Raw genomic sequence first — 57,269 nt, forward strand, 5'->3', positions numbered from 1 at the left:
ATGCACCTGCATCTGATATTTTGAGATACGGTACAAACGGTTCGATCTTCTCTCCCCCCATGAAGGCTCCCGAAGATATCACTCCGGAGCGTTTCGCACGGACTGCGAACACCATCCCCTGACTCGGATGACGATCCACCCCCGCAAAATCGAATCGACTCATAACCTCTGCGGCTTTGGCATTCAAATTCATCACTTCAAGAGAGCTGTTTTGCGATTCGCGCAAGGAGAGAACCCCGTCTTGATAAAGCGCTTTGTCTTTTTTTGCATACTCTTTGGCCAATGCCAACCGCTGTTCGATATTTTTCAATTCGTAGCTGCTGCTGAGCAATTCCGCAGAAGCGATACGGCAGATAATCTCCCCTTTTTTGACGCGATCTCCCGGTTTTTTGACCGCATTGACCACCGTGGCTTCGGAACTCAGGGTATAGGTATAGGAGTTTTCATCTCCGTAATCGAACGTTCCGATAAACGGCCCCATAGAATCGCTTTTAACATAGCGGACATTTTCGGTCGTAATCCCGAGTTCCTTGATCTGAGACTCCTTCATCGTGATCGCCCCGAAAGCGATGGCCGACGTCATCACCAAAAACAGTATCTTTTTCATTCCCAAATTCCCCCGATTCTTTCTTCTATTTCACCCATCTCTTCGATGTAATTGCGTTTCAACTCCGTAGAGCGGAGACGCGCTTCGTAAAAAGCGTTTTTGGTTGCCAGATATTCGAACTGCGTTACGACCCCCCCCTCAAATCCTTTTTGGGCAATCTCAAAAAGTTTCTCGTATCTTCGTTCAACATTCGCCGCTTCACTGAGGCTCAGTTCACGCTCTTTCAGATGCTCCATCAACGCATGAACGCTCAACGACAATTTTTGCATCATGATCTCCCGTTTATGGATGAGGGCGCTGCGTTGGCTCATAAGAGCCGCGATCTTATTTTCATTCTTCCCACTCAATGCGAGCGGAATACTCAGACGAAAATCGATGCTGTTTTGTGTCGGCTCCCGTGTCGCTCCGATGCCGACCGATACCGATTCGACCGTAGAGCGCCGCAGCGTTTCGATCTGCGCGTCGATCGTCTCGATTTCTGCGCCCAAAGCCAAAACAGGTGCGGCATTGTTCACCTTCGATTCGATCTGATCTTCTCCGCGTAAATATGCAAACGACAGATCATCGGCACGCACCTCTTCGTTTAGCATCGTCATCTCTTGCAGACGGTGTTGAACATGGTCATACTCCATCATCATTTTCGTCTGTTCTTGAAGAGCATAGTCGTATTCGGTCTCTAATCGAAGCACTTCCATTTGCGACATCCGCCCGGCATTTTGTTTTTTGACGCCGATAGCGTGAGCCTCTTTCGCCGATTTGACTTTTTCCGCCGCTATCTTGATATTCTCCTTCTCCAGATCCGCGAGCAGCAGCTCCCGTTTCAGCTGCACTTTGATTCGGGATTGTTCAAAACGAATCTCTTTGAGACGGGACTCGGAGCCGAGGTCATATTCACGCTCCTGCGCATGATAAAGCTGAGGCATCTTAATCGTCCAATCCACCATCATGCCGTATTCCGCACCGCTGTCTTTTGGATCATCCCCGCGTATCGCACGTCCCGAAGTCTCGATACTCATAGGCTCTTGCGCTAAAGCCGCCGCTTTTTCATACTTCGATGCATTCCAGTATCCGGTTCTTTGGACGATTTCTCCGGAAACATCGCAAGCACGTTCGCTTAATGCATTAAAACTCATCCCGTAGCTCAGAACCGGGAGCAATGCAACGGTATAGATTAATCTTTTTTTCATCGCGCGTCTTCTTTGTGTAAAATAGAACCGTTAGCCGGATCGATATAAAGCGTTAGACGCGCTCCTTGTTTATCCGAAACAAATGCCTCGTATACAAGTTCCGATGCAATATCCCGAAGCCGTAGACCATCTATCCCGTAGCCGTTTTGAATGAGATTTACACGGATATCTTCCTCTTTTAACGGAGCCAACGATGCCAGATAGCGTCTCTCTTCCTGTTTTTGAATCGGATGATTTTTATGGTTTCCAAACGTGTATTTCATGTGTTCGCGAACCGGTACTTGCACGGACGATCCCATAGCACCGTATAATGCAAAAGGAAAAAAGCTCAGCAGTAACAAAAGAATAGTTTTCATAGATACACCTCATCGTATTTTTAACCCGAATCTTAGGGATACAAGATGAGAAAATCATGAGAATCGGGAAAAAGGTACAAAAAGACGATAAAACAGGTTTTGAAAAAGGGAGAGAAATCGATGATTTTAAAATGAAATATAGAAAAAAGAGGTATTAAAAAAAGAGAAAAGTTCTCTCCGAAAAGGAGAGAAAAACGATTAACGTTTTGAGAATTGTGGTGAACGGCGCGCTTTGCGTTTACCCGGTTTCTTACGTTCAACGACACGAGCGTCGCGAGTAAGCATACCGAACGGTTTCAAGATTGCACGGAATGACGGATCGAATGTGCAAAGAGCACGTGAGATACCGTGACGAAGTGCATCTGATTGACCTGAAAAACCACCACCGAGAGTTGTTGCGGTGATATCAACCGATGTATCTTGTTTTGTCAAAGAAAGCGGTTGGGTAACACGCAATTTTTTTGCTTCAAGTCCACCGAGCCATGCATCGAGTGAAAGACCGTTTACAGTGATTTTACCTGTACCCGGAGCAAGCCATACTTTAGCGATCGAAGATTTTCTTCTGCCGGTTGCATACGTTTTTGCCATCGTTTATCCTTACTTAGCGATCTGTGCAGAGTGTGGGTGTTCAGCACCTGCATAGACTTTGAGTTTTTTCAACATCGCACGACCCAATTTTGTTTTTGGGAGCATACCGCGAGCTGCAAGTTTGAAAACTTTTTCTGGGTTAGTAGCCAAAAGTTCTGTAAATTTTTCGCTTTTTACGTTACCGAAGTAACCTGTGTGGCGATGATACGTTTTAGTAGCGGTTTTCCCGTTACCGTTGATAACCGCTTTTGACGCATTGATAATAACAACAAAATCACCGCAGTCGATATTTGGGGTAAAATACGGTTTGTCTTTTCCGCGAAGACGAGCTGCAACGTCAGTCATGATACGACCGAATGTTTTCCCTTCCGCATCGATCAAAACCCATTTACGTTCGATTTGCTCAGGTGAAGCAATTTTAGTAAATTTCATCTTGAGTCTCCTTTTAAAGTCTCTATAAATAGTGGCGCAATTGTACCAGCATATACTTATAATCTGCTTAAATTAAGTTTTTTATAAGCACTCTGCCCATTCGATCGTCTCTTCGGTGATATAACACAGATATCCCACCGCTTTTTCACCCGTCAATGCGGTGATTGCCTCTTTATAGCGGCCGATCTGATCTTTATGTTTGTGCTCCTCTTCCCGTCCGCTTTTGTAATCGATGATCGTCCATTGTCCTTCGTTGTAGACCAGCAAATCGATAATACCGATCGCTTCTTTATGACGGATCATCTGCTCTTTTCGTATATCGCCGCGCACGAGCTTTTCAAACATCCCGTCGGTGATCAAACGCCCTATCCGCCGTTCGATCTCCTCCATCGCACCGCTGTGGAGTACCGCACCGTAGCGATTGCGGGTTGATTCAAGGGCATTTTTCAGTGAAGACGGATCAAAATCGCCCATCATCTCCAGCGTATAATGCAATGCCAGTCCGAATTGAACCGCTGCGTAATCGTGTGTTGCCTCTTTCGGAGGGCGGAGCGTTTCATCCTGCCGACCGAACCGAAGCCCTTTGTAAGTCGAAGGCTGCGGAGCAGCCAGGGGCTGCGGACGATGGCCACCGCATTCCAGCAGACCGATTTCGCACACCGGAAGCTCCAACGGCTCAAACCACGATCCTTTCGTTTTGCGTATTACGCTCAGTGACAAGGCGGCTCGGGTCAATGCTACATACAGCGCATTCAGCTGATCTTCGCGTGCCGCCTCTTTTTCCGCTTCCAGCGCTTTTGCATACCCCCTATCAAGCGCTTCACGGTTTTTTATCCGATAATGCATCCCCCGCAGCTGGGCCCCATCGTATTCATATACGATAGGATCGCTATGCGATCGGGCGTTTCCGAGCCGATCCAATACGATGACGTGTTCAAATTCCAACCCTTTGGATTTATGTACCGTCATAATCCGTATCCCTTTCAGATCGCTTTGAGGCGAAGCGGTATCGAGACGGTCGATTTCCAAAACCACCTCCTCGATGTCGCGGTATCCGCGCAATGCTTCGATAAACATCAATGCACTCTTGTCAGCGAGACGAAAACGCCGTACGAAATCGATCACCGCCGCATCGACATCACTGACATCGACCCGTCCGATCCGGGAAGGATCGACCGCGATCAGAGCCGCACAGTTGGCGCGGTAGATCGCCTCACCGAAATAACAGTACCGCAGATATTCGATGATCGCCCGAACGCTGCGCTGCGCGACGAGACGGGCCGTCGTTTCGGTCACGACGTCGTATCCTTTTGAACTCAGATGCTCTTCTACCGCACTGCCGTCTTTGTTGGTCACCGTCAAAACGGCGATCTCTTCGAGAGCGATTCCCTTCCCGACGAGCCCTTCGACCCGTTTTGCCAACGTTTCGAGCAAATCGTCGGTCTCGATCACCTCGACGTATCCCCCGGCGTATTTTTCAGGACTCTGCTGCGGAATATATCCTTTTATCTTCCCCTCAAACGACCGGTTTACAAACTCGACGATCGCACTGCGCGAGCGGTAATTGACGCGTAACGGTTCCACACGCACGTCGAAGAGCTCGGCAACCTGATGAAACAGGGCGCTCACTCCTCCCCGAAAACGGTAAATCGACTGTTTCACGTCCCCGACGAAAAAGAAACTTCCCCCCTCGTTCACTCCGATACCCGAGCGGATCTCTTCGATCAGCGGACGGAGAATATCGAACTGGATAATACTGGTATCTTGGAACTCGTCTAGCAGAAGATGTTTTAGACGCGAATCAAGGCGAAAATACAAAAACTCGCTCTCCAGCTTCTCACGGAGCAGCGTATGAACATTTAGCGTGATATCGTCAAAGCTGAGTTCGTTGCTCTGTTTGGACATCGCGTTACGCGTCTTGATATAAAGACCAAGGATTGCGAAAAGCTCTTTGAAATACAAAAGTTCGCGTCGGCGCATCTGGGAAGCGACCGCTTTTTGGATAGCAACGAGCAGATCATCCATATGGGGTTCGTAAATTTTTTTGAAATCCCAGTATTCCAGCGTCGGTTTGGTCAACCACGATTTTTCCAAAAGGTCATCGTAACTCTCGATCTGCATCGTTTTACGGGCACGCTCGCTCAGCGGCTTGGAAAGTACCGAAGATGCGAGTTCCCGTGCGAGCGACAATGCCGTATCCGTCAGATCCTGCGGTATTTCAATCCCATCGAAACCGTTCAAATCGAACTCTTTGTATTTTGAATACAATGCCGCAAGAAGCCCGAACAGATCGTTTAGACGCTTATCACTCAAAATCGACAGATGCACCAGAGCATCCGTGGCCTTTGACACTTCTATTTCGTTTAAAAACCGTTCCAGCAAAGCCGTTTCGTGCGGCTGCTGTATCGTTTTAAACGTCGGTACAAACCCTGCATTCAAAGCAAACTTGCGCAAAATGCGTCCGAAGAATTTATCTAAAGTCGAAATCTGGACGTCCGAACGCAAAAAGCGCTCCAAAACCGCTCTTCGCTCATCCAGAATCTCTTCTTCGCTTTTAGCGCACAATAAGGCGATCTGAGCCAGCTCGCTGCGCGATGGCAACTCTTCGAGCGTTATGATTACCCGCTCAAGCATCTCGTTTGCGGCTTTGTTGGTAAACGTCAAAGCGACGATCGATGCGGGATTTTCCCCCATAAAAAGGAGACTCAGGTAACGAACGACCAGATTGAAGGTCTTGCCGCTTCCGGCACTGGCTTCATACGCCAAAAACGGTTCAAACGCCACGCATCACCTCTCTATGACATAGATAGACATACGGACAAAGTCTGCAACGGTTGCGGTCCTCACACATCTCCCAGTTCCACTCTTTTTGCGATGCAAGCATTTTGAGTATCTCTTTGAGTTTTTCCGTTTTTTCCGCCAAATACCGTTCGATCTTGAGCTCCCCTTTTGCCAAATCATAATATCCACAGTTCCTTACCGCTCCAAACTCCGATGCCAACAAAGCATAAACGCTGAGCTGATAATCGGTATCGCTCTCTTTGGGTTCTTTATCGGTGTCGGGAAACTGCCCGCTTTTATAATCGATCACTTCGAGTTGGCCGCCGTTTTCATCAATCCGGTCTATCCGTCCGTTCAACGTGATCCCCTCTACCCTCACACTCCCCTCTTTTTCGGTATAAAGGACACGGGCGCCCTCCTCCAAACGGAGTATCTCATTTTCATAAAACGGAGCCAGTTTATCGATCCAAAGCCTCTTCATATGCCGCTCTAACGGATCATCTTTCTCCTCTTCCTGCCACAGCTTCCCTAAGGTTTCTTTCATCTGCAACGGCGACTCAAATCGCTGTTCAGGAGCAAAAAGTTTTTCCAGTACCCCATGCAAAGCATTCCCGATATCCCGTTCCTGAGACATGTCTCGCGGAAGTTCATGCTCTTTCATGTGCATGCAATAACGATAGTAAAATTTGCGTCGGCATGTTAAAAACGTTTTGAGAGAACTCGCCGAAAGCGGTTGTGCCGTAAAATCGTATGTGCTTGTATACTCCTCTACACGACGTTCTCGAAAATCTGCCGCAGGAAACAGTACTTCTTCGTAACGATACGCTGCGGGAACGGTTTTGATTCCCAGTTGTAGTAAAAATCTCGATGGAACCGATTCGGCGTTTTGGACACAGCTTATAGCCACTTTACGGGCACGGTCGAAGAGGATGGAGTAATAATGCTTTTGGAGTGATTCGCGATCATGCGCACTCGGCAATCCGGCATATTCACGTGTCTTAGTATTGAGAAAGAGATCTTTTTCGCTTTTGTGAGGGACGTACCCTTCGTTGAAATCGACGATCACAACCCCCTCATACGCGATTCCACGGGTTTCAAGCACCCCCATTACCGTCACTTTCCCCCCTTGAACATCATCGATTGTCCGGTTGCGAAGACGGTTCATAAAAATCCGAAAAACGGCTCTGAAATCCATTTTTTCCAGAGCATGTGTCAGATGGCTAAACCGATGGAGCTCATCTCGAACCGTCTCCAAGGAAGTTTCATCCGCCTCCGCCATCATCTGTAGCAGCTCTTCCATGTGTGAAAACTGAAATTTCTGTGCATAACGCTTTCTGAACCACTCGATCAGCGCCGTATTGATATGGCGTACCCGTTCGCGGTTCAAGACGCTCGATTCGTCCAAAAGCAGCATAATGCTCTCCCATTCCCGGTACAGCTTGGAGCGTTCAAACGGCTCTCCCATCGCAAAGTTGAAGTTCCCTTCATTGTCAAACTCCCGTAACATCGCGGCCGCCGTTTCATCGGGCAAGATCACCGCTATCTTTTCAGGCGAGATCCCCTCTTCGACAAACCGTTCAACCTTCTCTTTGACAAAACCGATCTGTGCCAGTCGGCTGTGGAAGACTTCGCAGCTAACCGTACGGTTAATCGGCAACGGTGCATGGCTGAGAATCTCCCGATCACTCAGCAATAGACGATACGCTCTCCCTTCTTGCAAATCAAATCCCATCTCTTTGAACCGATCGCTCATCTTTCGGTTGTAGCGGGTTGTATTGTAATGCACTATCAGGTGTGTGTGTTTCGCACATGCTTCCAGCAGCATGATTTCATAACGGCTCAAATATCCCTCGACATGTATAACAACCGTTTCGAACTGCCCTAAAAACTCCCCGTGTATCTCGACCGATTCGCTGCTGAAAATCCGATCCGCCCACTCTTCACGCCGGCATATTTCATAATAGCGTTCACGCAGCCGTTTCAAAATCGTAATATGTTCTTCGTATTCACCGTAAACGTCTACCGATTGCAGGGTATCAAGCGAAACCATCTCCGAAGAGAGCTCTTCGAAAAATCGGAAAAGATACTCCGAATTTTGGATAAATGTGAAAAAGTTTCGCTCGATGTTCAATGCGGAAAATGCGGAAAAATCGCTTGCTTCATGCATTGCCAAAAGGCGCAAATCTTCATCGGGAACGATCTTGCCCGATGAAACGCGTACGCGTGAGAGAAACTCTCCCATTGTCATCATATGAGGCAAAAAACTCTCGGAGGAAGATTCAATCGCTTCTCGGACACACCGTGCAGTTGGAAATACGATGCACTCTTTATTCATACGGTATATCCCTTGGTCGTGTTGAAGTTTATCCGGGCAATGTGGAAATACGAAATATCTTTTCGTACTTTAGATAACGGGTATTGTAGTAAATTTCTCCGATGAGGGCAACCCTCATGCGGATAGAAAGTTAAAATTCGGTAGTGGAAGAGTTGCGCGTATCGGCTTTGATATTAAAATAGCGGCTGTCGTTTCCGACACTTACTTTGGCCAAAATATCCCAACGGCCCACTTTAGGCAAATCCACCGGAGCAAACGTATATGTACCTTCCGTTACCGTAGGATTCGAAAGATTGATATCGCTGTCTTTGTTATCAGGACGGGTCAAGATCGCTTCAACTTTTGCATCATTAACAGGTTTTCCGGATTTATCGGTAACCTTATACTCGATTACAGAACCTTTTTCCAGAATCTGAGGAGTAATAAACGCAATAGCGTATTTTTGATCAAATGCGATTTTCGCTTCGATAATATCGTTTACGTTATTATCGTAGTGATGATAGTCCTGCATCCCGTAATCCGACATTTCAACCGGATTATTGATTGCTACTTTAACCGTCATTACCGAAAATCCGATTACGGCAACAATCGAGAGAGCGATGATTATAGGCCATTTACGGCCTGCATCTTTATTCATTATTGGTTTCCTTTTTACGGAAATACTTTCCGCGCAAATATTTTGCAATTGCGAAAAGTATGATACCGTAAAATATTATACGGAGAATATCGATAAAGTTTCTACTTCCGTTTCCGGCAGACGAGCTTAAGGTTACTCCGTACGATTCGGCAATTTGATCGGCTGTATCGCTATAGCCGTTAAACATCGCTACCGAATATTTTTGAACGGTTTCATCCCCTTTGGTTTTTTCGGCCAAAATCGGCAAAACCGTACCGCCACGATTGACGATCAGCTCTTTTGCTTCATCGTAACTGCGGGCAAACATGATTGCACTTACCACCGAGCCGATAAACGTCGCGTTCGGGCTAAGGATCTGTGCTTTATTAAAATGCTCATATAAAGAGACGGGGCGAGCTAAAATATCAACTTGTTGCTGCAGCTCTATAAATGTCATAATTACTGCCGGTTCTTTGAGTTCCGATGCCAATTGTTTTTCAAACGCGGCAACATCTTGTCTATCATTGGTATCACGCACCATGACCAGATAGAGTGAAACGCCGGTTTTTGCTTTTAGCTCTGCGCCGATGGCATTAATCTCTTCAGCAAATTTCGGATTATGAACAACATCGTCTTTATATAAGTATTCAGCATTTAGAGAAAGAGAGAAGAATAAAAAGGTGAGGGCCGCCAGCCCTCGCGAGAGTAACAAAAATTACCCTTACCCGATATAAAGGTGATTCGGTGTTACAACCGCCCACAACGTAACCGCTGCGGAAATCACCAATGTCCATGTGATAAGTTTGTCCATGATACTTGCCATACTAAACCCCCTTACTGTACATTGACACGATGAGCACCGTTTTCAGTGCTGATCATTTTGATGTCTTTTTCGTTTTCAACTTGGTAGAAGTTAGCCGCGTTTCCTTGTTGTACACCCAATCCCCACATAGTCAAACCTGCGAGGATAGAGAGAAGCAACACGGTTGCGATCAACATACCTGTGATACCGTCCAATGCAAAAACACTGCGATTTTCCATTATGACTCTCCTTATTTGCTAAGGCCGGTGACATAAGCACCAAGCGCTTTTACTTGAACGTCAGTCAAGTTGCTGAATGCCGGCATTTGACCGATAGCACCTTTTTTACCGTGTTTCAATACGTTTGCGATTAGAGTCGGATTAAATACGGCGATGCTTGGAGCAACCATATCCATACCTTTTCCATCCGGTCCGTGACATGCGGCACACGTTCCCGCAAATACGTCAGCACCTTCCGTACCTTTCATTCCGCCGGCAACATATTTTGCTACCGCATCGATTTCTGCATCGGTGATCAAAGCGCCTGTGTTCGCATTTAACAAACCGTTACGATCCGGCATCGGCATTTCCATACCGAGAAGTTGGTTGTTTGAACCGTTTTGGATAACGTGTTTAATCGTTTTCTCTTCCAAACGTTGGTTCAAATTAGCCGCTTTTCCATCGATACCGTCCGCTTGCAATCCGTGACACGGAGCACATTGTACGATAAAGATCGATCCGCCCATCTCTTTTAGAGTATCTTCATCCATATTAGCATATTGCGCTTCGAATTTTACGTCGTGCGCTGTTACTTCCTCATTATACTCACCGATTTGTGAATATGCGTTTACAGGATATCCTGCCAAGAAGTACCAAATAGCCCAAATGTTCAAACCGAGGAAAATAATCGCCCATCCGAAAGGAAGTTCGTTTTTATACTCTCCGATTCCGTCCCAGTTTTCATCAGCAAGTTTACCGCTTGCTTTGTCCGTCTGCATTTGACGGACATATTTCAATGCTACGAAAATCGCAATCGTTGCCGTCGCGACCGCACCGAGCATCGCCAATTTATTGACGATGTCATCACCCATGTTTCCGCCCGCGATAACCCATGTGAGGCCAAGCAATGCGAGTACGAAGACAACACCGAATACCATCAACTTATTCATTATGGCTCCTTCTATTTTATCTCATCGTTTTTTGAGACCGTTTCGATCGGCTGATCGGTAATCTCATCGTGTAGCGCGATATTGCCGTACTTTTCATAATCGCGCTTCCCTTTTTTTTGTGCACTGTACAAATGATAGATGTACGCATACAAAACCACCACCAAAAAGACGGTGAAGAAAAAGTAAGCATAGGCTTGAATCGTACCAATATCCACGCACTATCCCTTATTTCAAACTGTTAAGATACGCGATCAACGCTACGATTTCAGGGATTTGACCCGCTGCAACCGCATCTTTAACATCTTGATCTTTCATGTCTGCCGCGACAGCTTTTGCCTCTTCGAGAGCATCGCTTTTCGCTTCGTCCAAAGTCGCTGCCAATTTAACAGTCGCTTTTGAACCGTCTGCCATTGGGATCTCTTTGTTATAAGGAACCGCAAACGCTTTGTTGACTGTTACTTGTTCCGCATACGCAGTATCGACGTCTGCAGTATTTTTGAACAACCATGGGTATGCCGGCATAATTGAACCCGGAACAACCGCTTCAGGATCTTTCATGTGGTTTTCATGCCAGTCAGTCGTACGGTAGTTACCTACACGCATCAAATCCGGACCGGTACGTTTTGAACCCCAAAGGAATGGGCGGTCATACGCATATTCACCGCTCAAGCTGTAGTGACCGTAACGGTCAGTTTCAGATTTAAACGGACGAACCAATTGTGAGTGACACGCATTACAGCTGTTTTTGATGTAAACGTGACGGCCTGCCAATTCAAGCGTTGTATACGGTTTTGTCCCGACAACCGGCTGTGAAGCCTGTGCAAAGTTTGGCAAAATTTCAATAAGTCCCGCAAACGCGATGGTAACGAATACCGCTACCGCGAAAAAGAACGGGTGTTTTTCTAACCAGTGAAACATATTTCCCCCTTCTGTTATGCGCCCATCGGCGATGCTGATTGTAGTTCTGATTCTTCAACGCGACGACCGCTGGTCATCGTTTTGTACATATTGTAAGCGAACAAGAACATTCCTAGGAGATACAATGTACCGCCCACCGCACGAATAGTGAAATATGGATGCAATACGGCAACCGTATCGATGAATGAGTAAGCAAGGTTACCGAACTCATCGTGTGCACGCCACATCATACCTTGCGTAATACCCGCAATCCACATAGAAGTGAAATACAAAACAACACCCAATGTTTGAACCCAGAATTGTGTGTTCATCAATGATTTAGAATAAATCTCGCGTTTGAATACACGTGGCGCCATATGGAATAATGCAGCCATAATCATGAATGCAACCCAACCAAGAACACCGTCATGTACGTGACCGACGATCCAGTCTGTAAAGTGCGCAAGAGCATTAACCGATTTAATCGCTTGAATCGGACCTTCAAGAGTTGAGAACATATAGAATGTAGACGCCAAGATCATGAATTTGATCAACGGACTAGAAGCAACTTGTTGCCATTCACCCTTCATGGTCAAAAGCATATTGATCGCAGAACCCCATGATGGGAGAATCAATACGACAGAGAATACAGAACCCATAGTTTGCATCCAGTCTGGTACAGTCGAGAACAACAAGTGATGTCCGCCCGCCCATAGATAAACAAACATCAAGCCCCAGAACGCAAGAAGAGACAATTTATAGGAATAAACCGCTTGTCCTGATTCTTTCGGAAGGAAGTAGTAGATCATCGCAACGATAGGTACTGTGAACCCGAACGCAACCGCGTTGTGTCCATACCACCATTGTACCAACGCGTCATTTGTACCGGAGTACATAGAAACAGAGTGATACCATGCACCGATTCCGCCAGATGCGAAATACGTTGGGATTTCCATATTGTTGAAAAGATACAACATAGCAATACCCAAGAAAGTAGCGATGTAATACCAGATTGAGATGTACAATGATTTTTCACGGCGAATACCGATCAAACCGAAAATCGACATACCCCAAATAACCCATACAACAACAACTGCGATATCGATCGGCCATTCGAATTCTGCATACTCTTTAGAAGTTGTGATACCCAACAACAATGAGACAACAACAGCAACAACTACTAATAAGTAGAGAGCAAAATGCAATTTACCGAGAAACATCAAAAATTTTGATTCTGCCATCGATACTTTGAGTACACGTTGACCGACATAGTACCATGTAGCCCAAATACCGCTAAGGGTAAATCCAAAAATTACTGCATCAGTATGCAACGGACGAAGACGGCTGAAGTTTGTATATTCCGCCAATCCAGATCCTGCGATGGTATTGACAGCAGGAAACGCCATTTCCCATGCCAAAATAACGCCGACAAGCATCCCGACGATTCCGAGTAACACAGTTGTAAGCATAAACATCTTTGCAACCGTATAATCATACTCCAATGGACGATTCTCCATTTACGACCTCCTTAAAGATTCAAAGCATAAGAGCCTATTAGGGCACCTCTGACTTCGCAAAAATGTGAAATCAAAGATGCCCTTAACACTTTTGTAACAAAAGTAGGCTATTAGACACTCTAATGATAGCAATCGCAGTATTTGAAGAATCTTAAATTATTAAATGTTTTTCACTATATGAAAACTTAACGATTAATTTAAGGTTATTGACAGGATTAGGGGTAAAAAAGTAACACTCAGAGGCAAATTTATCGTCATCACAAGAGAAAAGCCAAATCCTTTTATAAGGATTTAGCGACTAAGAAGTTGTAAAAACTCGGTAAAAATATATCGGCTCTCTTTCGGTCCCGGACTCGATTCCGGATGGTGTTGAACCGAAAAGACGTGACCGCTGTTATATCGAAGTCCTTCGATAGTACCGTCAAAAAGGTTAATATGAGTCACTTCCGCAATTTCTCGAACCGATTCGGGAACATTATAATTATGATTTTGCGCCGTAATCTCTACCATCCCTGTTTTGACGTTTTTCACCGGATGATTTCCGCCGTGATGTCCGAATTTCAGTTTGTGGGTATCGTATCCGTGTGCGATGCTGAGAAGCTGATGTCCCAAGCAGATGCCGAAGAGGGGAATTTTACGCTCTATCAGTTTTTTGATCTCTTCTTGTTCTTTTTTCAGTACCAAGGGATCACCTGGGCCGTTTGAGAGAAATACCCCGTCGATCTCTTTAGCGTCAAAGCGTGTTATCAGCTCATCCGCACTAAACGTATTCGGTAAAACTTCGACTTGTAGGCCTGCTTCGGTCAATTCGTTTAGAATATTGCGTTTGACACCGAAATCGATCGCAGCGATTTTCGCTTTGGGAGCCGGAGCGTCGTTATAGCGGAAATGGAACGGATCGTAAACACCGTTGGTATGAATATATTTCTCTTTGGTACTAACCTCTTCGATGTAATTGACCTCTTCGATACGAGGAGAGTTTTCCAACAATTTTTTCAGCTCTTCTTTATCGGATACTTTGGTCGAGGCGATCATCATCATCGCCCCTTGCGTTCGGAGCATCTTGGTAATAAATCGGGTATCGATATCGCAAATTCCGATGATTCCGTATTTTTCTAAAAAAGTATGCAACGCCTCTTCGGCACGGAAATTAGAGTGTTGAGGCTGGTATTGGCGAACGATCACACCTTTACAATGCGCACGTGCACTTTCCATGTCTTCTTCGTTTACCCCTACATTACCGATCTCAGGCATCGTAAACGTCACGAATTGACCTGCATACGAAGGGTCGGTAATGATCTCTTGATAACCGCTCATCGACGTATTGAAAACGATCTCACCGACAGCTGTCGTATCGGCACCGAAACTTTTAGCGCTTAAATAAGTCCCGTTTTCAAGATATATCCATGCGTCTCGTAACATTATGCCATCCCCCGTCTAACCAATTCGTCTTTATAAAGCTTTTCGTACACGATCTCGTATTCATCCGTTCCCGGGATAAGATTGCGTTTGTAACTTTTGAGTTTTTGAAATACTGCCGATTCGATTTCGGTTGAATCGGCAATCGATCCGGTAATCGCATCGTAAATGATGTTTTTGATACGGTTTTCACTGACATCGTAACGGATCAAATCTTCCTCGTACAAAAGATCGAGAATTTGGTGGGCGATATCCGAATAACGGTCTTCATACGAGAGAATTACACCGTATTGGGGAGCCAATTTCTTTTTGATCATAAAGAACAATTGCCGCTCATCCGCAAGATAAAAATCGATCTGTTCTTCGTTCGCATTGACGATCTCTTTGACCTTCTCTTCCAATGCGATCTCTTTTTTGATATTGGTGCTTAAAACCTCTTCGGCCTCTTTTGCGGCACTCTCAAGCCCTTTGGTCATCGTGACCAAACCGCTGCGGCTTAAATCAACCGCGATACGTGTCGCGATATGGGGTACGTGTGTCAGTGAAACCTTCATTGCCAGCCCTGAGTGAAATTTTTTGCATTTTACTCTAAAACACCTCTCAAATCGCTTAGAGATATAAAGTGTCCTATTTTGCTGCCTCGGGAACGCTCCGCAATTTCCCGGTAATTTCAGACCCTTTTTTCGGATCCATCTTCGCCAAAATCTGACCGACTACTTTGCTGTTTAACGTACTCATGATATCGGCTGCGTCGGATGCTTCCATCTGCGAAAGGATCTGTGCCGAGGCGGAGGGCTTCATCTTCGCAAACGTTTGAGACACTTTATCCGATTTGATTTGCTTGATCTGCTCCAAAACTTTTTTATTTTCATCCAGCATTTTTTTAACGGATGCTTCCCGATCTTTTATTTCGGAGAGTTTTTGATCGACTTTTGTATCTTTGCCCTGAACGGCCGCCTCTTTTTTGCGGAGAAGATCTTCGGTCGCTTTTTTCAAAGCATCCAGAGACTGGCGCTGCTCATCGATACGGCTTAATTCAACCAGCAGTTCATTTTTACGATCTTCGAAAATTTTTGTACATTCGTAGGACTTGGTGTTCTGCGCCGCGAAAATTTCTGCCGTTATCCATAACATCATCCATACTATTCTCATATACTCTCTCTTTTAAAAGTCATAGTGCCGATTTCATCCAGCATTTTTTCTTCTTGTTTTTTGATCGCTTTAATCTTAGCGTTCATCTCCTGAACTTCCAAATATTTAAACTTTTCAAACTCAACCATCGCCTTCTGAAAACTCTCTCTCATTGTCTTTTGTTTTTGTTCGGCGGAGTATAACGCCTGCTGACATCGCTCGATACTGAGATGTTGCGCATGAATCATCGAAGCGGCTTGAGTAAATTCACCTACTGATCCGCGTGTGGGAAGTGCCATTGTCGAGAGGGCCTCATATGCGTGAGAAAGTTTATCGGTTGCAGAAGAGAGTTCATTATTGGCGGCGATTAAAGCGCGTTCGGCACTGTCTAAACTCTTTTTTTTGAGTTTAACCAAAGGCTCGTAACGCGACTTGCTCATATCGCCCCCTTCATGAGATTATAATCTAATCGTGTCGTTTCGATCCGGAGAAGTAGAGATCATCCCGATCTTCGTTTGTGTCAACTCTTCGAGTGCACGCAAATACTCTTGCGCCGTTACCGGAAGATCTTCAAAACGACGTACCCCTTCCGTTTTATCCCATCCCGGAAACGTTTTATAGACCGGTTTGACGTTTTCCAAATCAAGCGGGAAATAATCGATCACTTCGCCGTTCACTTCATAGGCGACGCAGACTTGAATTTCATCGAAACCGTCCAATACATCCAGTTTCATGATCGATAGATCATCGCATCCGTTTAAACGACTGGCGTAACGGCATGCTACCGCGTCAAACCATCCGCATCGGCGGGGACGTCCCGTAGAGGTACCGAATTCATGCCCCACTTTACGAAGACGCTCGCCGACTTCGCCGTGGTCTTCCGTCGGGAACGGTCCGTTTCCGACACGGGTGCAGTATGCTTTGACGATTCCCGTCACTTTTCCGATATCTTTCGGATTGACACCCAGACCGGTACATGCTCCCGCAGAGATTGTTGATGAACTAGTCACATACGGATAGGTTCCGTGATCGATGTCGAGCATCGTCCCTTGTGCCCCTTCGAGAAGGATTTTTTGCCCTTCATCCATCAGTTTCCAAGCCATTTGGGTCGTGTTGGCCAAAAACGGTACCAGCTTTTCGGCATAACCGTTTAATTCGGCCGTCAATTCCTCACGGCTCGGCAAGGCAATCTCCAACGCTTCGAAAATCGCTTTGTTTTGTTCGAAATATTCGATGACACGGTTGGTCAACGCTTCAACATCCCGAAGCTCGCCAAGTCGGAATCCCGCACGTGCAATTTTTTCGCTGTAAGCCGGTCCGATTCCCCGCCCCGTCGTACCGATCGCTTTTTCGCCGCGAAGCTTCTCTTTGGCCTGATCGATCAGAATGTGGAAGGTCAAAATCATATGTGCCGATTCGGATACAAACAAGCGTCCGAGCAAATTATCAAACTGCTTCATCTCTTTGATCAGCGCTTCAGGAGAAACGACTACTCCGTTACCGATAATGTTGATCGCTTTAGGGTTCAAAATTCCTGAGGGGATCAAGTGCAAAGCGTGGGTTTTACCGTCAACGACGATCGTATGTCCGGCATTGTGTCCCCCCTGATAACGGGCGACACAATCGTATTTTTGCGCGAGCAAATCAACGATTTTCCCTTTTCCTTCGTCTCCCCACTGGATACCGACAATTAAATCTGCTTTCATAATCTTCCTATTTTGTTGAATGTAATGCGTCAATCAACGCATCGGTATAGATCGCGAATCCGACCGAAACGGTATCGTCGCTCTTGTAGCGTCCGCCCATCGCGTACATCTCGTTTTTTTCGATCACTCGGAAAAAAAGTTCGTCATAATAGAGCATTTTAGCGTAATAGAGCGGGGCAATCACCACATTGGGGTGTTCCAATCCATCACACAGCTCTTTTATCTTGATTAATTCCCTTTTGATAGCCTCGGGAACGATTTCGACGACGCCCTCGATCTCATGGGCATGCTGCATATAGACCAAACGGGTCAGCCAGTCGATCTTCAGCGATAAAAACTTCTCGATATTGACATGGCGGAAATCATCCAAATCGATATTCAACATCTCCGAGAGAAGACGCGGAATATTGATATTGGAAATTTGGAGAAGTGCGGATACGTCCAATGCTTTGAGTATCCGTGTTGATTGTTCCAAGGCAACCGAAAGGTTCGGTTCTCCGATAATCTCGACACCGATTTGATACTGCTCCTCTGCGGGATAGCGATACACCGGCTGGACATAAAACCACTTTTTATGCTCCGTGTTGCCGCCGAGGCGTTTGTTGACGATACGAACGACATCGATCGTCGAATCGGCGCGCAGACTGATCGGATGGTTTTCGCTGTCATTGACACGGATCAGTTCGCGCTGATCGCAAACGCTCTGGTGCTGATGGTACGAAAACAGCGGAGTCGAAATCTCTTCAAATCCGGCTTCACTGAGCAATTCGCTCGCTTTGGTCTCGATGAGACGCTTCGTTTTTGCCGTCGCGGCAAAGTAGAGCTTCGAGCCTTCCGGAATTTCGTGTTCAAAAACCATAAGATTAAAGCCCAAAATAAACGGTGTTAAACACGCGGTTTGCCGTTCCGTCATACGCACGGCGACCCAGTTTAGCCAACGCCAACTCGACACCGTTAATAACCCATGCCGCTTCATACGGTGCAATCAGTCCCATGTGGTTAATACGGAAAATCGAATCTTTGATATGGTCTTGTCCTCCGGCGACGTTGGAACCGAACTCCTTTTTCAACAAAGAACGGATCTCCTTCGCCTGTGCATCACCGATCGTCGTCATGGAGTCGGCAGGTGCCGTCGGATAAATACTCAATCCGATGGCAACAAGCGCTTCGCGGGTCGCTTTGGCACGACGTGCCGTATCGCTGTACAGTTTTTCTAATCCGCCTTCGGCTTTAATCCGGTTCAAAATGCTCTCGAGACCGATAATCAACGTTGTTGCCGCCGTCCATGCCGTCGTGTTTTTACGCTGATTTTTAATCTCTGTCGCCAAATTAAAGTAGTACCCTTTGCCGCTTCCGATTTTCTCGACAGCCGCATTGGAAAGCCCCATCAATGCAAGCCCCGGAGGGAGCATCAGTGCTTTTTGGCTCCCTGAAATCAGACAATCGATATTGCTGACGTCGATTTTTTCGACGCCGACGGCCGTGATACCGTCAGCAATGACCATAATAGAAGGATTGTGCGCTTTGACCGCCGCCGCAATCGCTTCGGCACTGTGACGGAGACCGCCCGCACTTTCACAAATTTGAATCGCAATCGCATCGATATCGGGGTTAGCCTGAAGTGCCGCCTGAACCTCTTCAACCGTTGCCGGAGTGTCCCACTCATGCTTAATCTCAACATTGGCAATCCCGTGGGCTAGAGCAATTTTTCCGAAACGCTCACCGAATTTTCCCGAATTAATCGAGAGGAGTTTAGAGTGCGCCAGATTGATCACCGCCCCTTCCATCGCACCGGTACCGGATGAAGCCAGCATCAAAATTTCATCCATGCCGAAAAGTTCAAACAATAATGTGCGAGTCCGCTCAAAGATCGCTTCAAATTCAGGGGTGCGGTGGTGCAATGTCTCGCCTGCCATCGCGATACGTACCGATTCCGGTACAGGGGTAGGGCCTGGGGTAAAAAGTAGCATCAAAAAATTCCTTGATGGAAAGTGTCATAAATCCGCGCATTTTACCCTATATGAGGTTAGGAGAGCTTTAAGGGGGCAGGCTATGCTACAATTGCGCTAAAAAAAGAGTACAAATGACACTGTTTGATTCATTGATTTTGGGCGCCCTCGAAGGGGTTACCGAGTTTTTACCCGTCTCTTCTACGGGGCATCTCATTCTAGCCTCACAGCTTTTGGGGCTGGAACAGACCAATGCCCATAAAGCGTTTGAAGTCGCTATTCAGCTTGGAAGCATTCTGGCAGTCTTGTTTTTGTATGCCAAAGATTTGATCCGAGACAAAACCCTCTGGATCAAACTTGCCGTCGCATTTCTCCCTACCGGAGCATTGGGATTTTTGTTTTATAAACAGATCAAAGCACTCTTCGGTGTCGAAACGGTCAGTTTTATGCTGATTGCCGGAGGGATCGTTTTTCTGGCCGTCGAATATTTTCGCCGCGACAAAGGGATTGACGACGGCAAAGAGCTGGATCAGCTGACCTATAAAGAGGCCTTTTTAATCGGTCTTTTTCAAAGCGTATCGATGGTTCCTGGAACCAGCCGTTCAGGCGCTACCATCATCGGAGGGCTTTTCCTGGGGCTTAAACGCAAAAGCGCCGCCGAATTTTCGTTTCTTCTCGCGATTCCGACGATGATCATCGCCACGGCTTACGATCTGTTTAAACATCGGCATGAGATGGTAGTGGATGATTATTCGATGCTTGCCGTCGCGTTTGTGACTGCCTTTGCATTTGCGTTTGCGACAGTCAAACTGTTTGTCGGCTTTGTCAGCCGCCATACCTTCGTCCCGTTTGCGATCTACCGCATTATCGTCGGCGTCATCTTCTTCTATTTCGTAGCAACGCTTCCCGCATGAGTGCGTAAAAACTTGATCTGATCGATCAAAATTTTCGCCAGTTCCAACGCTTTGGAACGGTGCGAAAGCCCTTTTTTCACATCGTTCGGCAATTCGCCCAATGTTTGATCGTATCCGCTCGGAATAAAAATCGGATCGTATCCAAACCCGTTTTCGCCGCGAAGAGAGGTAATCACATCCCCATGCATCCATCCGTGAACACAGCTTTCCCCCTCACGGGACACCACCGCAATCGCCGCCGTGTAATGGGCGGGCGATGTTTCAACCCCTTTCTCTTTTAACGCTTCGACGAGTTTAAGGAGGTTATCCCGATCGCTTGAGCCTTCTCCGCCGTAGCGGGCGCTGTATATCCCGGGAGCCCCTCCCAGCACATCGACGCTGATACCGCTGTCATCGGCGATCACGATCGCATCATCATCGCCCAATGCCGAAAAGACGGCGCGCGCTTTGATCAGTGCGTTGGCTTTGAACGTTGCTCCGTCTTCGACGATCTCGAACCCCTCGATCAAATCCGTATAAGGAAAGACTTCCCGATCGTGCAATAATTCGATAATTTCCCGTACTTTTCCTTTATTGGAAGTGGCTAGAACAACTTTCACGCGGCAATCCTTATAGCAGACTTTAGCCATTTTCATTTATCAAATGTTTCATCTGCCGTTGTATTATAATGGCAGAAATTTTAGCTAACCCAAGGTCATAGTGTGTTTAAAACCGTCCTACCACTTTCTGCGATTTTATCGCTCCGCTTTTTCGGTCTTTTTCTCGTTCTTCCGATTCTCTCGACGTATGCATTGGGAATGGAAGGTTCCACTCCTCTCTTAGTAGGGGTTATTGTCGGCGGTTATGCCCTGACACAAGCGATTTTTCAAGTCCCGTTCGGCACGATGAGTGACAAAATAGGTCGCAAACCGACGCTATTGATCGGACTGGTAATTTTTCTGGTCGGCTCAATCATCTGTGCGGTGAGCGGCGATATCTACATGCTCATGATCGGGCGTTTCTTGCAAGGTGCAGGTGCGATCGGGGCCGTCATTCCCGCGATGATCAGCGACCTCGTTCCCGAAGAAAAACGGGGACATGCTATGGCATTGATGGGGGGGACCATCGCGATCAGTTTTGCATTGGCCATGGCAATCGGGCCGGTCATCGGAGCCTATTTCGGTGTTCAATCACTCTTCTGGATTACGGGTCTCCTTTCGATAGCGGCTATGCTGATCTTGTTTACCAAAGTCCCGACTCCTCCGAAGATTCATCATATCTACCACTCCAGCACTACTACGGCCGATATTCTCAAAGACCCGAATCTCCTGAGCATGATCGTCACCAACGGAATGCAAAAAGGGCTGATGACTGTCGCTTTCGTCATTATTCCTATCCTTTTAATTCAGCCCGAATACGGTTTTTTATGGGACAAAAAAGAGCTGTGGCACGCCTATCTTCCGGCAATGTTCATGGGGCTTGTCGCGATGGGGCCTGCTGCGGTATTCGGAGAAAAACACAATAAACCCCGTGAAATCTTTCTCCTCTCTATCGTCTTGTTTATCGTAGCTTTTACTCTCATGGGCTTTGCAACAAAAGGATGGGAATTCATTCTGGGTGTTGTCAGCTTTTTTATCGCGTTTAATATGATGGAACCGCTCGTTCAGTCGATGATCTCAAAATTTGCTAAAGTACACCAAAAAGGGGCCGCACTTGGAATCGCGAACGGGTTTGCTTATTTTATGACCTTTGTCGGCGGGACTCTCGCGGGGATCGCATTACAATACTCGAACCGTGAGACGTTGGCAATCGGATTGATCGTCGTGACCACTTTGTGGTTATTATGGACGTTTAAAATGCAAAATCCTCACCGTTATTCACATTTGTATCTTCCGATGGAAGAAATAGATCAGGAAAAACTCTCCGGATTGGAGCATGAACATATTGCGGAATGGTATATCAACGAGACAGAAAACGTCGTTGTCGTCAAATACCGTAAATCGCTGATTGAAGAAGAGGCTATCAAAGCCAAAATAGTTAAAGGTTAGAGTTTAATTACTCTAACCAATGTCCCCGCTTCCAAATCTCCGTCCTCTTCGCCGCAAATCATTAAACCGGCATTTCCCAGAAGATTCGTCAAAATAGCAGAGCTTCCACTCTTCTTTCCCTCAAAATCGACCCAATAACGTCCATCTTCGAAGGAAAGATTACAGGCGGTAAATTCGCTTTTGTTAGAACGTTTTGCAAACGGCACTTTAAGCGTCGCCTCAATCGGCTCATACGGATTTTCCATCCCCATCATCCGCGCGATCAGAGGTGCTGCATAAAGGATAAACGTTACCGTCGACGAGTAAGCAAATCCCGGCAACGAGATGATGAACTTTTCACCCCGCTGCGCCACCATCACATGCTGACCGGGCTTGATGTTGACCCCTTTGAAAATTACGTCTGCACCGAGTTTTGGGACGATATGCTTCACGAAATCGTAATCACCGACGCTGACGCCGCCGGTACTGACGATAATATCGGCAGAACGCATCGCCTCTTCAAAACGCTCCATGATCGCATGTTTATCATCGCCGACGATCCCGAGTTGGATGCTTTTAGCCCCCAATGAATCGACCAACGCCTGAAGCGTGTAGCTGTTTGAACTGCGTATCTGCCCCTCATGGCGAGCACTTTCACCGATGTCGAGAACTTCGCTTCCCGTGGCGATGATAGCCACACGCGGAGGCTGTGTCACCCGAATCATCACGCGGTTGATCCCGGCCAAAACGCCGATCTCGGCAAAACCGAGTTTGGTCCCTTTCGAAATCAGCACTTCCCCTTCATGGTAGCTCTCCCCGACAGGACGTACTGCGAAACCTTTCGGAACAGGTTTTTCGATAACGATTTCATCACCTTCTACGCGGACGTTTTCGATAGGGACAAGGGTATCGGAACCTTCCGGCATCAACGAACCGGTAAAGGTCTTGATGCACACTCCGCTCATGACGCTTCCGATCTCATCGGCTCCCGCAGGATTGTCGCCGTGGATGATGAACGATTCAAACTCTTCGAGATCGCTATGGACGATCGCATACCCGTCCATCGACGAAGTGGGATGAAGCGGATAATCTTCCTGTGCTACGATATCCTCTGCCAGAATCCTCCCGAGGGCGTTGCCCAAAAAGACATTTTCGCCGCGTAAACTTCCCATCGGCAGAAGACTGATCATATTTTGAGAGGTCTCGTATGAAATCATACTCACGAAATCCCTCCGAGTATCCCGGCTCCGGCAATCGGAGTCGAACGATCACGCGCATACACGCGTTTGCCGTCTTTGAGATCGTATTTCCAAATCGGAGCCGAAGCTTTGAAATCTTCGACGAACCGCTCGATGGTTTCCAGCGCCACCCGTCGTTTCGGCGAAAATACCGCCGCAATATAGCTCGACTCGTGTACCAACACATCGCCGCGGCTATGAGCCATTTTCAAAGTTGCCCCCGACGGGGACGTTTTTGCGACCCATGCTTCAAACCATGACGTGAGGATAGGTTCGTAAACATCGAAGCTCAACCCTTCGATTCCGTCCTCTTCGCGTACCGTTCCGACAAACGGAATATACGCACCGTAATTGTTCGACGCCTCTTGAGCATACCAACGGGTCAAAATTTCCGGAACATTCAAAGCCCCGTCATACAATTCCAACACGCTCACCCTCCGCACACGGGAGGAAGAAGAGAGATGCGATCTCCCTCTTTCAGCGGCGTATCCAGCGATGCGACCAAAGTATCATTCAGTGCAACCGCACAGCTCTCTATCCACGGTCCCATCTCTTCATCGTTTTTTAATGCTTCGGCAACATCGCGCAAGGATGCAGCTTCCATCGTCAGCGGAGCCTTTTGAATCGGTCCTAAAAATTCGATTGTCACCATGACAATTCCTCTATTTCAGTTGAGTTTTAATAGAGCCGATTATAGCAAAAGAGAACTAACAGAGCCTTGTTAGCCGAGGATTTAGTATAATACCCCCCTACTTACCTAAGAGGGATCATCCTTGATTTTCGGAAAAATCGATTTTATCAATCTTCTGCCGTTTCATGTTTTTATCAAACGTTACGCCCGTACAAGCCGTTTCCACCAAAGTCTCCTCCATCACAAAGGAGTCCCCTCCTCCTTGAACCGAGAATTCGCGGCTCGACGCATCGATGCGGCTTTTATCTCCAGTATTACGGCCCAAAGCTGCCTCCGATTCGGTGTCGGAATCGTTGCCCAACGCGAAGTGCTCAGCGTGATCGCATTGCCGTGCGACGAAGATAAAAAAGATGCCGATTCCGCGACTTCCAACCTTCTCGCCCGCGTCTTGGAAGTCCACGGAGAGGTATTGATCGGGGACAAGGCGTTACGCCATTACTACAGCGGCAAAGAGCATATCGATTTGGGAAGAGTATGGCATGAGCGAACCCGTCTCCCTTTTGTTTTTGCCCATTTGTGCACCCATCATCACAGCGAGGAGCTCCGTCGTCTCAGCCGTGCATTCGTCCGGACAAAAATCAAAATTCCTTACTATATTCTGATGGAAAATTCCCGAAAAAGTGCCATGACGCCGACACAAATCACCGATTATCTGCGCTATATCAGTTATAAGGTAGGGATTAAAGAGGAAAAAGGGTTTAAAAAATTTGCAAAAGAGGCAAGACAAAGAGGGTTGACCCCCTCTTTACGAGAAATCCGTTATTGATGCGCCAGAAGCGCGTCGATACGCGCCAATGTCTCATCCACTCCGATAATCGCCATCACCGTATCCAATCCGGGACCGGAGAGTTTTCCCATCAACGCAATCCGAAGCGGTTGACCGATTTTTCCGAATCCGATCTCTAACTGCGCTACGACCGCTTCCATCACGTGATGATAATCGGTAGGCAAATGCAATTCGCCCCCGTTTTTCAGAGCTTCGGCAAACGTTTGGAGAATCGCTTTGCTCTCTTCTTTATACCCTTTTTTGAGGGCTGCTTCGTCGAATCCGGCAGGACGAACCAAAATCTCATTGATCTGATTGGCCATTTCGACCAACGTTTTCGAACGTTCTTTCAATGCATCGAGCAAGATTTCACGCTTGTCGTGGCTTACCAGCATGACACCGTAGAACTCTAACAATTCACACAATTTTTCATTCGGCATATTTTTGATGTAATGGCTGTTGAGCCAATCGAGTTTTTCGGCATTATAGACCGACGCGGAACGGTTAATGTCGCTCGGATCGAAAAGCTCCAGCATCTCTTGCAAAGAAAAAATCTCCTGATCGCCGTGACTCCATCCCAGACGGACCAGAAAATTGAGCAGTGCTTCAGGAGTATATCCCAAGGTTTTGTACGCCATAACGTCGGTCGCTCCGTCACGTTTGGAAAGCTTTTTCCCTTCGTGATTGTGAATCATCGGAACATGGAAAAATTTGGGAACCGGAAAACCGAGCGCTTCATACACAACGATCTGCTTCGGTGTATTAGAGAGGTGGTCATCTCCGCGGATAACGTCCGTCACACCCATCAACGCATCGTCCACGGCGACGACAAAGTTATACGTCGGCGTACCGTCGGCACGGGCGATGATAAAATCATCCAAGATATCGGCGACGTTAAATACGACGTCCCCTTTGACCCCGTCATGTACCGTGATCGACCCCTCTAGCGGTGCTTTGATACGGATAACCGCTTCACGCCCTTCCGGCGGCGTTCCGGCAAAATCACGATAGCGGTTGTCGTATTTCGGGCGCTCTTTGCGCGCACTTTGTTCCTCGCGAAGCGCTTCAAGCTCTTCTTTGGACATATAGCATTTATACGCTTTCCCCGCATCGAGCAGTTTTTGGGCATATTCCTGATAAATCGGCAAACGGTTCGATTGATACTCGATCACACCGTCGTGTTCCAGCCCGACCCATTTAAACGCCTCGACAATGGCCAATGCCGCCGCTTCATCATTTCGGCTGAAATCGGTATCTTCGATACGAAGCAAAAATGTACCGCCGTTACGGCGCGCCCACAGATAACTCAATAACGCCGTACGCAAACCACCGATATGAAGATAACCGGTCGGGCTCGGAGCGAATCTGGTAACTACCATCAAAATTCCTTTTGGATACAATTGCGCAATTTTAGTTGAGGCTATGTTAAAAGCGGGTAAAATGAGCTTCTAACCTATCAGGAGCGTTTATGCGACCGTTATTACTTTCAACGTTATTAGCCTCATTTTTATGGAGTGCCCCCGTAGGCGGTGTGAGCGTATTAGTCAAAAATACCCCTATCACCATGTATGAAATCCAAGAAGAGATGAAACAAAGCGGCACGAGCGCTAAACAAAGCGCCGACACGCTGATCCGTAAAAAACTGGAACAGCTCGAAGCGCAAGAGAAAAAAATCACCGTCTCTTCCGCGGAAATCAATGAAGAGATCCAGCGGATGGCAGCACAGAACAACCTCTCGGTCGATCAATTCATCAATGCGATGCAAACGGTGCGCGGCTTGGATGAAAAAGGGCTCAAAGCTAAAGTATCCGAAAGTATTACCGGTCAAAAGCTCTATAACTCGATCGCGTTTTCCAAGATGGGACAGCCGAGCGCCGAAGAAGAGGCCGAATACTATCAGCTTCATCTCGATGAATTCTCCCGTCCTGAGAGCTTTGACGTCACTACCTACTTTGCTGCTTCTCAAGAAGCGCTGCAAGCCAAAATCGCCGATCCGATGCGCCATATCGAAAGCATTCAGAGTAAAGAAGAGAATATCCCCTACGGTGCGATTAATCCTCAACTCGCCCAAATTATGAATAAGATCCCTGTCGGCAGCTTCGGACCGATTCTCCCTAACGGTCAAAACGGCTTTATGAGTTTTTACATGCGCGACAAACAAAATGTCGTTACCGAAAACCTCGATTCCGTTCGTCCTCAAATCGACAACATGATCGTCGGTGAGAAACGGAACCAAGTCTTAAACGATTACTTTACCCGTCTCAGACTCAGCGCCGATATCAAAGTTCTTCGTCTTCCCGAATAATTCCAAAAACGGTACGGTCTTTACGACTGTACCATCTCGTTCAAGATCGAAAACAATTCTACACTCGATTTCTCTGCCTCTTCAAAACACTGTGCAATCGCTTTCGCATGTTTAATCGGATCTTCTTTTAGTAACTGCATCGCTTTGCGCACCGCTTCGTGAACCTGTTTATGCGGCTCTAAAAGTTTGGAATACGAAGGGTGTGCCGCAAAGACCGATTTTCCGTCTCCGTGTTCATACCATTGTCCGAGAGCACACGAATGATGATCGCTGAATTCACTGCTTACTTTACCTTCAAATCCTGCCGAATACGCATTATTTTTGAAAATCATATGATCGATTTTTGCCATATTGGTAAATATTTGATAGCTGATCGACTGATTGTCTTCTTTGATCCGTTCGACGTTTTGGATCAGATGTTCCAATACGATTTTAAATTGATCCAGTTTTTGTGCCGAATCGAGCGCATACTCTTCTACCCGTTCGCTATTTTCCAACATTCCGACAGAGTTTTGTTTAAGAACACTGATATTGGCTTCGACTTCACTCGTCGCTTTTTGGGTCCGTTCCGCCAATTTGCGCACTTCATCGGCAACGACGGCAAATCCGCGTCCGTGTTCCCCTGCCCGTGCCGCTTCGATCGCCGCATTCAACGCCAATAAATTCGTTTGGTCCGAAATATCTTTAATCAGGGTAATGACATTGGAAATTTCGCTGACATTATGATTGAGCTGTTCGGAGTTCGAACGCGAATCGTTGATCATTTCAGTAATATTGGACATGGTTGCCATAATCTCATCGGTTTGAGAGCTGACATCGTCAACCACTTTTCCGGTCTCGTGATTGAGTACATTTACCTCATGGAGATTTTTAATATTGCTCTCCAACGAGCTTCGAAGACTTCCGGCATTGGAGATTGAGCCTTGAATCATGCTATGCGCCAAAATCAAAGAGGTTTCGTTTTTTTGCATCTGCTCTTGTGAAAGAGCCTGAGCCCTCATCGCTTCTTCCGCCCGCTGTTCCACCGTTCGTGCGATGTTTTGTACTTTTTCGATAAAGATATTAAAACTCTGCGCCGCTTTCCCGATCTCATCATTGGACGAAACCTTAAGCCGTTTACTCAAATCGGCGTCTCCGCTGGCAAGCTCTTTTGCAATATCATCCAGATTCTCGATCGGATCAATAACCGCACGTCGTACGATAACGATCAGCAAAATGAGGATAACGACATCAAGCACCGACATAATAATGACCTGACGCAGCAATGAGTCTTCCGATTGGTTAATCAGATTTTCAACCGTTTCCAGTTTTTTTGCCGACAGCGCATACCCGACTTGTTCTCCGGAATAGTCTTTGATCGCTATCGGAGTCACATAATAATGATCCGTAGTAAACGCACCGTTTTTCGGATTAAAATCGGCACCGTTCAATTCATTCAAAAATGTTTTGTCGACAACGTCCGCTTTAACGGCCAATGTATAATTCTTCCCTATTTTTTGGGCATCTTTTAACTCTTTTGCAGTATCAAGATAGCGGTTATCCAGAGCAATGATTAATTCCGAATCGAAATTTTTACGCATATCTTTGACGACAGAGTTCAACCCTTGCATAAACTCGACCGAGCCGATATATTCGCCTCCTGAAAGGATCGGAGCAATCCCCCGCAATTCAAGCCCTGCATTGCCGATCTCAATCGCGACCAACGGCTTTCGGCTCTCTTTAACCGCAAGAATCGTTTTACGAAATCCGCTCAAATCATCACCGTATTTTTCAGGTTTCCATACCCGAATAAAACTGTGAACATCCCGATCATGAACATGAATCTTGATGTTACCGAATTTGGTGTTCTCTTTATACTCTTTCGAAAGAGACTTCAAATTCCGAAGTGTCCCTTCACGATCGCCGCTAAGCAACCCTTCAATAATGGCATTGTTTTTTGAGATGCTGATGGCATTTGTGATCCCGACACTGCTTTTCGCGTCGATCGCTTCTTCAAAAACCGTTGTGGTCTCTTTCGACTGTGACGTGTAAATGTCTTCACGAATTTGGTTCACTGAGAGGAGGTAGTTTATCAAGACGACGACAAAACCGATCAAAATCGATGCGATTAAGGGGATATGTACTTTTTGTGCGATACTGAGATTATTCATGCGTACCTCGCTTCTGTATTTTATTGAACTGACAGACAATATAAACAATTATAGTATTGTTGAACTGTAAAATTAGCGTAAAAATACAAAATAAAGGGGTGAAGAAGTGTGAAAGCGACACATTTTGCCTATTCAAAGGCAAGATAAAGTTTTATTATGTGTATCGGTGTATAAATATATTACAACAGCACTCAGCCGTTGTAATGTTCGAGGTATTTTGTATCGAAATTATTCGTGATAAAATCGGGATTTTTCATCATTTTCATATGGAACGAAATCGTTGTTTTAATCCCTGTAATCGTAAACTCGCTTAGCGCACGGTGCATACGGGCAATTGCTTCGTCACGATCTTTGCCGTAAACGATCAATTTTCCGATCATCGAATCGTACGTCGGCGGGACAATATAACCCGCATGTGCATGGGTATCGATACGGACGTTGCGTCCGCCCGGAGCGATCCATTGTGTGATTTTTCCCGGACACGGTAAAAATTTAATCGGATCTTCCGCCGTAATCCGACACTCGATCGAATGCCCGGTAAGAACAATACTCTCTTGCGGCGGAAGCGCTTCCCCTTCCGCAACACGGATCATCAATTCGATCAAATCGAGTCCGCTCACCATCTCCGAAACACAGTGTTCGACCTGAAGACGGGTATTCATCTCCATGAAATAAAAGTTTTTATCGGCATCCAGGAGATATTCGAACGTCCCCGCACCTTCGTATTGGATATATTTGGTAGCGCGAACCGCCGATGCGTGAAGTTCTGCACGTATCTCGGGCGTCAGGGCGACGGCTGGCGACTCTTCAATCAATTTTTGATGACGACGCTGCATCGAGCAATCGCGTTCTCCGATATGAAGGACATTGCCGTGACTGTCTGCAATCACCTGAACCTCGATATGGCGCGGATTTTTAATGAATTTCTCCATGTAAATCGTTCCGTCGCCGAATGCCGTAATCGCTTCGGCTTCAGCTGCCAAAAATGCGTTCTCAAGATAACTTTCGTCTTCAACAACCCGCATACCGCGACCGCCGCCGCCGGCGGCTGCTTTCAAAATGACCGGATAACCAACCTCTTTTGCCCGTTTCGCGGCATCCGCGATATCGGTAATCGCCCCTTCCGAACCCGGAACGACAGGAACACCGGCCGCAATCATGACATCTTTGGCTTTGGATTTATCCGACATCAAAACCATAACTTCAGGCGTCGGTCCGATAAATTTGATCCCGTGATGAGTACAGATTTCTACAAAGTGTTGGTTTTCACTTAAAAATCCGTATCCCGGAAATACCGCGTCGCATCCGCTGATTTCGCATGCCGCGATAATCGAAGGGATATTTAAATAACTTTGGGAGCTCGGTGCCCCTCCGATACAAATCGCCGCATCCGCCAGTTTGAGATACGATGCATCTTTATCTGCCGTTGAATAAACAGCTACCGCCTCTTTCCCCATCTCTTTGATAGTACGGATAGCACGAAGCGCAATCTCGCCGCGGTTCGCGACCAAAATACGTTTGATTTCTGCCATGATTAGAGCTTCTCGACGGCAAAAAGAGGCATATCGTATTCTACGGCCTGAGCATCGGAAACCAATACGCTGACGATTTTACAGTCGAATTCAGCTTCCAATTCATTCATGATTTTCATCGCTTCGAGCACTGCGATCACTTGTCCTTTTTTAACGCGGTCACCCACTTTGACAAACGGTGCCGAATCCGGAGAAGGAGCAGCGTAAAATGTCCCGACCATCGGAGAGAGAATCATATCGCCTGCATGAACCGGAGCCGCAGGGGCAGATTCTGCCGTAGTCGCAGCCACAGGTGCCGCCGCAACCGCTGCTGCAGGAGCAGCCATTACCGGTGCCGCTACCACGCCGATATTTTTTTCCAATTCAATCGAAAAAGCATCTTGAGTAATTTTTAATTTTGAAAGAGTACTGGCGTCAAACTCTTGCAAAAGGGCTTTAATTTGTTTCATATCCATGTGAAAAGGCTCCTAAAAGTAGGGTAATAGATGTGCTATACTACCACAAATATTTTTAAGAACGGATAGTGCGATGGGTCTCAAAAGCGACGGATGGATTCGGGAAAAAGCGTTAAATGAGGGGATGATCACCCCTTTTTGCGAAGATCAGGTGGGTGTCGGAGTCGTCAGTTACGGCCTTAGTTCGTACGGATACGATATCCGTGTAACCAATGAATTTAAAATTTTTACCAACCTCAATTCGACGGTCGTTGATCCGAAACATTTTGATGACATGAATGTCGTCGATTTTGTCGGCGATGTCTGCATCGTCCCGCCAAACTCGTTTGCATTGGCACGAACGGTCGAGTTTTTCAAAATTCCGCGCGACGTTTTAGCAATCTGTCTGGGTAAATCGACATATGCACGTTGCGGGATCATTGTTAATGTCACACCGTTCGAACCGGAATTCGAAGGGCATATCACCATCGAAATTTCCAATACGACTCCCCTTCCCGCAAAAATTTATGCCAATGAAGGGATAGCACAAGTCCTCTTTTTACAGGGAGATGAAATGTGTGAAACCAGCTACAAAGATAAAAGCGGCAAATATCAGGGACAAGAGGGAATCACCCTTCCTAGAATTCTCAAATAACCCCTCTTCCCTATAAAATATTGCTCTTGTAAGGTTTTTAGAGGGACGGGGATGCTAAAATTTCAAAAATTCATTCTCTAAGGAATACCGATGCTACACGAATACCGCGATGTCATCACACATATGAAACAAAACGATGCGGCAAATGCCCACTTTTTGAAAATTTTCGATAAACACAACGATCTTGACACTCAAATCGCAAAAGCTGAAAGCGGTGAGATTCCTATGACCGACGCCGAAATCGAAAAACTCAAAAAAGAAAAACTGTTGCTCAAAGATGAAGCGTACGCTATGATCATCGAGTACAAAAAAGCAAACAATCTCTAAAACAGAGTTCGTTTCTCCCTTATTTGGGGAGATACTCTCCTCTTCATATGATTTCTCTTTTCTTCTTTACTTTTCAACATTAAAAAGATACGATTAACTATCTCATAACTTTTAGGAATGCCTATGGTATCCGCAATGTCTTACAGCGCTTTAGCCGAGTTTGGAAGAACCTTATTAAAACGCCCTACCTTGCAAGAGGGCCTGCCGATTATCTCCGAATATGCCAAACAAGTCAGCGGTGCCGAACGCTGCTCCATTTTCATTTATAATCCAAAAATCCAAATGCTTTGGACGACGCTCGCAGACGGTGCCGAAAAGATCATGGTTCATCAAGATGACGGCATTGTAGGTCACACGGTTAAAGAGGGGAAACCGATTCTGGTCAACGACCCGTACGACGATCCCCGTTTTTTAGCGATGATCGATCAAAAAACCGGTTTTGTAACCGAAAATATTGCATCCATTCCCATCTTCGATTCGACACGCCGGATCATCGGGGTGTTTCAACTGCTCAATAAACCCGGAGGGTTTTCACGCGAAGATGCCAAATTTATGATTTTTTTCGCCCACTACATCAGCGGTTATCTCGAGCTTGCCATGTTATTCGACGATGAAGCCAAAATATTAACCAAAGGGGTAGAATGAGCCTGCAAATATACCAACGAATTGCCGATTTCGGCAAAAAACTGACTCAACTCGATCATATCGATACCGCACTGCCCACAATATCCGAAGAAGCGAAAGCGATTGTCAATGCTGAACGGTGTTCCATATTTATCGTGGATCATGCCGGCAGCATGCTTTGGACGAAACTCAGTGACGGAGTCGGAAAAATCGCCATCGGCATCGATTCGGGAATCGTCGGTGACACCGTCAAAAATAAAAAAGCGCAATTGGTCAACGATCCTTATGAAGATAGCCGTTTTCTCGCCAAAATCGATGAGAAAAGCGGTTTTGTCACCCGTAATATTCTCGCCGTTCCGATTTTCAACTCACGCCAAGAAGTCATCGGCGTCATTCAACTGCTAAATAAATATAATGGCGACTTTACCGAAAACGATGAAGGGATTATCAGCTTTTTTGCCAATTACATCAGCGGAACGCTGGAACTGGCTCTTTTAATGGAAAAAAAATAGACTAAAGCAATTCACGCTGTATCCAATGACTCAGCACGTATAATCCCCACACGTGTTGTTTGAATCGTCCCCGTCTTGCCAGTTCAAGATATTTTTCCACTATTTCGGGATAAAACATCCCGGTTTTATCGTTTACCTCGCGTATCAGATCGATCCGGCCCGAAGCGATCAGCCACTCCATATACGGGTTGGAAAACCCTTTTTTCTTTCGATCGATAATTTCATCGCTCAAATAGTTTCGGGCAATTTGTTTAAGGAGCGTCTTAGTCTCCCCCTCACCGATGCGGAGTATCGGGTCGACAGAGAGAATCGTTTCGGCCAGCCGATGATCCAGAAACGGAGTCCGCGCTTCTATCGTATGCGCCATCGAAACGCGATCCAGCTTTGTCAGGAAATGTTCTCCGACAAAAAGTTTCAAATCGATCATGCTGTACCACATACTCGGATCCGAGTGGGCGCTTTGGACAAAGTTCTGACGGTATTTCTCCAAAAAACGGAGAGAATCGTTATCTCTAACATTGCGCCGAAATAATAGATTCTGCTGTAAATCGGTAAATTTTTCTCCCGACGTGCGGAACAACAGCGTATCGTCGAAGACACGTTTGTACCATTCCCACTCCCGATTCATCGAAAAATGGGCATGAAAATATTTTTTCAGCCAGTTCTTATGGTGTAGCGATGCCGCTTTTTCGATGTCGAGATATTCAAAATACTGACGGTATCCCAAGAACAACTCATCACTCCCTTCTCCGCTTAAAACGACTTTGTGCCCCTCTTGCGCGATGCGCCCGAACAACAGATACAGCGGCAAAGCCGCCGGGTCGTTTAGCGGCTCGTCCATTTGGAACAACAGTTCATCCAGACGATTGTGAAACTCTTCCTTGGAAATAATCACTTCCGTATGTTCGAGTCCTATATAATCTGCCGTTGCTGCAGCGTTTTTTCGTTCATCGTAATTATCGTATTCGTCGTACCCCAAGGTAAAAACAGGGAGTTTTTTCCCCTGACGCGAGGCGATGGCACAAATCATCGCGCTGTCCAAACCTCCCGAAAGCAATGCCGCTACAGAGGCATCGGTATCAAGTCGCATCTCAACCGCACGATGCAGCTGCGCTTCAATCCGGCGAATGGCCTCTTGTCGATCCGTTATTACGGATGGCGTAGACGGCAAAGGAGTATAGTAACTATGTCTTGTAATCGCCCCCTTCTCATAACAAAGCCACTCGCCACTCTCAAGTTTTTCAATTCCCTGATAAAAAGTGTACGGCGGAGCAGGAGCCAAAAAGGATAAATAAGAGTGTAACGCCTCATCATTCATCCTCACAGTCGATAAAAACGGTTTGATCGCCTTGATCTCCGATGCAAAAACGAATGCATTTTTCCCTTCATGGTAGAATAAAGGTTTTTTCCCGAATCTGTCTCGAACCAGATAAAGTTTCTCTCCATCCAAAAGGGCAAAAGCAAACATCCCTTCGAATTGTTCGACACATGCTATCCCCCACTTTTCATATGCAGCCAGGATCACTTCGGTATCACCTGATGTCGTCCATTCGGATAGATTTAACCGCTCTCGAATCTCTCGATAGTTGTATATCTCGCCGTTAAAACTGATCATTACCTTCCCGCGACGCATAGGCTGATGAGATCGCGGATGAGCATCGGTAATCGATAAACGCTGATGTGCCAGAAATACCCGTTCTTGTTCTACGATGCCGCAATGGTCCCGTCCGCGGTGAATTAACATACCTAACGCCTCACGGGCTTTAAGAGGAGAGTAATCACCGAGAATTCCGAATACACCGCACACGTGAAACCTTTTTTTTCGCAATTATACGCTATCATAACCTAACAAATAAGAGGAAGTAGCCGCCGCATGTCTCCGATTTTCATCCAAGCTTTCGCTTCTTTGGGTCTTTTCATGTTCGGGATGCTTTATCTCGAAGACTCTCTTAAAAAAGCGGCAGGTTCTTCATTTAAGCGGTGGGTCAAAATCTCGACCGATACCAATGCAAAAGCTCTCACCACAGGAACAGTCGCGACTGCCGCATTGCAAAGTTCCTCTGTCGTCACGTTAATGGCACTCTCTCTGGTCGGAGCGGGGTTGATGAGTCTTCAAAGCTCCATCGGAGTCATCTTCGGTTCCAACATCGGGACGACAGCCACAGGATGGATTATTGCTATCATCGGATTCAAATTTGATATCAAACTGATCGCCCTTTCCATGGTGGGATTCGGCGGTATCGGAAGCGTCCTCGCCGGAGAAGGGAGACTTCGGCATACCTTCGGAGGAATCACCGGATTCGGTTTGATTTTTTTAGGGCTCGAGGGCTTAAAAGAGAGTTTTTCGACTCTCTCGTCCACAGTTGATATCGAGTCCCTTCGCGGCTACAATGTGTTGGTTTTTCTCGGTGTCGGCTTGCTCCTGACCGCTATCATCCAAAGCAGCTCAGCATCGATCGCAATTGCCCAAAGCGCTTTATATACTGGGATTTTAAATTTCGATCATGCGGCAGCATTTGTCATCGGAGCCAATGTCGGAACGACAGTAACAGCCATTATCGGAGCGATCGGAGGTTCGAGTGACAAAAAACGGGCGGCATTGGCCCACATTTTGTTTAACGTAACTACCGGAATCATTGCTTTTGCCTTGCTTCACCCCATGACATGGGGAGTCACCCACATCGGACTGCACCAAAGCGTCGAGGCCCTGGCTCTATTTCATACCGTCTTCAACATCATCGGTGTCGTTGTATGGTATCCGCTGATCACCCCGCTTTCGCAATGGCTTCTAAAGCGGTTCCACGTTGTCAAACCTTCCCCTACCCTGTATATTCACAACGTTTCTCAAACCATTCCCGCTCTGGCGCACGAAGCACTGCGCAAAGAGGTATATCATCTCGGACACGAAGTATGTTCATTTGCCGTTTCCGCCATCAATATCCCTCCCCAAGAGGGACTTAAGCACCACGGTTCCATCTCGAAAATCCTGGAGGCGTATAAAGAACCTCTGGAACTCGCACCTTTGCACCTCTATCACGATCTGCAACTGTTACAAGGAGAGATACTCGACTATGCTTCGTCTCTTTCCCAAAAAATTCAGCTTCCCGCCGTTCGTGATGATTTTGACAAGACGCTTGCCATGGCGACCTACCTCATCAGTGCATCCAAATATCTCAAAGACCTGCTTGACGACATCGGTATGCTCAACGAAACCGATACGCTGGAAATCGCCGCTTTTTACCATGAGTTTCGCTACCAAATCCTGGCATTGAGCATGCATTACAACGATTGGCTCGACGGAGATGAAAATGCTCCGCAGGAACTCGAAGAGCTCTTTACAAAACTCGATACCAGTTACAAGAACAGCGTCGGCATCCTCAATGATATGATCACCGATTATAAAATTTCCAAACAAATGACTGCGATCTTCATGAATATCACCCACCTGACTCGAAATTTTTCAAAAGCACTGTACAAAAGTATGAACGGGCAAAGAGATTAAATGAAATCTATCTTCTTAATTCAAACACATTGAAAGTATCTCTACGAGTACCCATGCTAAAAAAACTCAGACATCTTAAAACCCATCCAGGATTTATGAAGTATTTCAAAAATACCTCATGGTTGTTTGGAGAAAAAATCCTCCGTATGATCGTAGGATTATTTGTCGGAGTCTGGGTAGCGCGGTATTTAGGACCAGAACAATTTGGTCTTTTTAGTTATGCCCAAAGCTTTGTCGGATTATTTGTTGTTATAGCTACATTAGGGCTTGACAGTATCATTATACGAGAACTAGTGCATGATGAACGTCATAAAGATGCATTATTAGGAACTGCTTTTTGGCTAAAGTTAATCGGAGCTATTTTAGTTCTTATAACATTGGCTATTGCAGTGAACTTTACCTCAAATGACACCTATACTAATAGTCTTGTCTTTATCATCGCATCCGCCACAATTTTTCAATGTTTCAACGTCATTGATTTTTATTATCAAGCTAAAGTACTGGGCAAATATATTGTTTACTCTAATGTCATCAGCCTCTTGGTCTCTTCGATAGTCAAAATCGCTCTTATCCTCATTAAAGCACCGCTTATCGCCTTCGCTTGGGCAATTGCTTTTGATAGCATAGTTCTAGCGATGGGATATCTTTTCTTTTATCTCAAGAATCATTCGTTATTCACCATTCAGCACTTAACTTTTAATAAAAACATAGCTTTTAGCCTATTAAAAGATAGCTGGCCTCTGATTCTTAGCGGGATGGTTATCGCTGTCTATATGAGAATAGATCAAGTCATGATCAAAGAAATGTTGGGAAATGAAGCTGTCGGACAATATGCTGCGGCAGTGCGAATCAGTGAAGCATGGTATTTTGTCCCTATGGTAATTGCATCTTCAGTTTTTCCTGCAATTATAAATGCAAAAAAAATCAGTGAAGAGCTTTACTACGCGCGACTGCAACAGCTCTATAATTTTATGGTATGGTTATCCATTGCTATTGCCTTTCCTTTGACATTTTTATCTGATTGGATAATAAACCTTTTATATGGAGAACAATATAATCAAGCAGGAAGCGTGCTAATGATCCATATTTGGACTGGAGTATTTGTATTCTTAGGAGTTGCGAGTGGAAAGTGGTATGTTTCAGAAAATTTGCAAAAGTTAGCTTTCTCTCGCACTTTTTACGGTGTCATTGTTAATATACTTTTAAATATACTGATGATACCAAAGTTTGGTATCTATGGTGCTGCTATAGCAACATTAATATCGCAGGCAGTAGCTTCTTATATTGCAGATTTGTTTTCGAAAAAAACAAGAAATAACTTTATTATGAAAACGAAATCATTGCTACTTGTAACTTAGGAAAAAGATGCTAAATATATCCAAAAACATGATGCAACTTATATGTCATCCAAAGCTCTTAAAAACACTTTTATCCATGAATTCAAATGGATATTTGAAAAACATAGGTTGGATTAATTCGTATAATGAAATGATGCCTTTAGATAATGAAGGCAACCCTTTACCTTGGGTAACATATCCTTTCATCGATTTTATAGAACCAAGACTAAATAATTCCATGAACATCTTTGAGTATGGCTCTGGGAATTCCACCCTTTGGTATTCCAAAAGAGTAAAGTCAGTAACTTCTGTTGAACATGAGCTAAACTGGTATGATAAAATTAAAAATAATTTACCCGCAAACGTATCTATTCACTACAGCAATTTAGTTTATGGAAAAGAATATTGCCAATACGCAAAATATTTAAATAGAAAATTTGATCTTATTATTGTTGATGGCAGAGACAGGGTTAACTGTATTAAAAACTCCATAGAATGTTTAACTCTAAACGGAGCAATTATTTTAGATGATTCTGAACGCTTAAATTATCAAGAAGGTATACAATATCTTCAAAATAATGGATTTAAAAAAATTGATTTTTGGGGTATATCACCCGGTCTCTTTTATAAAAAGAACACCACAGTTTTTTACAGAAATAATAACTGTCTAGGTATATAACTGATGTATTTGGCTCCTATTGTTCTTTTTGTCTATAACCGCCCCTGGCACACACAGCAAACGATCGAAGCATTACAAAAAAATGACTTTGCATCCGAAAGCGAACTTTTTATTTTTTCAGACGCAGCAAAAGATGAACGATCATTTAAAAAAGTAAAAGAAGTACGAAATTACATTAAAAGAATCGATGGTTTTAAAAAAATCACTATCATAGAACGTGAAACGAACTGGGGGTTGGCTAATTCAATCATCGATGGTGTTACTAAAATTGTTAACGAATACGGAAAAATTATTGTCCTGGAAGATGATTTAGTGACAGGCCCCTATTTTTTAAAGTTTATGAATGAAGCACTATGCTTTTATCAAAATGAAGAAAAAGTTATGCACATTACAGGATATAGCTATCCAGTCAACACCGAAGAATTAGATGATACTTTTTTTATAAAACCTGCAAGCTGTTGGTCTTGGGCAACTTGGGATAGAGCTTGGAAGTACTATAAGAAAGATACTAATTTTTGCATTGAAAAGTTCACTAAAAAGATGATTTATGATTTTAATCTCAATGATGCATATAAATACTTTGATCAAATTGTCAAGAACAAACAAGGCAAAATAAATACTTGGGCTATATTCTGGTATGCCAGTATATATCTAAGAAATGGTTTGTCACTACATCCCAAAAAGTCTTATGTGCAAAATATTGGACACGATGGAGAAGGAATCCATTGTGGAAAATCAAGCGTATTTAATGTTGAATTAATACAAGAACCAAAACTAAATTTTACAACCGTAATTACTGAAGATATCAACGCTAGAAAAGCACATGAAAAATATTTTAACTCTATAAAAATTTCATTTTACAAACAAATAATGAACAAATTAAAAAGGATTTTAAATTTATCATGAAAAAATTCTTCGAACGATTTATTAAACAGCCAAAGTGGCACAATCTTCGTTCCACCACACCCATATCAGAGGTATTTGCTTTAGACAGAGGTACGCCTATAGACAGGATCTATATTGAACATTTTTTAGAATCGAATAAAGACTGTATTAAAGGTACTTTATGTGAAATAGGAGAAAATAGCTATAGTAAAAAATACGCAATCGGTACTGCATCCTTTGAAATCCTTCATTTTACAAATGACAACAAAAATGCAACTATTATAGGGGATTTAACCGACTTATTAACGTTGCCAGAGAATAAAATTGACTGTTTTATTCTGACACAAACATTGAATTTTATTTATGATTTCAAATCTGCAATCCATGGACTCCATTATATGCTATCTTCAGGGGGCACAGCCTTGGTAACTGTTTCGGGGATTTCTCAAATTAGCCGATATGATATGGATAGATGGGGTGACTACTGGCGTTTTACTGATTTATCTATCAAAAAAGCATTTATAGAAGTATTTGGAGAGAACAATGTGGAAGTTGAAACATATGGAAATGTGCTATCGAGCATAGCCTTTTTAGAGGGAATCAGTGCAGAAGAATTGACGACTGAAGAACTTTTTTATAAAGATCAAAATTACCAAATAATCATTACACTTAGAGCTAAAAAACAATGAAATCACTCCTAAAAAATATACTCAGACCACTGTACTATTATGTTAAAAGTAAACAGCAAAGAGAGTTTTACCGCTTGTTAGATACTTTTGGATATTCCCAACGATTCATCATGACTAAAAATGTCCACTTTTTGAACTATACTTTTAACATACCTGATGGGGCAAGCTTTATAGGGCAATTTAAAGAGATATTTGTGGATGAGATTTATAAATTTGAAACTAAAAACACAATCCCTGTGATCTTTGATTGCGGCTCCAATATTGGAACAAGTTTACTGTATTTTAGAGAAAATCATCCAAATGCGAAGATCATTGGTTTTGAAGCAGATGATACGATTGCAACACTAAGTATTGAAAATTTGAAAAAAAACAACATAACAGATATTACTGTTATTAGCAGCGCCGTTTGGATCGACAACAAAGGAATAGAATTTTCAACAGAAGGTGCCGATGGCGGTTCTATCAAGGGCGAACACAATTTAAAAAAAGTCCCATCCATACGCCTTAAAGATTTCCTTCTTATGGAAACATCTATCGATTTTCTGAAGATGGATATCGAAGGTGCTGAATATGAAGTGATACAAGATTGTGCCGATGCACTCTCTCATGTTGAAAACATTTTTATTGAATACCACTCATGGAACCATTCTATACAAACACTTGGTGATATCCTACATATACTTGAAAAAAATGGGTTTAGATATTACATAGAAGATATCAGCAAACGCAAACACCCCTTGATAAATAAAAACATTTCGAGTCCAATGGATTTACAACTCAATATTTTCGGATACAAAACTAGATGACATCTTATCTGATAGATCGATTATCAAAGCTACAATATGTCAATAACTACTTTTCTGGGATTGCAACCATCTTTATGCTTCATAGAGTTTCTGCTTTCGAAAAAAATAAACTTCCCCCTAATGAAAACATGAAAGTATCCTCTGAATTTTTAGAAAAATTCATCACCGATCTAAAATCACAAGGATATGAGTTTATTTCGCTTGATATTTTGCATGAAATATTACAAAAAGGTAAAGATGTCGAAAAGCAAATCGTTTTTACTCTTGATGATGGATATCTTGATAATTACACACATGCTTATCCAATTTTTAAAAAACACAATGTCCCATTTACAATATATATAACTACTTCATTTCCCGAAAAATCTGCCATTCTTTGGTGGTATATATTGGAAGATTTGATAGTGGAAAACAAAGAAATACTATTATCAAATGGTGAAAAATACAGTTGCAAAACCTATGAAGATAAAATAAAAACATTTATGGCAATCAGAGAAAAAATTATCACTTTTAGCCAAACCCATTTTTTGGCTCAACTGAATGAACTCTTTTTAGATTATAAAATTGATTGGTTTTCTAAAAATAAGGAACTTTGTTTAAATTGGGAACACATAATCGAACTTTCAAAAGATGAGCTTTGTACAATAGCTGGGCATACTAAAAATCATTACAGTTTAAATCAACTCTCCATAGATGAAATAAAATTTGAAATCATTGGAGCCAATCGAATGATAGAAGAAAAAATTGGCACAAAAATAGAACATTTTGCATATCCCTTTGGAAGCAAAAGGGAGATAAACCGAAGAGAATTCAACTTAGTTAAAAGCTTAGGGTTTAAAACTACAACTACAACAAGAACAGGTAACATTTATTTTGAGCATAAAAACCATCTTGAATGTCTGCCAAGAATTATGCTAACTGAAAATTTTGATATTAGAAATATTGGACGAATAAGAAAAACAAGAGTCGTGACAATATGAAAATAGCTATTGTTAATACTTATGACCAACAAGGCGGAGCAGCAATAGCATCTTATAGACTTCATCGTGCCTTATTAAATGAAGCTATTGATAGTCAAATGCTTGTTAAATATAAAAGCAGTGATGATCACACTGTAATCGAATTAACAACTAAACTACAGAAAGCTTTTCAAAGCATATTTTCTCATCTTGATTTTCTTCCCGTGAGGTTCTATAATAATAGGAATTCAACACCATTTAGTCCTGGATGGATAGGCTTTAATCTGGTTGAAAAAATAAATGCTATGCAACCTGATATTGTACATCTGCATTGGGTGCATGGGATGCTTAGTATTGAAGACATTATTAAAATACAAGCACCAATTATTTGGAGTATGCATGACAATTGGTTATTTACAGGAGGCTGTCACATCAAGTGGGAGTGTGAGCTTTACAAAAATCAGTGTGGAACCTGCCCAAGACTCGCCAGTACAAAAAGCACTGATTTAAGTCGGTGGATATGGCTAAGAAAAGAGAAAGCCTTTACGAGTGTACGCAATATGACAGTTATTGGCCTCAGTCGGTGGATAACTAACAGCGCCAAAGAAAGTAATCTACTTAAGAGACAGGCTATTGTCAACATTCCCAATCCAATCAACACCCATATTTTCAAACCTTTCGATCAAAATCAATCCAGAAAATATTGGAACTTGCCCTTGAATACAAAACTCGTTCTTTTTGGGGCAATGAACGCAACTAGTGACATCAATAAAGGTTTTAAAGAATTAAGAGAAGCGCTATACAAACTAACCGACAAAAATATTGAATTTGTAGTATTTGGAAACAGCGAATCCAAAGGGTCCCAAGATTTTGGATTTAAAACACATTATCTAGGAAAACTAAAAGATGATGTCGATTTGGTCACCTTATATAGTGCCGTAGATATAATGATAGTACCAAGCCTTCAAGAAAATCTATCAAACACGATTCTAGAAAGTTTAGCATGTGGAACACCCGTTGCTGCTTTTGATGTTGGTGGAAATAGTGATATTATTGAACATCAAATAAATGGCTATTTGGCTAAGCCTTTTGATACAACTGATTTAGCCAATGGTATCGAATGGGTTTTAAATAATCAAAATTATGCTGACTTATGTAGAAACGGGCGAGAAAAAGTATTAAAAGAATTTGACAGTACAATCGTTGCACAAAAATATATTAATCTATATAAAGAAATTTTAAATGGATAAAATCATAAATACAACAGATAGACCACTTGTCTCAATCATCACCGTTTCCTATAATGCAGCAGCAACAATCGAAGAAACCATTTTAAGTGTTATCAATCAAGACTATAAGAATATCGAGTATATTATTATTGACGGCTGTAGCACTGATGGAACACTGGATATAATCCGAAAATATGAAGACAAAATCGCCTACTGGGTCAGTGAAAAAGATTATGGTCTCTATCATGCAATGAACAAAGGTATTGAATATGCTAACGGTGAAATAATTGGGATAATAAACGCCGATGATTACTATTATGCCGGAGCTATCAGCAATGTAATAAAAACCTTTAAAGATAAAAAACTCAATCAACATATTTTTTTCGGGGATATGCAGTACGGCGATATTTTAGTTCCGGGGTGGAGGCCAAAAGCAATCAAACGGAGTGCCTTTGGCACTCATCCCTCGATGTTTGTTCCGAGAGAAGTTTATGCTGCTATCGGTATATATAAACTGCAATACAAAATTCTTAGCGACTACGATTTTATGTATCGGGCTTTCAATATTCATAAAATTCTGCCTCTTTATTTAAATGAAAGAATCGCCTTTTTCAGACCGGGTGGATTATCTTCAAATAATATTTTCAGAGCATACACCGAAGAAATGCTCATCAAACTAGAAAATGGAGAAAAGTTCTATAAATCATTTGGCTTGTATCTACTCAAACTACTCAAGTTCGCAGGGACACAAATCATAAAAAGGCAGCAAAAGTGACAAAAAAAGTTGTCGAATTAGGTTGTGGCGGATCCCGAAAATTTAACGGTTCTATCACCGTGGATGCTGTTAAACTACCGGGCGTCGATATCATACATGATTTAAACGAAGGGCTTCCGTTTGCAGATGATAGTATTGATGAAATCCATTCCTACCATTTTTTGGAACATGTTAATGATTTGCAATTTGTATTGACCGAAATACATCGCGTCTTAAAAAAGGGAGGAAAAAACATCGGAACAGTTCCCCACTTTTCTAACCCACATTTTTATTCCGATTTCACCCATAAAAACTTTTTCGGACTCTATACTTTCGCCTATTTTGAAAATGCGCAAACAACCTTTCGACGTAAAGTACCTACGTTTTACTCAGGTAATCTCTCGTTCCAAACTAAAAAAATCGACTTAGTCTTTAAATCTTCTTTTATAGAACGTTATCCCATTAAAAAAGCGATTGGTGCCATTTTTAATTCCTGCCGATATATGCAGGAACTTTACGAAGAAAACTTTTGTTTCCTCTTCCCGGCATATGAAATTTACTTTGAAATTGAAAAAATATGATGCACTTATCTTTCTTCACTAAATATCCGACACAAGGTGCAACCAGCCGCTATCGAAGCTTTGTATACATATCTCGATTAACAGAGCTGAATTACAACATCGAAGTTCAATCTTTTATGCCTATCAGCTATTTAGCCCGTTTGTTCACAAACCGACCAAAACCGAAATATCACATCATCCTTTCCTATCTGGAACGGTGCATTGCCGCTTTACGCTCATCCGATCATTTGATTATCGAACGTGAACTTTTACCTTATATTCCATATGCAATAGAAAAATGGTTTCTAAAAGGGAAATCCTATATTCTCGATTTTGATGACAATGTTTGGGAAGACTACCGAGGCAAAAAACTGCTTGAGGGTAAATACGATCGTTTAGTTCAAAATGCGGCCGGTGTTATCGTAGGAAATGATTATTTGGAACACAACATCAAAGTGCTTAATCCCAATATTATTAAAATTCCTACCGTCATTAATCTTGATGTATATTCGCCGGATAAAATAACGCAAAAATTTGGCCGTTTTTCACTGGTGTGGATTGGTAGTTCTATAACCTACCGCTACATCGAGTCATTTCGATCAATGTTTCAAGCCCTTGCAAAGAGTCTTGATTATGACCTTATCATCATTGCGTCAAAAACATTAGAAAACCGGGCAATATCAGGTGTTTCGATGAAATTCTATGATTGGTCGAGTGAGACCGAAGTCGCTTTATTACAACAATCTCACATAGGGATAATGCCCTTATCCGATGATCCGTTTAGTCAAGGTAAATCAGGCTTTAAGCTGATTCAATATCAAGCGGCGGGATTACCGGCAATCGCCAGTCCGATCGGAGAAAATTGTACCATCATTCAAGAAGGGGTAAATGGATTTCTACCTAAAACGGATAAAGAATGGATAGATGCCATCACTCATCTGTATAATCATTCAGACCTTTGCACAGAATTTTCACAATATGCGCTTCAAAACGCTTACAATTTTTCAATTCAAAAATATCTTCCCGTCTATATCCGCTTTATTAATAAAATTTTTGATAAAACTCCTCGGAAAAGAGGTACATAATATATGAAAACTTCTGTAGTAATACCGGCTTATAAAGTCAAAAAACATCTTAAAGAAGTTATTACTACCATACCTGACTTCGTAACTCATATCATTGTGGTGGATGATAAATGTCCTCAACACAGTGGAGAATATGCGTTGTCTCTAAATATAGAAAGAGTAACGGTCATATTTCATGAAGTAAATCAAGGAGTAGGTGGTAGCGTCTTTTCCGGATACCAAAAAGCTTTAGAATTAGCTTCTGACGTCGTCGTAAAAGTAGATGGTGATGGTCAAATGGATCCAAACTTCATGAAATCCCTCATCCAACCGATTATTGACGGACATGCAGACTATACCAAAGGGAATCGTTTTAAAGACTTTAAAGCATTAAAGTCCATGCCAAAGATTAGATTATTTGGGAACAGTGTCTTAAGCTTTTTAGTAAAAATGGCTAGTGGATACTGGAACGTCATGGATCCTACTAACGGTTATACTGCAATACACAAACGGGCTTTAGAAGGGCTAAACTTTGATCATATATCAAAACGTTACTTTTTTGAATCCGACATGTTAATCCATCTAAATATAGAAAATATGGTTGTTCAAGATATCTCCATACCAACCAGATATGGGGACGAAGAAAGCTCTCTCAATATAAAAAAAGTTTTATATCAGTTTCCGGTAAAAATATTACAAGGACTATTAAAAAGAATATTTTACAAATATTATATATATGACTTTAATATGGCCTCAATCTATTTGTTTTTAGGAATTCCAATGGTTTTATTTGGCGGCTCATTCGGGATTATAAAATGGGTGCAAGCTATAGACAAGGGTATAGAAACAAGTACGGGAACGGTCATGTTATCGGTATTGCCAATTATATTAGGTGTACAGTTTTTACTTCAAGCCATCAGTATAGATATCGATAATATTCCTAAAAAATGATGTTGAATTACAGCTTTTTTAGATATGGAATCGTCGGAATATTATCTGTACTGATTGATTTTTTGCTGTTATTTTTTTGTTTTAATATCATGGGTATTACACAAAACATTTCGATCAGTATTGCCTTCATAATCAGCACCATTTTTAATTTCACTATGCATAGGAATTTCACCTTTAAGAAAAAAAACAATTTTAAAACCCAGCTGGTCAAATACGTATCATTAATTTCACTCTCATACATGATTACCATACTATCGATACACTATCTGGTGGTGATAGGGTTTAATTTGTATTTTTCTAAACTATTATCCGTATGCTTTGTTTACCTATACGGTTATGTTTTTAACAAACTTTTCGTCTTTAGAGGGGTAAAATGATCGCCTTACATAAAATCAATGTCTTCTACGTTGTTGTTTTAGCGTTTTTGATACGAGTCTTAGCTTATTATATTTTACCTGGATTGGATTTTCCCGATACAAGCACTTATATAAAAGCAGGTGATGAGTTATTCACAAACGGTAGAATAGGGGTAGATAATGTGATGCCTATTCATCCTATATTCGTTCATATCCTCCATAATATTATCTTCATAAAGCTGGCCAATATCCTTTTTTCTACATTGAGCGTGTATTTAGTATACGAATTAAGCTGCATGATTTTTAATAACAAAGCGTACGCCACCTTTGCCGCTCTTATCACTTGTTTTTATCCATACTTTATCTTTTATTCCATTACGGGTCTGACAGAGTCTTTATATATTTTTTTATTATTGGGTGCATTCGTATTGCTCTACAAGAAACGATTCACTTTTGCTTCGATCCTTATCGTAATATCTATACTCCATAGACCCACTTTAGATTTATTAGCACCTATTCTCATATTTGTTTTTTCGTATTATGTGCATAAACTACATATCAATGCTTCTATTGCTAATGTACTTAAATATTTTGTTGTTTATATTCTTTTCATGACACCATGGTGGTTTCATCAGTTTAATAAATATAACCAATTTGTACGACTCAATTTGGGTGACGGTATAGTGTGGTTCTCAGGTAATAATCCTGACAATCATAGTGGTGGTGGTGTCATAGGCAGCATCAAAGGTGATGATATGAATCTAACCTTGTTCTCATCAATTGCAAACCCTATAGAAAAAAATGACGCCATGAAACAGGCAGCGTTTACATTCATACAAAAGAATCCAAAAAGATTTCTAGAGTTGACAACAATTAAATTTATCAGATTTTGGAGACTTTGGCCTTATGCACCGGAATATGAGAGTCCTCTCTATATCATAATGTCACTGGCCAGCTATGGCGTAATATTGCTTTTGAGTATTATCTTTTTAATTCAATATGGAAGAAGTTATTTTAGAATTATCTCTCCGATTCTCCTTTTAATTTTTTATTTTACGGTGGTGCACATGATCTTAATTGCTTCGATTCGATATCGCCTACCACTGGAACCATTTTTAATTATTTTTGCAAGTGCAGTTGCAATTCATGGATTGCAGAAAATACATGGAAGACAAGAATCCAAATGAATAATAACTACACAAACAATAGTAAAGTACCTTATACCGCAAAGACCTTCGGTTTCCTTTCCCATCTTGATCTTAATTTGTGGCTTTTTCGTTTGCCGATTATGCAAGAGCTGGTACGTCAGGGGCACACCGTTTATGCCATTTGTCCATCGGGAGAGATAAGCAGCTCCTTTTGCGAACACGGAATCACCCATATCCCCTATGAAATAGAGCGTTCAAGTCTAAACCTGTTTAAAGAGCTCCATGCGATAAAACATATCTATACGGCCATCAAACCACTCAATCTTGATATTCTTCATACGTTTACCGCCAAGCCCAATATCTACGGCACTATTGCGGGACGATTCGCCCGTGTGCCCCGTATTATTAACCTCGTCGAGGGGCTGGGAAGTTTTTATCTCGAAAACGATATAAAAAGCCGTATTGTCCGTAATCTGATCGAGATGCTCTATCGTCAAACCTTCAAGCTCGCCGATACTGTCATGTTTGTCAATCAAGATGACCCTGCCTACCTCATCGAAAAAAAAGTGATCAATATCTCTAAAGTTTTCACCATCAAAGGGGTTGGAATTGACACCGCTTTTTGGAGCCCGTTGCCGAAAACAGATTCTTGGATTCGGGTCACCATGGTTGCGCGTGCACTCAAACATAAAGGGGTCCAAGAGTTCATCGATGCCGCAGCGATACTGACTCAGCACTATCCCGAAGTATCATTTCAATTTGTCGGTTCACCCGATGAAGGGAACCGTTCAAGCTTCACTGAAGCATTTATGAAAGAACAGACCTCCATACACTACCTCGGTCACCAAAACAACATTCGACACATACTTTCCCAAAGCGATATTTTTGTTCTGCCGAGCTATCGGGAAGGGTTGCCGCGCACCTCTATGGAAGCAATGAGCATGGGGCTTCCCATCGTTACAACCGATGTCGTAGGATGCCGGGAAACGGTAGATGAGGGGATCAACGGATTCTTAGTGCCGCCGTATAACGCTTTAGCGCTCTCAGAAGCGATCGAGAAATTGATTGAGGACTCTGATTTACGTTCTAAAATGGGACGAGCAGGAAGAGAAAAAGCCTTAAAAGAGTTCGATATCGCTACAATTGTCGACAAACATCTCGAAGTGTACGGACTGCAGCGTGTACGTTAATCTGCTTAAACCCTTAATGGATCGTTTCGGAGCACTGATTTTATTGATCCTTTTTTCGCCGCTCATCCTGCTCATCACACTTATGATTGCCCTTAGCATGGGTCGCCCCGTTTATTTTGCTCAACGCCGTCCAGGATTGCACGGCAAGATTTTTACGATCTATAAATTTCGTACCATGACAGATGAAAAAGATTCCCTAGGGAACCTTTTGCCGGATTCAGAACGGTTAAAAGGGATAGGTCAAGTCATCCGAAGTCTCAGTTTGGATGAACTTCCCCAGCTGCTAAATGTTCTCAAGGGTGAAATGAGTTTTATCGGACCGCGCCCTCTCTTGCCAGAATATTTGCCGCTTTATACTTCACAGCAGGCACGGAGGCATGATGTCAAACCCGGCATTACCGGTTGGGCTCAGATCAACGGGCGCAATGCGATTAGCTGGGAAGAAAAATTTCGATATGATGTTGAATACGTTGACAATATATCGTTCACTTTCGATCTTAAAATCTTTTTTCGAACCCTTATAAAGGTTTTTATAAGAGAAGGGATATCCCAGAACGGAGAAGCAACGATGGAAAAATTCAAAGGCACCCATTCATGAATCTTCTTATAACCTCAGCAGGCAGACGAGTAAGTCTTGTCCGATTCGCTCAAAAAACTCTAAAACATTTTGACTCTGCTTCCCGCGTTCACGCCATTGATATGGTACCCGAACTCAGTGCAGCGTGTCACATTGCCGATTATTCCGCTAAAGCACCACGGGTAACTACAGATAATTACGGACAATTTTTACTCGAATATTGCCAAAGCCACAACATTACTATTATTCTTCCGACTATCGACACGGAACTTTCTATACTTGCTGGGTTAAAAGAATTGTTTGCCAAAAAAGGAATTACAATCATTGTCTCTGACCAATCCCTCTGTGAAACGTTTTATCTTAAAAGTTCAACATTTGATTTTTTTCAGACCAATGGATTTAAAACTCCTTGGATTATGACAGATTTGTTAACGTGTCAGTATCCCCTCTTTGCTAAACTTGATAATTCAAGCTGTTCCATAGGCGCTACCAAAGTCGAATCTATTTCAGCAGCACAATCACTTCAAACAAGTAATGAACGCTATGTTTTTCAAGAACTGATTATCGGAGAAGAATATACTGTCGATTTTTATCTTTCTCGTGAGCACGTTCCTATCATGATTATTCCGAGAAAACGGCTTGAGGTACGTGCAGGTGAAGTAAGTAAATCCGTTACATGCAAAGACGACACCATTATCGATACGGTCAAACAGCTTTCAAAAAGTTTACAGGGCGGATGGGGACCAATGACACTCCAACTCTTCAAAACACAGAGTAATCAGCTATTTTTAATTGAAATAAATCCCCGCGTCGGAGGAGGCTATCCGCTTAGTTTTCATGCGGGTATGGATATTTTTCAGTTAATCCTTTTAGAGGCATTAGGAGAAAAGCTGGAATATAACGACACATGGGAAAATAATCTTATGATGCTGCGCTACGATGACGAGGTTTTGGTTCATGGTCATCGTATTTGATCTCGATGATACACTTTATGATGAAATTGACTTTGTGAAAAGCGGATTTTGGGCTATTGCCTCAACATTTTCCAATACACCGCAAAAGCTTTTTGACTTTATGTGGAATCTCTTTTTACAAGAAGGAAGCGGTTCTATTTTTAATCAACTGATAGAATATTTTCACCTCGATGCAACACTCGAAACCCTAATTACCCTCTATCAGACACACACGCCAAACATCACTTTGCCCGAAGAGACTATCACGCTCTTGAAAGCAATAAAAGGTTTCGGTTCTACCGCTCTTATTACAGATGGCTTGGCACAAATGCAAATACAAAAATTTAATTCTCTTGGACTTTCAGCATGGATTGATTACCCTGTCTTTACCGATCTGTACAATACTTGTAAACCTAATCCTCTTGCTTATAAAATGGTAATGGAGCATTTCAAAGATGAAATTAAATTCGTCTATTTTTCCGACAATCCCAAAAAAGATTTTTTTGCTCCGAATGACCTGAATTGGCTTACAGTACGGTATAAAAATCCATACGGAATTTATCGTGAAATACCTTCAAATGCATCCTATGAGATTACATCGCGTTTAACTCTAATTCCAATTATTCAACAATACCTCTCAGAAAAATAAATCCAGTTTTATGAGGCATTTGGATACACTATCAATTACTTTATATATACACGAAAAGGGTAAAAATGCGCTTGTTAAAGTTGCCTGAAGAAAATATCGGTATTAAATTCTCCCTCTTCTTTATTATCATCGCATATATTTTTTCCCTCTCTATGCGCTATATTTGGGTGGCTGATTTTCAGTCTGTTCCCCAATTTCATTGGCATAATGAATTGATGCTAAATACAAATGACGGGTATTGGTATGCAGAAGGAGCACGCGATATCTTGCAAGGCCATCATGAGCCAAACGATCTTTCCCCGATCAACGAACCTCTCTCACTTCTGACCGCTTGGCTTTCCAAGATAGTTCCAGTAAGCTTTGAGACATTGATTCTCTATATGCCTTCATTTCTCGGTTCCTTAATTGTCATCCCGATTATTTTGATCGGACGGTCATTAGGACAAACATCAATAGGCTTTATTGCAGCTCTAATCGCAAGCATAACCAACAGCTATTATAACCGAACGATGACAGGCTATTACGATACCGATATGCTCACTATCGTATTGCCGTTGTTTGCCGTTTACTTTATCATTTTTGCCATTATCCATCAACGCAATCGTTTTTTAATCCCTATCACATTAGCCTTTGCATTAAATCAATGGTGGTATCCGCAGAGTTATTCTCTTAACAGTGCAATATTGGTCATGACGTTTATCTATGCCGTTATCTTTGAACGAAAAAACCATTATCTCTATAAGATCGCGCTCTTTATCATCATCGGGGTTTTATCCCTTCCGATATGGGTCAAACTTGCAATCGCAATAGGAGTTTTTTCATTTTTTCATTTTCGCCCGGCACTCGATCAAAAATGGTTTTGGGCATTATTCGGGGCAATTATTCTCATCTATTTTGCAACAGGGGGGATTGACCCTATCTGGGCACAGCTAAAAGGGTATCTGTTCCGTGAAAGCGTCTCAAGTGAAGCTGGTGGGCTTCATTTCTACAACGTAGCCCAAACCGTCCGTGAAGCAGGACATATCCCTTTTAATGTTTTTGCGGAACGAATCAGCGGACATACGATTACTTTTATCATTGCATGTGTCGGCTATGCACTTGCTGTAATTGCCTATCGTCCACTCCTTATAACTCTACCGCTTGTAGGACTGGGATTTATCGCTATGTCGGCTGGTTTACGTTTTACGATTTATGCCGTTGCACCGATGGCAATCGGATTTGCCTATTTTATTGTTCTCATAAGCCGACCGATAGAAAAGGGATGGCTGAAATATATTGTTTTAACCGTTTTCACTGGTGTTGCTCTCTACCCTAATTATCTCCATATTCAAGAGTATAAGACGCCGACCGTATTCACTGCCGATGAGGTCTCTACTCTTGAACGACTCGGAAAAATTGCAGGGCATGAAGACTATGTTATTTCTTGGTGGGATTACGGCTATCCGATTCGCTATTATAGTGATGTAAAAACTCTTGTGGACGGAGCGAAACACAGTGGGGACGTCAACTATCCTGTTAGTTACATTTTGACGCAATCTCAGCAAAATACAGCCGACATGGCACGACTCAGTGTTGAGTATACCGAACGTGGATTCGAGACCAACAACTCGAATGAAATTGTTGCGACCATGCTTAGAGAGTATAAAATCGATTCAGTTGATGATCTCATAGACAGTATACAGCTTAATCCGACGATTCTGCCAAAAGCAACACGTGACATTTATCTCTATTTACCGTTAAGAATGATGGATATTTTACCCACAGTAACGCTTTTTAGTTATTTAGATCTTAAAAGTGCGAATAATCCTTCTCAACAGCCTTTTTTTTATATGTCACAGCAAGCACAAGATACCGGTAAAACTATAAATCTTGAAAGTGGCGTTTCTCTCATAAAAGATACTAATAGCATTAAGATTGGTAATCAAGAAGTACCGATCAAAAGTTTTTTTCAAGTCGGCTACGATGCAAATAAAAAGTTGGTTACTAATCAACAACAATTTGCTTCTAATGGGCTAAATGTTATTTATATGGCAAGTTACGGTCGTTTTTTAATTGTCGATGATTTTTATCTAAACTCAACTTACATTCAACTGTTTGTATTTGATCGATATGATAAGAGTCTTTTTGAACCGGTCATTTTAGACCCTATGAGTAAAATTTATAAACTAAAGCTATGATACAGAACCATCGCCTCTTCCTATCGCCTCCCCATATGAGCGGCCGTGAACAAGAGTATATCGCCCAAGTATTCGAGAGCAACTATATTGCACCGCTGGGACCGATGGTAGATCGTTTCGAGCAAAATATCCGCGACTACACCCACACATCTAACGCCCTCGCCCTGAGCAGCGCTACCGCTGCGATACATTTAGCATTGCGTGTTTTGGGTGTCGGCACCGGTGATCTGGTTCTGGCTTCCTCCTTTACCTTTATCGGCTCCATCGCCCCCATACTCTACCAAAATGCCACGCCTGTATTTATCGACAGCGATGCGAAGAGTTGGAATCTCGATCCCGCATTGCTTGAAAAAGCAATTGCACAAGCCCCTAAAAAGCCTAAAGCACTTATCTTAACCCATCTCTACGGCCAATGTGCCGATCTAAAAACCATTGCACAAATCTGCACTCATCACGATATCGCGCTCATCGAAGATGCAGCCGAAAGCTTGGGTGCGACATATAACACTCAGCAAACAGGAACATTCGGCACTTTCGGTGTTTACAGTTTCAATGGCAATAAGATACTGACGACTTCGGGAGGAGGAATGCTTGTCTCATCGAACAAAGAGTTGATCGACAAAGCTCGGTTTTATTCCACTCAAGCGCGGGATCATGCGCCATATTACGAACATACCGACTTCGGCTACAATTACCGCCTAAGCAATGTGCTTGCAGCTATCGGCGTAGCCCAGATGGAAGTTTTGGAAGAACGTATCGCCATGCGCCGTCAAATTTTCCAATGGTATCGTGAAGCGTTACGCGATATCAGTGAAATTACCTTTATGCCGGAGCTTTCCGATACCAGAGGTAACCGCTGGCTTACTGCCATCACGTTTGAGCGCTCCGATCCGGAACGTATCCGCACACATCTTGAAACCGCAAATATCGAAAGCCGTCCTCTGTGGAAACCGATGCATCTGCAGCCTTTGTTTAAAAACGGTTCGGTATTCCAAAACGGTACTTCAGAGGGTCTGTTTACTAAAGGACTTTGTCTTCCAAGCGGAACACAAATGACATCTGACGATGTCGAATACGTTTGCGCAATTTTGAAAAAGGCCCTTCGATAATGCAATGGCTCCGTCCCAATAATGCAAAAAGGATCCTTTTTTTCCTTATAAGTGATACACTATTATCCCTATTTACCCTCTACAGCGCCTATCTACTACGGTTCAATTTTGAGATTCCGAACGAATTCCTAACCCCTTTTTCCCTAATAGCGGCAACGTTTATCATTCTAAAGCTCATCTTTATCTACGGATTTAAAAACTATTCGATTATCTGGCGTTTTTACGGTCTCGAAGAGGCAAAAAATCTCTTTTTTGCCCACATTTTTGCGTATGGGGTCATTGCTCTCATCCATACCGCTCTTCCCTCGCTGTTTTCACCGTTTCCGCGCAGCGTCATCATCATCGATCTCGTACTTTCCTTGATTTTTCTCGGCTCTCTTCGCCTCTCAAAACGGATCATTCTGGGTATCGGCACGCCTCGCGAGAGTCTTCAACCGACATTACTGATCGGTATCTCTTCAAACACGGCCAATCTGATCAAAAGTACCCTCAATGGCGAAAGCGGTTATTATCCTCTCGGTATTATCGCCGTACAGGAAAAAAATCGAAATATGATCGGTTCGACAATCCAAAATATCACCGTATCGGGCTTGGATCAAATCTCTGCTCTTGTTGCATCGAAAAAAATTACCGCTGCGATTATTGACGGTACATTGCCGAATGAATACCTCCGAGAAACATATCAGCTACTCAGTGATGCCGGAGTCAATGAGATCAAACGCTCCCGTTTGCTGGACAATACCGCCAATCGCATCGAAGAACTCTCCGTCGAAGATCTCCTCGCGCGCCATCCCAAAGACCTCGATACTCCGATAATCGGCGCGTTTATCCATGGCAAGAAGGTTCTTATCACCGGTGCGGGAGGGAGTATCGGGAGTGAAATCGCTTTGCAATGCCACCGTTTCGGAGCCGCGCATTTGGTCTTGATCGATCACAGCGAATACAATTTATACCAAATCGGCGAACGGCTCCCCTCTGCCCAACTGCATTTGTGCAATATTATCGACCAGCCATTACTTGATGAGATCATGCACGACGCATCCCCCGAGATCGTTATCCATGCCGCGGCCTACAAACATGTTCCCTTGTGTGAAACCAACATCCATGCCGCAGTAATGAACAATGTCATCGGTAGTCGCAATTTAATCGACAGCGCAATTGCCAATAACGTTTCTAAAATCGTCATTATCTCTACCGATAAAGCGGTCCGACCGACCAATGTCATGGGGGCGACCAAACGGGTCGTCGAACTCTACGCCCAAAACGTCGATTCACGCAACAGCGAAATCGTCTCTGTCCGTTTTGGTAACGTTTTAGGTTCCAGCGGTAGCGTCATCCCCAAATTTAAAGCCCAAATCGAAGCGGGCGGCCCTATCACCATCACCCATCCCGAGGTTACCCGCTACTTTATGCTGATCAATGAAGCGTGCCAGCTCGTCTTACAAGCCGCCGCAATCGCAAAAGGGGGAGAGCTTTTTATCCTCGATATGGGCGAACCGGTTAAAATTATCGATCTTGCCCACACTATGATACGTTTGTATGCAACCGAACCGATTCAGATCGTCACAACAAAACTCCGCCCGGGAGAAAAACTCTATGAAGAGCTTCTTATCGATGAAAGCGAACAAAAAACGACCTACGAATCAATCATGATTGCCCGTCCAAGCCACTATGATATCCTATCACTGAACCGTGAAATCGATGCGCTTACGACCTCATCCGATCCTCGGACACTTTTACGACACATCGTCCCCGAATTTACCGATCCCTCTTGAGTCAAACAATATTTCCAAAAGCGTTATGATGCGATCTTTTTGACCGTTTGATACAATTTTTCGGGAGAAAAATTCTGGATAGGAATATCCGCTATCAGTGAGAGTTCATCGATAAAAGAGCGATATTCGCTTTTTCCGATCCGTTTCATCAGCCGATAAGCATACAAAAGATCATCCGCGTTACTTTTAGAACAGAACCATCGCTTTTTGTCGTGTATCCCCAATCGAAATACCTGTGAAAAAACTATCCCCATCCATGCGTACTTGCTCCCATT

59 protein-coding genes and 1 pseudogene are annotated in these 57,269 nt (G+C 43.4%); 29 read left to right on the forward strand and 31 right to left on the reverse strand.

Annotated features, from left to right (window positions below; translation table 11 throughout):
- The 21 genes and pseudogenes from Q0389_RS01175 to Q0389_RS01275 form a co-directional block, all read right to left on the reverse strand.
- Positions 1-607, reverse strand: a pseudogene (locus tag Q0389_RS01175) (hypothetical protein); the annotation flags it as partial.
- Positions 604-1,794 (reverse strand): TolC family protein, encoded by a 1,191-nt coding sequence (locus tag Q0389_RS01180; protein ID WP_298690765.1) that lies wholly within the window; start codon positions 1,792-1,794, stop codon positions 604-606. The pseudogene Q0389_RS01175 and the gene Q0389_RS01180, both read right to left, overlap by 4 nt.
- Entirely contained in the window at positions 1,791-2,150 is a 360-nt protein-coding gene (locus tag Q0389_RS01185) for a hypothetical protein (protein WP_298690768.1), read from the reverse strand. Before Q0389_RS01185 ends, Q0389_RS01180 begins: the two co-directional genes overlap by 4 nt.
- 198 nt (positions 2,151-2,348) lie before the next feature.
- The gene (rpsI, locus tag Q0389_RS01190) at positions 2,349-2,738 is read right to left on the reverse strand and encodes a 30S ribosomal protein S9 (protein ID WP_298690771.1); all 390 of its coding nucleotides are present in this window, start codon (positions 2,736-2,738) and stop codon (positions 2,349-2,351) included.
- A 9-nt stretch (positions 2,739-2,747) separates the two neighbouring features.
- Positions 2,748-3,170, reverse strand: a complete 423-nt coding sequence (rplM, locus tag Q0389_RS01195; protein WP_294915949.1) for a 50S ribosomal protein L13 — start codon at positions 3,168-3,170, stop codon at positions 2,748-2,750.
- Positions 3,171-3,251: 81 nt separating this feature from the next.
- Complete coding sequence (locus Q0389_RS01200; RefSeq protein WP_298690774.1) at positions 3,252-5,954, reverse strand: RecB-like helicase; 2,703 nt, start codon at positions 5,952-5,954, stop codon at positions 3,252-3,254.
- The gene (locus Q0389_RS01205) at positions 5,944-8,286 is read right to left on the reverse strand and encodes a PD-(D/E)XK nuclease family protein (protein WP_298690777.1); all 2,343 of its coding nucleotides are present in this window, start codon (positions 8,284-8,286) and stop codon (positions 5,944-5,946) included. Before Q0389_RS01205 ends, Q0389_RS01200 begins: the two co-directional genes overlap by 11 nt.
- A 130-nt stretch (positions 8,287-8,416) precedes the next feature.
- The gene (locus Q0389_RS01210) at positions 8,417-8,923 is read right to left on the reverse strand and encodes a FixH family protein (RefSeq protein ID WP_298690780.1); all 507 of its coding nucleotides are present in this window, start codon (positions 8,921-8,923) and stop codon (positions 8,417-8,419) included.
- A complete protein-coding gene (locus tag Q0389_RS01215) occupies positions 8,916-9,614 on the reverse strand; it encodes a 3-dehydroquinate dehydratase (protein WP_298690783.1) in 699 nt (232 codons plus the stop codon). The genes Q0389_RS01210 and Q0389_RS01215 overlap by 8 nt, the downstream gene beginning before the upstream one ends.
- Before the next feature lie 122 nt (positions 9,615-9,736).
- Positions 9,737-9,943, reverse strand: a complete 207-nt coding sequence (locus Q0389_RS01220) for a DUF4006 family protein (RefSeq protein WP_298690786.1) — start codon at positions 9,941-9,943, stop codon at positions 9,737-9,739.
- An 11-nt stretch (positions 9,944-9,954) separates the two neighbouring features.
- Positions 9,955-10,872: a c-type cytochrome gene (locus tag Q0389_RS01225; RefSeq protein ID WP_298690789.1), complete on the reverse strand. Its 918-nt coding sequence runs from the start codon at positions 10,870-10,872 to the stop codon at positions 9,955-9,957.
- Between the two features lie 11 nt (positions 10,873-10,883).
- On the reverse strand, positions 10,884-11,087 hold the full coding sequence (locus Q0389_RS01230; protein WP_298690792.1) for a cytochrome c oxidase, cbb3-type, CcoQ subunit: 204 nt from the start codon (positions 11,085-11,087) through the stop codon (positions 10,884-10,886).
- Positions 11,088-11,097: 10 nt separating this feature from the next.
- The gene (gene ccoO / locus Q0389_RS01235) at positions 11,098-11,790 is read right to left on the reverse strand and encodes a cytochrome-c oxidase, cbb3-type subunit II (RefSeq protein WP_298690795.1); all 693 of its coding nucleotides are present in this window, start codon (positions 11,788-11,790) and stop codon (positions 11,098-11,100) included.
- 14 nt (positions 11,791-11,804) lie between these two features.
- Complete coding sequence (gene ccoN / locus Q0389_RS01240) at positions 11,805-13,286, reverse strand: cytochrome-c oxidase, cbb3-type subunit I (RefSeq protein WP_298690798.1); 1,482 nt, start codon at positions 13,284-13,286, stop codon at positions 11,805-11,807.
- Between the two features lie 291 nt (positions 13,287-13,577).
- A complete protein-coding gene (gene carA / locus Q0389_RS01245; protein ID WP_298690800.1) occupies positions 13,578-14,708 on the reverse strand; it encodes a glutamine-hydrolyzing carbamoyl-phosphate synthase small subunit in 1,131 nt (376 codons plus the stop codon).
- On the reverse strand, positions 14,708-15,259 hold the full coding sequence (locus Q0389_RS01250; RefSeq protein ID WP_298690803.1) for a DUF507 family protein: 552 nt from the start codon (positions 15,257-15,259) through the stop codon (positions 14,708-14,710). Before Q0389_RS01250 ends, carA begins: the two co-directional genes overlap by 1 nt.
- 73 nt (positions 15,260-15,332) lie before the next feature.
- Positions 15,333-15,857: a MotE family protein gene (locus tag Q0389_RS01255; protein WP_298690806.1), complete on the reverse strand. Its 525-nt coding sequence runs from the start codon at positions 15,855-15,857 to the stop codon at positions 15,333-15,335.
- The gene (locus tag Q0389_RS01260) at positions 15,854-16,276 is read right to left on the reverse strand and encodes a flagellar export protein FliJ (RefSeq protein WP_298690809.1); all 423 of its coding nucleotides are present in this window, start codon (positions 16,274-16,276) and stop codon (positions 15,854-15,856) included. The genes Q0389_RS01255 and Q0389_RS01260 overlap by 4 nt, the downstream gene beginning before the upstream one ends.
- 18 nt (positions 16,277-16,294) lie before the next feature.
- Positions 16,295-17,545 carry an adenylosuccinate synthase gene (locus Q0389_RS01265; protein WP_298690901.1) on the reverse strand — a complete coding sequence of 417 codons (1,251 nt, stop codon included), beginning with the start codon at positions 17,543-17,545 and terminating at the stop codon, positions 16,295-16,297.
- 4 nt (positions 17,546-17,549) lie between these two features.
- Positions 17,550-18,401: an ATP phosphoribosyltransferase regulatory subunit gene (locus tag Q0389_RS01270; RefSeq protein ID WP_298690902.1), complete on the reverse strand. Its 852-nt coding sequence runs from the start codon at positions 18,399-18,401 to the stop codon at positions 17,550-17,552.
- Between the two features lie 4 nt (positions 18,402-18,405).
- Positions 18,406-19,512: an aminotransferase class V-fold PLP-dependent enzyme gene (locus Q0389_RS01275; RefSeq protein ID WP_298690812.1), complete on the reverse strand. Its 1,107-nt coding sequence runs from the start codon at positions 19,510-19,512 to the stop codon at positions 18,406-18,408.
- A gap of 113 nt (positions 19,513-19,625) precedes the next feature.
- On the opposite strand from Q0389_RS01275, the gene Q0389_RS01280 reads away from it, so the two are divergent.
- Positions 19,626-20,405: an undecaprenyl-diphosphate phosphatase gene (locus tag Q0389_RS01280; RefSeq protein ID WP_298690815.1), complete on the forward strand. Its 780-nt coding sequence runs from the start codon at positions 19,626-19,628 to the stop codon at positions 20,403-20,405.
- Here the strand turns inward: Q0389_RS01280 and rdgB are convergent.
- On the reverse strand, positions 20,378-21,004 hold the full coding sequence (gene rdgB / locus Q0389_RS01285) for an RdgB/HAM1 family non-canonical purine NTP pyrophosphatase (RefSeq protein ID WP_298690819.1): 627 nt from the start codon (positions 21,002-21,004) through the stop codon (positions 20,378-20,380). The genes Q0389_RS01280 and rdgB overlap by 28 nt on opposite strands.
- A gap of 102 nt (positions 21,005-21,106) precedes the next feature.
- Between rdgB and Q0389_RS01290 the strand changes: the two genes are divergently transcribed.
- Positions 21,107-22,432, forward strand: coding sequence for an MFS transporter (locus Q0389_RS01290; protein ID WP_298690822.1), 1,326 nt, complete (start codon positions 21,107-21,109; stop codon positions 22,430-22,432).
- On the opposite strand, the gene Q0389_RS01295 is transcribed toward Q0389_RS01290, so the two are convergent.
- Genes Q0389_RS01295 through Q0389_RS01305 form a run of 3 tightly spaced genes read right to left on the reverse strand, consistent with a single transcriptional unit; the run spans position 22,429 to position 24,301 of the window.
- Positions 22,429-23,628 (reverse strand): molybdopterin molybdotransferase MoeA, encoded by a 1,200-nt coding sequence (locus Q0389_RS01295; RefSeq protein ID WP_298690904.1) that lies wholly within the window; start codon positions 23,626-23,628, stop codon positions 22,429-22,431. The genes Q0389_RS01290 and Q0389_RS01295 overlap by 4 nt on opposite strands.
- A 2-nt stretch (positions 23,629-23,630) precedes the next feature.
- Positions 23,631-24,077 carry a molybdenum cofactor biosynthesis protein MoaE gene (locus tag Q0389_RS01300; RefSeq protein ID WP_298690825.1) on the reverse strand — a complete coding sequence of 149 codons (447 nt, stop codon included), beginning with the start codon at positions 24,075-24,077 and terminating at the stop codon, positions 23,631-23,633.
- A 2-nt stretch (positions 24,078-24,079) separates the two neighbouring features.
- On the reverse strand, positions 24,080-24,301 hold the full coding sequence (locus tag Q0389_RS01305) for a MoaD/ThiS family protein (RefSeq protein ID WP_298690828.1): 222 nt from the start codon (positions 24,299-24,301) through the stop codon (positions 24,080-24,082).
- Between the two features lie 121 nt (positions 24,302-24,422).
- Between Q0389_RS01305 and Q0389_RS01310 the strand changes: the two genes are divergently transcribed.
- Positions 24,423-25,106, forward strand: a complete 684-nt coding sequence (locus Q0389_RS01310; RefSeq protein WP_298690830.1) for an MqnA/MqnD/SBP family protein — start codon at positions 24,423-24,425, stop codon at positions 25,104-25,106.
- Here the strand turns inward: Q0389_RS01310 and gltX are convergent.
- The gene (gltX, locus tag Q0389_RS01315; protein WP_298690833.1) at positions 25,100-26,485 is read right to left on the reverse strand and encodes a glutamate--tRNA ligase; all 1,386 of its coding nucleotides are present in this window, start codon (positions 26,483-26,485) and stop codon (positions 25,100-25,102) included. The genes Q0389_RS01310 and gltX overlap by 7 nt on opposite strands.
- 89 nt (positions 26,486-26,574) lie before the next feature.
- Here gltX and Q0389_RS01320 point away from each other — a divergent pair, with 89 nt between their 5' ends.
- The gene (locus Q0389_RS01320) at positions 26,575-27,411 is read left to right on the forward strand and encodes a peptidylprolyl isomerase (RefSeq protein ID WP_298690836.1); all 837 of its coding nucleotides are present in this window, start codon (positions 26,575-26,577) and stop codon (positions 27,409-27,411) included.
- Positions 27,412-27,431: 20 nt separating this feature from the next.
- On the opposite strand, the gene Q0389_RS01325 is transcribed toward Q0389_RS01320, so the two are convergent.
- The 3 genes from Q0389_RS01325 to accB all read right to left on the reverse strand — a co-directional run bounded on the left by Q0389_RS01325 (position 27,432) and on the right by accB (position 31,548).
- Entirely contained in the window at positions 27,432-29,561 is a 2,130-nt protein-coding gene (locus tag Q0389_RS01325; protein WP_298690839.1) for a methyl-accepting chemotaxis protein, read from the reverse strand.
- Positions 29,562-29,752: 191 nt separating this feature from the next.
- Positions 29,753-31,093 (reverse strand): acetyl-CoA carboxylase biotin carboxylase subunit, encoded by a 1,341-nt coding sequence (locus tag Q0389_RS01330; protein WP_298690842.1) that lies wholly within the window; start codon positions 31,091-31,093, stop codon positions 29,753-29,755.
- 2 nt (positions 31,094-31,095) lie between these two features.
- Complete coding sequence (gene accB, locus Q0389_RS01335; RefSeq protein ID WP_298690845.1) at positions 31,096-31,548, reverse strand: acetyl-CoA carboxylase biotin carboxyl carrier protein; 453 nt, start codon at positions 31,546-31,548, stop codon at positions 31,096-31,098.
- A gap of 73 nt (positions 31,549-31,621) precedes the next feature.
- Between accB and dcd the strand changes: the two genes are divergently transcribed.
- From dcd to Q0389_RS01355, 4 genes are all read left to right on the forward strand, one after another.
- Positions 31,622-32,182, forward strand: coding sequence for a dCTP deaminase (gene dcd, locus Q0389_RS01340; protein ID WP_298690848.1), 561 nt, complete (start codon positions 31,622-31,624; stop codon positions 32,180-32,182).
- Between the two features lie 90 nt (positions 32,183-32,272).
- Complete coding sequence (locus Q0389_RS01345) at positions 32,273-32,509, forward strand: DUF465 domain-containing protein (RefSeq protein WP_298690851.1); 237 nt, start codon at positions 32,273-32,275, stop codon at positions 32,507-32,509.
- A gap of 123 nt (positions 32,510-32,632) precedes the next feature.
- A complete protein-coding gene (locus Q0389_RS01350; protein ID WP_298690854.1) occupies positions 32,633-33,154 on the forward strand; it encodes a GAF domain-containing protein in 522 nt (173 codons plus the stop codon).
- The gene (locus Q0389_RS01355; protein ID WP_298690857.1) at positions 33,151-33,645 is read left to right on the forward strand and encodes a GAF domain-containing protein; all 495 of its coding nucleotides are present in this window, start codon (positions 33,151-33,153) and stop codon (positions 33,643-33,645) included. The genes Q0389_RS01350 and Q0389_RS01355 overlap by 4 nt, the downstream gene beginning before the upstream one ends.
- Position 33,646: 1 nt before the next feature.
- On the opposite strand, the gene asnB is transcribed toward Q0389_RS01355, so the two are convergent.
- Positions 33,647-35,452, reverse strand: coding sequence for an asparagine synthase (glutamine-hydrolyzing) (gene asnB, locus Q0389_RS01360; protein WP_298690860.1), 1,806 nt, complete (start codon positions 35,450-35,452; stop codon positions 33,647-33,649).
- A 66-nt stretch (positions 35,453-35,518) separates the two neighbouring features.
- Between asnB and Q0389_RS01365 the strand changes: the two genes are divergently transcribed.
- The 21 genes from Q0389_RS01365 (at position 35,519) to Q0389_RS01460 (ending at position 56,994) form a co-directional block, all read left to right on the forward strand.
- Positions 35,519-37,147, forward strand: coding sequence for a Na/Pi symporter (locus tag Q0389_RS01365; RefSeq protein ID WP_298690863.1), 1,629 nt, complete (start codon positions 35,519-35,521; stop codon positions 37,145-37,147).
- 53 nt (positions 37,148-37,200) lie between these two features.
- The gene (locus Q0389_RS01370) at positions 37,201-38,505 is read left to right on the forward strand and encodes a flippase (protein ID WP_298690865.1); all 1,305 of its coding nucleotides are present in this window, start codon (positions 37,201-37,203) and stop codon (positions 38,503-38,505) included.
- Between the two features lie 7 nt (positions 38,506-38,512).
- Complete coding sequence (locus Q0389_RS01375) at positions 38,513-39,163, forward strand: hypothetical protein (RefSeq protein ID WP_298690866.1); 651 nt, start codon at positions 38,513-38,515, stop codon at positions 39,161-39,163.
- Positions 39,164-39,172: 9 nt separating this feature from the next.
- Positions 39,173-40,069 carry a glycosyltransferase gene (locus tag Q0389_RS01380; protein ID WP_298690868.1) on the forward strand — a complete coding sequence of 299 codons (897 nt, stop codon included), beginning with the start codon at positions 39,173-39,175 and terminating at the stop codon, positions 40,067-40,069.
- Entirely contained in the window at positions 40,066-40,737 is a 672-nt protein-coding gene (locus tag Q0389_RS01385) for a hypothetical protein (RefSeq protein ID WP_298690870.1), read from the forward strand. The genes Q0389_RS01380 and Q0389_RS01385 overlap by 4 nt, the downstream gene beginning before the upstream one ends.
- 110 nt (positions 40,738-40,847) lie before the next feature.
- Positions 40,848-41,543: an FkbM family methyltransferase gene (locus tag Q0389_RS01390; RefSeq protein WP_298690872.1), complete on the forward strand. Its 696-nt coding sequence runs from the start codon at positions 40,848-40,850 to the stop codon at positions 41,541-41,543.
- Positions 41,540-42,523, forward strand: a complete 984-nt coding sequence (locus Q0389_RS01395) for a polysaccharide deacetylase family protein (protein WP_298690874.1) — start codon at positions 41,540-41,542, stop codon at positions 42,521-42,523. Before Q0389_RS01390 ends, Q0389_RS01395 begins: the two co-directional genes overlap by 4 nt.
- Entirely contained in the window at positions 42,520-43,752 is a 1,233-nt protein-coding gene (locus tag Q0389_RS01400) for a glycosyltransferase family 4 protein (protein ID WP_298690876.1), read from the forward strand. Before Q0389_RS01395 ends, Q0389_RS01400 begins: the two co-directional genes overlap by 4 nt.
- Positions 43,745-44,506: a glycosyltransferase family 2 protein gene (locus Q0389_RS01405; protein ID WP_298690878.1), complete on the forward strand. Its 762-nt coding sequence runs from the start codon at positions 43,745-43,747 to the stop codon at positions 44,504-44,506. The genes Q0389_RS01400 and Q0389_RS01405 overlap by 8 nt, the downstream gene beginning before the upstream one ends.
- The gene (locus tag Q0389_RS01410) at positions 44,503-45,066 is read left to right on the forward strand and encodes a class I SAM-dependent methyltransferase (RefSeq protein WP_298690880.1); all 564 of its coding nucleotides are present in this window, start codon (positions 44,503-44,505) and stop codon (positions 45,064-45,066) included. The genes Q0389_RS01405 and Q0389_RS01410 overlap by 4 nt, the downstream gene beginning before the upstream one ends.
- Entirely contained in the window at positions 45,063-46,130 is a 1,068-nt protein-coding gene (locus Q0389_RS01415; protein WP_298690882.1) for a glycosyltransferase, read from the forward strand. Before Q0389_RS01410 ends, Q0389_RS01415 begins: the two co-directional genes overlap by 4 nt.
- A 3-nt stretch (positions 46,131-46,133) precedes the next feature.
- Positions 46,134-47,060 (forward strand): glycosyltransferase family 2 protein, encoded by a 927-nt coding sequence (locus Q0389_RS01420; protein WP_298690884.1) that lies wholly within the window; start codon positions 46,134-46,136, stop codon positions 47,058-47,060.
- On the forward strand, positions 47,060-47,437 hold the full coding sequence (locus tag Q0389_RS13530) for a GtrA family protein (RefSeq protein WP_366141259.1): 378 nt from the start codon (positions 47,060-47,062) through the stop codon (positions 47,435-47,437). The genes Q0389_RS01420 and Q0389_RS13530 overlap by 1 nt, the downstream gene beginning before the upstream one ends.
- Positions 47,434-48,603: a hypothetical protein gene (locus Q0389_RS01425; RefSeq protein ID WP_298690886.1), complete on the forward strand. Its 1,170-nt coding sequence runs from the start codon at positions 47,434-47,436 to the stop codon at positions 48,601-48,603. Before Q0389_RS13530 ends, Q0389_RS01425 begins: the two co-directional genes overlap by 4 nt.
- Entirely contained in the window at positions 48,600-49,754 is a 1,155-nt protein-coding gene (locus tag Q0389_RS01430) for a glycosyltransferase family 4 protein (protein ID WP_298690888.1), read from the forward strand. Before Q0389_RS01425 ends, Q0389_RS01430 begins: the two co-directional genes overlap by 4 nt.
- A gap of 16 nt (positions 49,755-49,770) precedes the next feature.
- Positions 49,771-50,352, forward strand: coding sequence for a sugar transferase (locus Q0389_RS01435; protein ID WP_298690906.1), 582 nt, complete (start codon positions 49,771-49,773; stop codon positions 50,350-50,352).
- A complete protein-coding gene (locus Q0389_RS01440; protein WP_298690890.1) occupies positions 50,349-51,305 on the forward strand; it encodes an ATP-grasp domain-containing protein in 957 nt (318 codons plus the stop codon). The genes Q0389_RS01435 and Q0389_RS01440 overlap by 4 nt, the downstream gene beginning before the upstream one ends.
- Positions 51,289-51,933 (forward strand): HAD family hydrolase, encoded by a 645-nt coding sequence (locus Q0389_RS01445; RefSeq protein ID WP_298690892.1) that lies wholly within the window; start codon positions 51,289-51,291, stop codon positions 51,931-51,933. Before Q0389_RS01440 ends, Q0389_RS01445 begins: the two co-directional genes overlap by 17 nt.
- A 65-nt stretch (positions 51,934-51,998) precedes the next feature.
- Positions 51,999-54,110, forward strand: a complete 2,112-nt coding sequence (locus Q0389_RS01450) for an STT3 domain-containing protein (protein ID WP_298690894.1) — start codon at positions 51,999-52,001, stop codon at positions 54,108-54,110.
- Positions 54,107-55,219, forward strand: a complete 1,113-nt coding sequence (gene pglE / locus Q0389_RS01455; protein ID WP_298690896.1) for a UDP-N-acetylbacillosamine transaminase — start codon at positions 54,107-54,109, stop codon at positions 55,217-55,219. The genes Q0389_RS01450 and pglE overlap by 4 nt, the downstream gene beginning before the upstream one ends.
- A complete protein-coding gene (locus tag Q0389_RS01460; RefSeq protein ID WP_298690898.1) occupies positions 55,219-56,994 on the forward strand; it encodes a nucleoside-diphosphate sugar epimerase/dehydratase in 1,776 nt (591 codons plus the stop codon). The genes pglE and Q0389_RS01460 overlap by 1 nt, the downstream gene beginning before the upstream one ends.
- 23 nt (positions 56,995-57,017) lie before the next feature.
- Here Q0389_RS01460 and Q0389_RS01465 read toward each other — a convergent pair.
- Positions 57,018-57,269 (reverse strand): hypothetical protein (locus Q0389_RS01465; protein WP_298690900.1); only part of this gene is annotated, 252 nt, incomplete at its 5' end.

The sequence above is a fragment of the uncultured Sulfuricurvum sp. genome (genome assembly GCF_937936435.1).
Taxonomy (GTDB): domain Bacteria; phylum Campylobacterota; class Campylobacteria; order Campylobacterales; family Sulfurimonadaceae; genus Sulfuricurvum.

What these genes read in the sequence shown, in the direction of transcription:
- Q0389_RS01270 (WP_298690902.1), bottom strand. Translation starts at nt 18,401, where the DNA reads ATGGTTTTTGAACACGAAATTCCGGAAGGCTCGAAGCTCTACTTTGCC.
- Q0389_RS01385 (WP_298690870.1), top strand. Translation starts at nt 40,066, where the DNA reads ATGAAAAAATTCTTCGAACGATTTATTAAACAGCCAAAGTGGCACAAT.
- Q0389_RS01255 (WP_298690806.1), bottom strand. Translation starts at nt 15,857, where the DNA reads ATGAGAATAGTATGGATGATGTTATGGATAACGGCAGAAATTTTCGCG.
- Q0389_RS13530 (WP_366141259.1), top strand. Translation starts at nt 47,060, where the DNA reads ATGTTGAATTACAGCTTTTTTAGATATGGAATCGTCGGAATATTATCT.
- carA (WP_298690800.1), bottom strand. Translation starts at nt 14,708, where the DNA reads ATGTTACGAGACGCATGGATATATCTTGAAAACGGGACTTATTTAAGC.
- Q0389_RS01425 (WP_298690886.1), top strand. Translation starts at nt 47,434, where the DNA reads ATGATCGCCTTACATAAAATCAATGTCTTCTACGTTGTTGTTTTAGCG.
- Q0389_RS01250 (WP_298690803.1), bottom strand. Translation starts at nt 15,259, where the DNA reads ATGAAGGTTTCACTGACACACGTACCCCATATCGCGACACGTATCGCG.
- Q0389_RS01370 (WP_298690865.1), top strand. Translation starts at nt 37,201, where the DNA reads ATGCTAAAAAAACTCAGACATCTTAAAACCCATCCAGGATTTATGAAG.
- Q0389_RS01375 (WP_298690866.1), top strand. Translation starts at nt 38,513, where the DNA reads ATGCTAAATATATCCAAAAACATGATGCAACTTATATGTCATCCAAAG.
- Q0389_RS01365 (WP_298690863.1), top strand. Translation starts at nt 35,519, where the DNA reads ATGTCTCCGATTTTCATCCAAGCTTTCGCTTCTTTGGGTCTTTTCATG.
- rpsI (WP_298690771.1), bottom strand. Translation starts at nt 2,738, where the DNA reads ATGGCAAAAACGTATGCAACCGGCAGAAGAAAATCTTCGATCGCTAAA.
- accB (WP_298690845.1), bottom strand. Translation starts at nt 31,548, where the DNA reads ATGGATATGAAACAAATTAAAGCCCTTTTGCAAGAGTTTGACGCCAGT.
- Q0389_RS01395 (WP_298690874.1), top strand. Translation starts at nt 41,540, where the DNA reads ATGACATCTTATCTGATAGATCGATTATCAAAGCTACAATATGTCAAT.
- ccoN (WP_298690798.1), bottom strand. Translation starts at nt 13,286, where the DNA reads ATGGAGAATCGTCCATTGGAGTATGATTATACGGTTGCAAAGATGTTT.
- Q0389_RS01330 (WP_298690842.1), bottom strand. Translation starts at nt 31,093, where the DNA reads ATGGCAGAAATCAAACGTATTTTGGTCGCGAACCGCGGCGAGATTGCG.
- Q0389_RS01320 (WP_298690836.1), top strand. Translation starts at nt 26,575, where the DNA reads ATGCGACCGTTATTACTTTCAACGTTATTAGCCTCATTTTTATGGAGT.
- Q0389_RS01460 (WP_298690898.1), top strand. Translation starts at nt 55,219, where the DNA reads ATGCAATGGCTCCGTCCCAATAATGCAAAAAGGATCCTTTTTTTCCTT.
- Q0389_RS01295 (WP_298690904.1), bottom strand. Translation starts at nt 23,628, where the DNA reads ATGATTTCATACGAGACCTCTCAAAATATGATCAGTCTTCTGCCGATG.
- ccoO (WP_298690795.1), bottom strand. Translation starts at nt 11,790, where the DNA reads ATGTTTCACTGGTTAGAAAAACACCCGTTCTTTTTCGCGGTAGCGGTA.
- Q0389_RS01225 (WP_298690789.1), bottom strand. Translation starts at nt 10,872, where the DNA reads ATGAATAAGTTGATGGTATTCGGTGTTGTCTTCGTACTCGCATTGCTT.
- Q0389_RS01440 (WP_298690890.1), top strand. Translation starts at nt 50,349, where the DNA reads ATGAATCTTCTTATAACCTCAGCAGGCAGACGAGTAAGTCTTGTCCGA.
- Q0389_RS01355 (WP_298690857.1), top strand. Translation starts at nt 33,151, where the DNA reads ATGAGCCTGCAAATATACCAACGAATTGCCGATTTCGGCAAAAAACTG.
- Q0389_RS01420 (WP_298690884.1), top strand. Translation starts at nt 46,134, where the DNA reads ATGAAAACTTCTGTAGTAATACCGGCTTATAAAGTCAAAAAACATCTT.
- Q0389_RS01445 (WP_298690892.1), top strand. Translation starts at nt 51,289, where the DNA reads ATGGTCATCGTATTTGATCTCGATGATACACTTTATGATGAAATTGAC.
- Q0389_RS01275 (WP_298690812.1), bottom strand. Translation starts at nt 19,512, where the DNA reads ATGCTACTTTTTACCCCAGGCCCTACCCCTGTACCGGAATCGGTACGT.
- Q0389_RS01210 (WP_298690780.1), bottom strand. Translation starts at nt 8,923, where the DNA reads ATGAATAAAGATGCAGGCCGTAAATGGCCTATAATCATCGCTCTCTCG.
- Q0389_RS01280 (WP_298690815.1), top strand. Translation starts at nt 19,626, where the DNA reads ATGACACTGTTTGATTCATTGATTTTGGGCGCCCTCGAAGGGGTTACC.
- Q0389_RS01305 (WP_298690828.1), bottom strand. Translation starts at nt 24,301, where the DNA reads ATGGTGACAATCGAATTTTTAGGACCGATTCAAAAGGCTCCGCTGACG.
- Q0389_RS01430 (WP_298690888.1), top strand. Translation starts at nt 48,600, where the DNA reads ATGAATAATAACTACACAAACAATAGTAAAGTACCTTATACCGCAAAG.
- Q0389_RS01205 (WP_298690777.1), bottom strand. Translation starts at nt 8,286, where the DNA reads ATGAATAAAGAGTGCATCGTATTTCCAACTGCACGGTGTGTCCGAGAA.
- dcd (WP_298690848.1), top strand. Translation starts at nt 31,622, where the DNA reads ATGGGTCTCAAAAGCGACGGATGGATTCGGGAAAAAGCGTTAAATGAG.
- Q0389_RS01415 (WP_298690882.1), top strand. Translation starts at nt 45,063, where the DNA reads ATGATGCACTTATCTTTCTTCACTAAATATCCGACACAAGGTGCAACC.
- Q0389_RS01405 (WP_298690878.1), top strand. Translation starts at nt 43,745, where the DNA reads ATGGATAAAATCATAAATACAACAGATAGACCACTTGTCTCAATCATC.
- Q0389_RS01435 (WP_298690906.1), top strand. Translation starts at nt 49,771, where the DNA reads ATGGATCGTTTCGGAGCACTGATTTTATTGATCCTTTTTTCGCCGCTC.
- Q0389_RS01390 (WP_298690872.1), top strand. Translation starts at nt 40,848, where the DNA reads ATGACTAAAAATGTCCACTTTTTGAACTATACTTTTAACATACCTGAT.
- Q0389_RS01180 (WP_298690765.1), bottom strand. Translation starts at nt 1,794, where the DNA reads ATGAAAAAAAGATTAATCTATACCGTTGCATTGCTCCCGGTTCTGAGC.
- Q0389_RS01220 (WP_298690786.1), bottom strand. Translation starts at nt 9,943, where the DNA reads ATGGAAAATCGCAGTGTTTTTGCATTGGACGGTATCACAGGTATGTTG.
- Q0389_RS01325 (WP_298690839.1), bottom strand. Translation starts at nt 29,561, where the DNA reads ATGAATAATCTCAGTATCGCACAAAAAGTACATATCCCCTTAATCGCA.
- rplM (WP_294915949.1), bottom strand. Translation starts at nt 3,170, where the DNA reads ATGAAATTTACTAAAATTGCTTCACCTGAGCAAATCGAACGTAAATGG.
- pglE (WP_298690896.1), top strand. Translation starts at nt 54,107, where the DNA reads ATGATACAGAACCATCGCCTCTTCCTATCGCCTCCCCATATGAGCGGC.
- Q0389_RS01400 (WP_298690876.1), top strand. Translation starts at nt 42,520, where the DNA reads ATGAAAATAGCTATTGTTAATACTTATGACCAACAAGGCGGAGCAGCA.
- Q0389_RS01345 (WP_298690851.1), top strand. Translation starts at nt 32,273, where the DNA reads ATGCTACACGAATACCGCGATGTCATCACACATATGAAACAAAACGAT.
- gltX (WP_298690833.1), bottom strand. Translation starts at nt 26,485, where the DNA reads ATGGTAGTTACCAGATTCGCTCCGAGCCCGACCGGTTATCTTCATATC.
- Q0389_RS01260 (WP_298690809.1), bottom strand. Translation starts at nt 16,276, where the DNA reads ATGAGCAAGTCGCGTTACGAGCCTTTGGTTAAACTCAAAAAAAAGAGT.
- Q0389_RS01185 (WP_298690768.1), bottom strand. Translation starts at nt 2,150, where the DNA reads ATGAAAACTATTCTTTTGTTACTGCTGAGCTTTTTTCCTTTTGCATTA.
- Q0389_RS01450 (WP_298690894.1), top strand. Translation starts at nt 51,999, where the DNA reads ATGCGCTTGTTAAAGTTGCCTGAAGAAAATATCGGTATTAAATTCTCC.
- Q0389_RS01350 (WP_298690854.1), top strand. Translation starts at nt 32,633, where the DNA reads ATGGTATCCGCAATGTCTTACAGCGCTTTAGCCGAGTTTGGAAGAACC.